General features: G+C 62.3%; 55 protein-coding genes (1 of these 55 cut by a window edge). 40 read left to right on the top strand and 15 right to left on the bottom strand.

Features of this window, described 5'->3' with window-relative positions; all coding sequences use genetic code 11:
• The 15 genes from bamA to ispD form a co-directional block, all read left to right on the top strand.
• Positions 1-1,404, top strand: a 1,404-nt coding sequence (bamA, locus tag ACF8O8_RS00870) for an outer membrane protein assembly factor BamA (RefSeq protein WP_392509121.1), incomplete at its 5' end; no start/stop codon positions are given.
• A 44-nt stretch (positions 1,405-1,448) separates the two neighbouring features.
• A complete protein-coding gene (locus ACF8O8_RS00875; protein ID WP_003252311.1) occupies positions 1,449-1,952 on the top strand; it encodes an OmpH family outer membrane protein in 504 nt (167 codons plus the stop codon).
• 1 nt (position 1,953) lies between these two features.
• Entirely contained in the window at positions 1,954-3,009 is a 1,056-nt protein-coding gene (gene lpxD / locus ACF8O8_RS00880) for a UDP-3-O-(3-hydroxymyristoyl)glucosamine N-acyltransferase (protein ID WP_003252312.1), read from the top strand.
• Between the two features lie 114 nt (positions 3,010-3,123).
• The gene (gene fabZ / locus ACF8O8_RS00885; protein WP_003252314.1) at positions 3,124-3,564 is read left to right on the top strand and encodes a 3-hydroxyacyl-ACP dehydratase FabZ; all 441 of its coding nucleotides are present in this window, start codon (positions 3,124-3,126) and stop codon (positions 3,562-3,564) included.
• Positions 3,561-4,337 carry an acyl-ACP--UDP-N-acetylglucosamine O-acyltransferase gene (lpxA, locus tag ACF8O8_RS00890; protein ID WP_003252316.1) on the top strand — a complete coding sequence of 259 codons (777 nt, stop codon included), beginning with the start codon at positions 3,561-3,563 and terminating at the stop codon, positions 4,335-4,337. Before fabZ ends, lpxA begins: the two co-directional genes overlap by 4 nt.
• A gap of 1 nt (position 4,338) precedes the next feature.
• On the top strand, positions 4,339-5,466 hold the full coding sequence (lpxB, locus tag ACF8O8_RS00895) for a lipid-A-disaccharide synthase (RefSeq protein ID WP_088513564.1): 1,128 nt from the start codon (positions 4,339-4,341) through the stop codon (positions 5,464-5,466).
• Between the two features lies 1 nt (position 5,467).
• Positions 5,468-6,091, top strand: a complete 624-nt coding sequence (rnhB, locus tag ACF8O8_RS00900; protein WP_003252319.1) for a ribonuclease HII — start codon at positions 5,468-5,470, stop codon at positions 6,089-6,091.
• 186 nt (positions 6,092-6,277) lie between these two features.
• Positions 6,278-9,802 (top strand): DNA polymerase III subunit alpha, encoded by a 3,525-nt coding sequence (gene dnaE / locus ACF8O8_RS00905; protein WP_392509122.1) that lies wholly within the window; start codon positions 6,278-6,280, stop codon positions 9,800-9,802.
• A gap of 106 nt (positions 9,803-9,908) precedes the next feature.
• Positions 9,909-10,856 carry an acetyl-CoA carboxylase carboxyltransferase subunit alpha gene (locus ACF8O8_RS00910; RefSeq protein ID WP_003252323.1) on the top strand — a complete coding sequence of 316 codons (948 nt, stop codon included), beginning with the start codon at positions 9,909-9,911 and terminating at the stop codon, positions 10,854-10,856.
• A 171-nt stretch (positions 10,857-11,027) separates the two neighbouring features.
• On the top strand, positions 11,028-12,311 hold the full coding sequence (gene tilS / locus ACF8O8_RS00915; protein ID WP_392509123.1) for a tRNA lysidine(34) synthetase TilS: 1,284 nt from the start codon (positions 11,028-11,030) through the stop codon (positions 12,309-12,311).
• Positions 12,312-12,578: 267 nt separating this feature from the next.
• Positions 12,579-14,207, top strand: coding sequence for a CTP synthase (locus ACF8O8_RS00920; protein WP_003252329.1), 1,629 nt, complete (start codon positions 12,579-12,581; stop codon positions 14,205-14,207).
• 3 nt (positions 14,208-14,210) lie between these two features.
• Positions 14,211-15,056, top strand: coding sequence for a 3-deoxy-8-phosphooctulonate synthase (gene kdsA / locus ACF8O8_RS00925; RefSeq protein ID WP_010952685.1), 846 nt, complete (start codon positions 14,211-14,213; stop codon positions 15,054-15,056).
• Between the two features lie 154 nt (positions 15,057-15,210).
• The gene (gene eno / locus ACF8O8_RS00930; protein WP_003252333.1) at positions 15,211-16,500 is read left to right on the top strand and encodes a phosphopyruvate hydratase; all 1,290 of its coding nucleotides are present in this window, start codon (positions 15,211-15,213) and stop codon (positions 16,498-16,500) included.
• Positions 16,501-16,668: 168 nt separating this feature from the next.
• Complete coding sequence (gene ftsB / locus ACF8O8_RS00935) at positions 16,669-16,950, top strand: cell division protein FtsB (protein ID WP_004576849.1); 282 nt, start codon at positions 16,669-16,671, stop codon at positions 16,948-16,950.
• Positions 16,947-17,654 carry a 2-C-methyl-D-erythritol 4-phosphate cytidylyltransferase gene (gene ispD, locus ACF8O8_RS00940; protein WP_350298678.1) on the top strand — a complete coding sequence of 236 codons (708 nt, stop codon included), beginning with the start codon at positions 16,947-16,949 and terminating at the stop codon, positions 17,652-17,654. Before ftsB ends, ispD begins: the two co-directional genes overlap by 4 nt.
• A 127-nt stretch (positions 17,655-17,781) precedes the next feature.
• Here the strand turns inward: ispD and ACF8O8_RS00945 are convergent, their stop codons facing one another.
• Positions 17,782-18,678: a LysR substrate-binding domain-containing protein gene (locus ACF8O8_RS00945; protein ID WP_003252336.1), complete on the bottom strand. Its 897-nt coding sequence runs from the start codon at positions 18,676-18,678 to the stop codon at positions 17,782-17,784.
• Positions 18,679-18,785: 107 nt separating this feature from the next.
• On the opposite strand from ACF8O8_RS00945, the gene ACF8O8_RS00950 reads away from it, so the two are divergent.
• The 8 genes from ACF8O8_RS00950 (at position 18,786) to rpoS (ending at position 26,024) form a co-directional block, all read left to right on the top strand.
• Positions 18,786-19,898: an S-(hydroxymethyl)glutathione dehydrogenase/class III alcohol dehydrogenase gene (locus ACF8O8_RS00950; protein WP_014592131.1), complete on the top strand. Its 1,113-nt coding sequence runs from the start codon at positions 18,786-18,788 to the stop codon at positions 19,896-19,898.
• 8 nt (positions 19,899-19,906) lie between these two features.
• A complete protein-coding gene (gene fghA / locus ACF8O8_RS00955) occupies positions 19,907-20,761 on the top strand; it encodes an S-formylglutathione hydrolase (RefSeq protein ID WP_003252340.1) in 855 nt (284 codons plus the stop codon).
• A gap of 112 nt (positions 20,762-20,873) precedes the next feature.
• On the top strand, positions 20,874-21,347 hold the full coding sequence (ispF, locus tag ACF8O8_RS00960; protein ID WP_016501146.1) for a 2-C-methyl-D-erythritol 2,4-cyclodiphosphate synthase: 474 nt from the start codon (positions 20,874-20,876) through the stop codon (positions 21,345-21,347).
• Complete coding sequence (truD, locus tag ACF8O8_RS00965; protein ID WP_010952689.1) at positions 21,344-22,402, top strand: tRNA pseudouridine(13) synthase TruD; 1,059 nt, start codon at positions 21,344-21,346, stop codon at positions 22,400-22,402. The genes ispF and truD overlap by 4 nt, the downstream gene beginning before the upstream one ends.
• Positions 22,390-23,139, top strand: coding sequence for a 5'/3'-nucleotidase SurE (gene surE, locus ACF8O8_RS00970; protein ID WP_010952690.1), 750 nt, complete (start codon positions 22,390-22,392; stop codon positions 23,137-23,139). Before truD ends, surE begins: the two co-directional genes overlap by 13 nt.
• A 35-nt stretch (positions 23,140-23,174) precedes the next feature.
• Positions 23,175-23,813: a protein-L-isoaspartate(D-aspartate) O-methyltransferase gene (locus ACF8O8_RS00975; RefSeq protein WP_003252348.1), complete on the top strand. Its 639-nt coding sequence runs from the start codon at positions 23,175-23,177 to the stop codon at positions 23,811-23,813.
• Positions 23,814-24,050: 237 nt separating this feature from the next.
• Complete coding sequence (locus ACF8O8_RS00980) at positions 24,051-24,908, top strand: peptidoglycan DD-metalloendopeptidase family protein (RefSeq protein ID WP_049588177.1); 858 nt, start codon at positions 24,051-24,053, stop codon at positions 24,906-24,908.
• A 108-nt stretch (positions 24,909-25,016) separates the two neighbouring features.
• Entirely contained in the window at positions 25,017-26,024 is a 1,008-nt protein-coding gene (rpoS, locus tag ACF8O8_RS00985; protein ID WP_003252351.1) for an RNA polymerase sigma factor RpoS, read from the top strand.
• A gap of 532 nt (positions 26,025-26,556) precedes the next feature.
• On the opposite strand, the gene fdxA is transcribed toward rpoS, so the two are convergent.
• Positions 26,557-26,880 (bottom strand): ferredoxin FdxA, encoded by a 324-nt coding sequence (gene fdxA / locus ACF8O8_RS00990; protein WP_003252355.1) that lies wholly within the window; start codon positions 26,878-26,880, stop codon positions 26,557-26,559.
• Between the two features lie 140 nt (positions 26,881-27,020).
• Positions 27,021-29,594, bottom strand: a complete 2,574-nt coding sequence (mutS, locus tag ACF8O8_RS00995) for a DNA mismatch repair protein MutS (RefSeq protein ID WP_010952693.1) — start codon at positions 29,592-29,594, stop codon at positions 27,021-27,023.
• A 184-nt stretch (positions 29,595-29,778) separates the two neighbouring features.
• On the opposite strand from mutS, the gene ACF8O8_RS01000 reads away from it, so the two are divergent.
• The 4 genes from ACF8O8_RS01000 (at position 29,779) to recX (ending at position 33,047) form a co-directional block, all read left to right on the top strand.
• Positions 29,779-30,846: a hypothetical protein gene (locus tag ACF8O8_RS01000; RefSeq protein ID WP_392509124.1), complete on the top strand. Its 1,068-nt coding sequence runs from the start codon at positions 29,779-29,781 to the stop codon at positions 30,844-30,846.
• A gap of 55 nt (positions 30,847-30,901) precedes the next feature.
• Entirely contained in the window at positions 30,902-31,384 is a 483-nt protein-coding gene (locus ACF8O8_RS01005) for a CinA family protein (RefSeq protein WP_010952695.1), read from the top strand.
• 103 nt (positions 31,385-31,487) lie between these two features.
• Positions 31,488-32,555, top strand: coding sequence for a recombinase RecA (recA, locus tag ACF8O8_RS01010; RefSeq protein ID WP_003252365.1), 1,068 nt, complete (start codon positions 31,488-31,490; stop codon positions 32,553-32,555).
• Between the two features lie 21 nt (positions 32,556-32,576).
• Positions 32,577-33,047: a recombination regulator RecX gene (gene recX / locus ACF8O8_RS01015; protein WP_010952696.1), complete on the top strand. Its 471-nt coding sequence runs from the start codon at positions 32,577-32,579 to the stop codon at positions 33,045-33,047.
• A gap of 276 nt (positions 33,048-33,323) precedes the next feature.
• Here recX and ACF8O8_RS01020 read toward each other — a convergent pair whose 3' ends face one another.
• Positions 33,324-34,442 (bottom strand): LOG family protein, encoded by a 1,119-nt coding sequence (locus tag ACF8O8_RS01020; RefSeq protein WP_003252368.1) that lies wholly within the window; start codon positions 34,440-34,442, stop codon positions 33,324-33,326.
• A 160-nt stretch (positions 34,443-34,602) separates the two neighbouring features.
• On the opposite strand from ACF8O8_RS01020, the gene ACF8O8_RS01025 reads away from it, so the two are divergent.
• Positions 34,603-34,812: a hypothetical protein gene (locus tag ACF8O8_RS01025; RefSeq protein ID WP_012053470.1), complete on the top strand. Its 210-nt coding sequence runs from the start codon at positions 34,603-34,605 to the stop codon at positions 34,810-34,812.
• A 14-nt stretch (positions 34,813-34,826) separates the two neighbouring features.
• Here ACF8O8_RS01025 and ACF8O8_RS01030 read toward each other — a convergent pair whose 3' ends face one another.
• A complete protein-coding gene (locus ACF8O8_RS01030; protein WP_003252372.1) occupies positions 34,827-35,246 on the bottom strand; it encodes a quorum-sensing-regulated virulence factor family protein in 420 nt (139 codons plus the stop codon).
• A gap of 216 nt (positions 35,247-35,462) precedes the next feature.
• Between ACF8O8_RS01030 and ACF8O8_RS01035 the strand changes: the two genes are divergently transcribed.
• From ACF8O8_RS01035 to ACF8O8_RS01045, 3 genes are all read left to right on the top strand, one after another.
• Entirely contained in the window at positions 35,463-36,173 is a 711-nt protein-coding gene (locus ACF8O8_RS01035) for a tRNA-uridine aminocarboxypropyltransferase (protein ID WP_004574842.1), read from the top strand.
• A 179-nt stretch (positions 36,174-36,352) separates the two neighbouring features.
• Positions 36,353-37,003 (top strand): response regulator transcription factor ErdR, encoded by a 651-nt coding sequence (erdR, locus tag ACF8O8_RS01040; protein ID WP_003252375.1) that lies wholly within the window; start codon positions 36,353-36,355, stop codon positions 37,001-37,003.
• Positions 37,004-37,076: 73 nt separating this feature from the next.
• The gene (locus tag ACF8O8_RS01045; protein ID WP_010952700.1) at positions 37,077-37,442 is read left to right on the top strand and encodes a diacylglycerol kinase; all 366 of its coding nucleotides are present in this window, start codon (positions 37,077-37,079) and stop codon (positions 37,440-37,442) included.
• Here the strand turns inward: ACF8O8_RS01045 and finR are convergent.
• Positions 37,439-38,365, bottom strand: coding sequence for a LysR family transcriptional regulator FinR (gene finR, locus ACF8O8_RS01050; protein WP_004574844.1), 927 nt, complete (start codon positions 38,363-38,365; stop codon positions 37,439-37,441). The two genes, ACF8O8_RS01045 and finR, sit on opposite strands and share 4 nt — an antisense overlap.
• Positions 38,366-38,482: 117 nt before the next feature.
• Between finR and fpr the strand changes: the two genes are divergently transcribed.
• Positions 38,483-39,262, top strand: a complete 780-nt coding sequence (gene fpr, locus ACF8O8_RS01055; protein ID WP_003252381.1) for a ferredoxin-NADP reductase — start codon at positions 38,483-38,485, stop codon at positions 39,260-39,262.
• 142 nt (positions 39,263-39,404) lie between these two features.
• On the opposite strand, the gene ACF8O8_RS01060 is transcribed toward fpr, so the two are convergent.
• Together ACF8O8_RS01060 and ACF8O8_RS01065 are read right to left on the bottom strand one after the other, a co-directional pair.
• Entirely contained in the window at positions 39,405-39,899 is a 495-nt protein-coding gene (locus ACF8O8_RS01060; protein WP_014861659.1) for a SprT family zinc-dependent metalloprotease, read from the bottom strand.
• 131 nt (positions 39,900-40,030) lie between these two features.
• Positions 40,031-40,630, bottom strand: a complete 600-nt coding sequence (locus ACF8O8_RS01065; RefSeq protein WP_003252385.1) for a Yip1 family protein — start codon at positions 40,628-40,630, stop codon at positions 40,031-40,033.
• Between the two features lie 263 nt (positions 40,631-40,893).
• Between ACF8O8_RS01065 and ttcA the strand changes: the two genes are divergently transcribed.
• Positions 40,894-41,718, top strand: coding sequence for a tRNA 2-thiocytidine(32) synthetase TtcA (gene ttcA, locus ACF8O8_RS01070; protein ID WP_012053468.1), 825 nt, complete (start codon positions 40,894-40,896; stop codon positions 41,716-41,718).
• Between the two features lie 4 nt (positions 41,719-41,722).
• Positions 41,723-42,394, top strand: a complete 672-nt coding sequence (locus ACF8O8_RS01075; RefSeq protein WP_010952703.1) for a DNA-3-methyladenine glycosylase I — start codon at positions 41,723-41,725, stop codon at positions 42,392-42,394.
• A 103-nt stretch (positions 42,395-42,497) separates the two neighbouring features.
• Here the strand turns inward: ACF8O8_RS01075 and ACF8O8_RS01080 are convergent, their stop codons facing one another.
• Genes ACF8O8_RS01080 through arsC form a run of 3 tightly spaced genes read right to left on the bottom strand, consistent with a single transcriptional unit; the run spans position 42,498 to position 43,859 of the window.
• Entirely contained in the window at positions 42,498-42,911 is a 414-nt protein-coding gene (locus ACF8O8_RS01080; protein WP_010952704.1) for a DUF2069 domain-containing protein, read from the bottom strand.
• Complete coding sequence (gene wrbA, locus ACF8O8_RS01085) at positions 42,904-43,509, bottom strand: NAD(P)H:quinone oxidoreductase (protein ID WP_003252400.1); 606 nt, start codon at positions 43,507-43,509, stop codon at positions 42,904-42,906. The genes ACF8O8_RS01080 and wrbA overlap by 8 nt, the downstream gene beginning before the upstream one ends.
• Positions 43,506-43,859 carry an arsenate reductase (glutaredoxin) gene (arsC, locus tag ACF8O8_RS01090; protein ID WP_014592117.1) on the bottom strand — a complete coding sequence of 118 codons (354 nt, stop codon included), beginning with the start codon at positions 43,857-43,859 and terminating at the stop codon, positions 43,506-43,508. The genes wrbA and arsC overlap by 4 nt, the downstream gene beginning before the upstream one ends.
• An 85-nt stretch (positions 43,860-43,944) precedes the next feature.
• Between arsC and ACF8O8_RS01095 the strand changes: the two genes are divergently transcribed.
• Positions 43,945-44,409, top strand: coding sequence for a peroxiredoxin family protein (locus ACF8O8_RS01095; RefSeq protein WP_010952706.1), 465 nt, complete (start codon positions 43,945-43,947; stop codon positions 44,407-44,409).
• Between the two features lie 35 nt (positions 44,410-44,444).
• Here the strand turns inward: ACF8O8_RS01095 and ACF8O8_RS01100 are convergent, their stop codons facing one another.
• The 4 genes from ACF8O8_RS01100 to ACF8O8_RS01115 form a co-directional block, all read right to left on the bottom strand.
• Positions 44,445-44,849, bottom strand: a complete 405-nt coding sequence (locus ACF8O8_RS01100) for an META domain-containing protein (protein ID WP_014592116.1) — start codon at positions 44,847-44,849, stop codon at positions 44,445-44,447.
• On the bottom strand, positions 44,846-45,283 hold the full coding sequence (locus ACF8O8_RS01105; protein WP_010952708.1) for a hypothetical protein: 438 nt from the start codon (positions 45,281-45,283) through the stop codon (positions 44,846-44,848). Before ACF8O8_RS01105 ends, ACF8O8_RS01100 begins: the two co-directional genes overlap by 4 nt.
• Positions 45,284-45,314: 31 nt before the next feature.
• Positions 45,315-46,304, bottom strand: coding sequence for a 2-hydroxyacid dehydrogenase (locus ACF8O8_RS01110; RefSeq protein WP_392509125.1), 990 nt, complete (start codon positions 46,302-46,304; stop codon positions 45,315-45,317).
• A gap of 76 nt (positions 46,305-46,380) precedes the next feature.
• Complete coding sequence (locus ACF8O8_RS01115; protein WP_392509126.1) at positions 46,381-49,134, bottom strand: response regulator; 2,754 nt, start codon at positions 49,132-49,134, stop codon at positions 46,381-46,383.
• 193 nt (positions 49,135-49,327) lie between these two features.
• Between ACF8O8_RS01115 and ACF8O8_RS01120 the strand changes: the two genes are divergently transcribed.
• The 5 genes from ACF8O8_RS01120 to relA all read left to right on the top strand — a co-directional run.
• Positions 49,328-50,047, top strand: a complete 720-nt coding sequence (locus ACF8O8_RS01120) for a response regulator transcription factor (RefSeq protein WP_049588153.1) — start codon at positions 49,328-49,330, stop codon at positions 50,045-50,047.
• A 3-nt stretch (positions 50,048-50,050) separates the two neighbouring features.
• Positions 50,051-51,490, top strand: coding sequence for a sensor histidine kinase (locus ACF8O8_RS01125; RefSeq protein WP_198747601.1), 1,440 nt, complete (start codon positions 50,051-50,053; stop codon positions 51,488-51,490).
• 94 nt (positions 51,491-51,584) lie between these two features.
• The gene (gene cysM / locus ACF8O8_RS01130; RefSeq protein ID WP_010952713.1) at positions 51,585-52,484 is read left to right on the top strand and encodes a cysteine synthase CysM; all 900 of its coding nucleotides are present in this window, start codon (positions 51,585-51,587) and stop codon (positions 52,482-52,484) included.
• Positions 52,485-53,843, top strand: coding sequence for a 23S rRNA (uracil(1939)-C(5))-methyltransferase RlmD (gene rlmD, locus ACF8O8_RS01135; protein WP_010952714.1), 1,359 nt, complete (start codon positions 52,485-52,487; stop codon positions 53,841-53,843).
• Positions 53,844-53,939: 96 nt separating this feature from the next.
• Positions 53,940-56,080, top strand: partial view of a GTP diphosphokinase gene (relA, locus tag ACF8O8_RS01140; RefSeq protein WP_010952715.1) — the 5' portion only. Its footprint extends 100 nt past the window's final position; the window shows 2,141 of its 2,241 coding nt (coding positions 1-2,141); it begins with the start codon at positions 53,940-53,942; the stop codon falls past the right edge of the window.

Genomic DNA, 56,080 nt, shown 5'->3' on the forward strand with positions numbered 1-56,080 from the left:
AACGTCAACGGCGTGCCGCAACCCAACGACCAGGACCACACGGTCGACATCATGTTCGTGGTCGACCCGGGCAAGCGTGCCTACGTCAACCGCATCAACTACCGCGGCAACACCAAGACCGAAGACGAAGTGCTGCGTCGCGAAATGCGCCAGATGGAAGGCGGCTGGGCGTCGACCTACCTGATCGACCAGTCCAAGACCCGTCTTGAGCGCCTGGGCTTCTTCAAGGAAGTCAACGTCGAGACCCCGCAGGTGCCTGGCACTGACGACCAGGTCGACGTCAACTACAGCGTCGAAGAGCAGGCCTCCGGCTCGATCACCGCCAGCGTCGGTTTCGCCCAGAGCGCCGGCCTGATCCTGGGTGGTTCGATCAGCCAGAGCAACTTCCTCGGTACCGGTAACAAGGTATCCATCGGCCTGACCCGTTCGGAATACCAGACCCGTTACAACTTCGGCTTCGTTGATCCCTACTTCACCGCCGATGGCGTCAGCCTGGGCTACAACGCCTTCTATCGCAGCACCGATTACGACGACCTCGACGTCGACGTTGCCAGCTATGCGGTGGACAGCTACGGTGCCGGCGTCAGCCTGGGCTACCCGATCAGCGAAACCTCGCGCCTGACCTACGGCCTGAGCGTGCAGCAGGACAAGATCAAGACCGGCAAATACACCGTTGACGAGATCTTCGACTTCCTCGAGGAGGAAGGTGACAACTTCCTGAACTTCAAGGCCTCGATCGGCTGGTCCGAGTCGACCCTGAACAAAGGCGTACTGGCCACCCGTGGTCACTCGCAAAGCCTGACCCTGGAGTCCACCGTTCCGGGCAGCGACCTGTCGTTCTTCAAGCTTGACTACCGTGGCCAGCTGTTCAAGCCGATCACCAGCGACTACACCCTGCGCCTGCATACCGAGCTGGGCTATGGTGATGGTTACGGCAGCACCTCCGGTCTGCCGTTCTACGAGAACTATTTCGCGGGTGGTTTCAACTCCGTCCGTGGCTTCAAGGACAGCAGCCTGGGCCCGCGCAGTACCCCGAGCATCGGTGAGGCCGCAGGTGGCAAGCCAGGCACCATCGCCGACCCGGATCAGGATCCGTTGCCGTTTGGTGGTAACGTGCTGGTGCAAGGCGGTGCCGAACTGCTGTTCCCGCTGCCGTTCGTCAAGGACCAGCGTTCACTGCGCACCTCTGTGTTCTGGGACGTGGGTAACGTGTTCGACACCAATTGCGGCAACAAACCTGATTGCGAGAAGGTCGGGTTCTCGGGCATGGCCAGTTCGGTCGGCCTAGGCGTGACCTGGATTACCGCACTGGGCCCGCTGAGCTTCAGCCTGGCAATGCCGGTCAAGAAGCCGGACGATGCCGATACCCAGGTGTTCCAATTCTCTCTGGGCCAGACCTTCTAAGGTCGGCCCTTGCTTAATGACAACGGTTTATCCAGGAGTGCATCGTGCGTAAATTGGCTCAATTGGCCGTAGTGGCCGCGGCGCTGGTCGCCACCCCGGCTTTCGCCGAAATGAAGGTTGCCGTCCTGAACTACCAGATGGCCCTGCTCGAGTCGGATGCCGCCAAGAAGTATGCGGTTGATGCCGAGAAGAAATTCGGTCCGCAACTGACCAAGCTGAAAAGCCTGGAAAGCAGTGCCAAGGGCATCCAGGACCGCCTGATCAAGGGCGGCGACAAGATGCAGCAGCAGGAGCGTGAGCGCCTGGAGCTCGAGTTCAAGCAAAAGGCTCGCGATTTCCAGTTCCAGTCCAAGGAACTGAACGAAGCCAAGGCCGTTGCTGATCGCGACATGCTCAAGCAACTGAAGCCGAAGCTGGATGGTGCTGTCGAGGAAGTGATCAAGAAGGGCGGCTACGACCTGGTCCTCGAGCGTGGTGCGGTCATCGATGTCAAACCTCAGTACGACATCACCCGCCAAGTCATCGAGCGCATGAACCAAGCCCGTTGATATGAGTGTGACCATGACGCTAGGCCAGCTGGCCGAGGTACTCGGAGCTACCCTCAAGGGGCCCGAGGCGCTGCAGATTACCGGGTTGGCCACCTTGCAGGAGGCTGGCCCGACGCAGTTGAGCTTCCTCGCCAACCCGCAGTACCGCAAGTACCTGGATAACAGCCAGGCTGGCGCGGTGCTGCTCAAGGCTGCGGATGCCGAAAGCTTTGCCGGCAATACCCTGGTCGTGGCGGACCCGTACCTGGCTTACGCGCGAATTTCCCACCTGTTCGATCCCAAACCCAAGGCTGAGGCGGGTATACATCCCAGCGCCGTGGTGGCGGAAGATGCCCAGGTGGACGCCAGCGCCAGCATTGGGCCGTTCGCGGTCATCGAAAGTGGTGCGCGCATCGGCGCCAACGTCAGCATCGGCGCACACTGCTTCATCGGTGCCCGCTGTGTGGTCGGTGAAGGTGGTTGGCTGGCACCGCGGGTCACGCTGTATCACGACGTGACCATCGGTAAGCGTGTGGTCATCCAGTCGGGTGCCGTGATCGGCGGCGAGGGCTTCGGCTTTGCCAACGAGAAGGGCATCTGGCGCAAGATTGCACAGATCGGCGGCGTCACCATTGGTGATGACGTGGAGATCGGCGTCAATACTGCTGTCGACCGTGGCGCGCTGTCCGACACCCGGATCGGCGACGGGGTCAAGCTGGACAACCAGATCCAGATCGCTCACAACGTGCAGATCGGTGATCACACTGCCATGGCCGCTTGCGTCGGAATCTCCGGCAGCACGCGCATCGGCAAGCACTGCATGCTGGCCGGGGGTGTGGGGCTGGTTGGGCACATCGATATTTGCGATAACGTTTTCGTTTCCGGAATGACCATGGTTACCCGTTCGATCACTGAACCGGGTTCCTATTCTTCCGGCACTGCCATGCAGCCGCTGGCTGACTGGCGCAAGAGCGCCGCGCGTATCCGCCACCTGGACGACATGGCCAAGCGTCTCCAGCAGCTGGAAAAACGCGTCGATACCGTGACCTCAGGTGGCCTGCCGACATCAGAAGGCTGATACCATTCCCTGAGCAAGAGTGAACAGTCGCTAGCTGGCTCCTCTTTGGATTGCAAAAGGAGCGTGTGGTCAGCACCTGCGCTCCCTATTCTTATTACAGGCTTCCCCACCGAAATGATGGACATCAACGAGATTCGCGAATACCTGCCTCACCGCTACCCGTTCCTGCTGGTAGACCGTGTGACGGATCTGGACTTCGAGGCCCAGAGCATTCGTGCCTACAAGAATGTCAGCATCAATGAGCCGTTTTTCAATGGCCACTTCCCGGCACACCCGATCATGCCGGGTGTCCTGATCATCGAAGCCATGGCCCAGGCGGCCGGCATCCTTGGTTTCAAGATGCTCGATGCCAAGCCGGCCGATGGCACCCTGTACTACTTTGTCGGTTCCGACAAACTGCGTTTCCGTCAGCCGGTTCTGCCGGGTGACCAGCTTGTGCTGGAAGCCAAGTTCCTCAGCCGTAAAAGCATGATCTGGAAGTTCGAGTGCCGCGCCCTTGTCGATGGCAAGCCGGTCTGCTCGGCAGAAATCACCTGCGCGGAACGCTCCCTATGAATTCGATTGATCCTCGGGCCATTATCGATCCGTCGGCCAAGCTGGCCGACGGCGTCGAGGTCGGCCCTTGGTCGATCGTTGGCCCTGATGTAGAAATCGGGGAGGGCACCGTTATCGGCCCGCATGTTGTGCTCAAAGGTCCGACCCGCATCGGCAAGCACAACCGTATCTTTCAGTTTTCCTCGATCGGTGAAGACACCCCGGACCTTAAGTACAAGGGTGAGCCGACGCGCCTGGTGATCGGCGATCACAATGTGATTCGCGAAGGGGTGACCATCCATCGCGGTACTGTTCAGGACCGCTCGGAAACCACCGTGGGTGACCATAACCTGATCATGGCCTATGCCCACATTGGCCACGACAGTGTCATCGGCAACCACTGCATCCTGGTCAACAACACGGCGTTGGCAGGTCATGTACATGTGGGTGACTGGGCGATCCTGTCCGGTTACACCCTGGTTCACCAGTACTGCCATATTGGCGCCCACGCGTTTTCCGGCATGGGCACGGCCATTGGCAAGGACGTTCCGGCCTTCGTTACCGTGTTCGGCAGCCCGGCCGAAGCCCGCAGCATGAACTTCGAGGGCATGCGCCGCCGCGGTTTCAGCGACGAGGTGATCCATGTGCTGCGTCGTTGCTACAAGATTGTCTACCGTCAGGGCCTGACCGTCGAAGACGCGCTCAAGGAGCTGGCCGAACCGGCCACGCAACACCCTGAGGTCGAGCTGTTCCGTCAGTCGATCCTGAGCTCCGCTCGCGGCATTACGCGCTGATATGGCCCAGCTTTGCGTAGCGCTGGTCGCGGGTGAGGCCAGTGGCGATATTCTTGGTTCAGGCTTGATGCGTGCCCTCAAGGCACGCCACCCCGACGTGCGGTTCATCGGGGTTGGCGGCCCCTTGATGGAAGCTGAGGGCCTGCAATCCTATTTCCCCATGGAGCGCCTGGCCGTCATGGGGCTAGTCGAGGTACTGGGGCGCCTGCGCGAGCTGCTCAAGCGCCGCAAGCTGCTGATCCAGACCCTGATCGAAGAAAAGCCCGACGTATTCATCGGCATCGACGCCCCTGACTTCACCCTCAACATCGAGCTGAAGCTGCGCCAGGCCGGGATCAAGACCGTGCACTATGTCAGCCCGTCAGTGTGGGCCTGGCGGCAGAAGCGCGTGCTGAAGATCCGCGAAGGCTGCGACCTGATGCTGACGCTGCTGCCGTTCGAGGCGCGGTTCTACGAAGAGCAAGGTGTGCCAGTGCGTTTTGTTGGCCACCCGCTGGCAGACACCATCCCGCTTGAATCCGACCGCCCGGCCGCGCGCGCCGCGCTGGGCCTGGGCGAGGGGCCGGTGGTGGCATTGATGCCGGGCAGTCGGGGCGGCGAAGTAGGGCGCCTGGGCGCGTTGTTCCTCGACGCCGCCGAGCGCCTTTGCCAACAAGTGCCGGGTGTGCGCTTCGTGTTGCCCTGCGCCAACGCCACGCGGCGCGCCCAGATCGAACAGATGCTTGAAGGGCGCCAACTGCCGCTGACCCTGCTCGATGGCCAGTCGCACCAGGCCCTGGCGGCCTGTGACGCGGTGCTGATCGCCTCGGGTACCGCCACCCTCGAGGCGCTGCTGTACAAGCGGCCGATGGTGGTGGCGTACCGTTTGGCACCTTTGACTTTCTGGATTCTCAAGCGTCTGGTGAAAAGCCCTTACGTGTCATTGCCGAACCTGCTGGCCCAGCGAGAGCTGGTGCCCGAGTTGCTGCAGGACGACGCTACCAGCGAAGCGCTGGCCAACACCCTGGCGCCGCTGGTGCGCGATGGAAGCCAGCAGACCGAACGTTTCGACGAAATTCACCGCACCCTGCGCCGTGACGCCTCCAATCAGGCGGCCGAGGCAGTACTGGCCCTGCTCAAGGACCGCTGACATGCAAATTGGACTGGACTTCAACCTGGTAGAAGACCTGGTTGCCGGCGTTGATGAAGTGGGCCGTGGCCCGCTGTGCGGCGCGGTGGTAACGGCGGCAGTGATTCTTGATCCCGCACGGCCGATTCTCGGTCTGAACGATTCGAAGAAACTCACCGAAGCCAGGCGTGAGGCGCTGTTCGACGAGATCTGCGAAAAGGCCTTGAGCTTCTGCATCGCCCGCGCCGAAGTCGAGGAAATCGACAGCCTGAACATCCTGCAAGCCACCATGCTGGCCATGCAGCGGGCAGTGGAGGGCTTGCACATTACGCCGAAGCTGGCCCTGATCGATGGCAATCGCTGCCCGAAGCTGGCTGTGCCGGCAGCACCGGTGGTCAAGGGGGATAGCCAGGTGCCGGCCATTGCGGCGGCATCGATCCTGGCCAAGGTGACCCGTGATCGGGAGATGAGTGCGTTCGAACTGATCTACCCGGGTTATGGCATTGGCGGGCACAAGGGCTACCCGACCCCGGTGCATCTCGAGGCCTTGGCGCGCCTTGGGCCTACGCCCATTCATCGGCGTTCCTTCGCCCCGGTGCGGGCGGCTTGGGAAGCGCGCGAAGGCGTCACCGATTCCCTGATCTGACCTATTGGGGCCGCTTCGCGGCCCTTCGCGGGCACGCCCGCTCTCACAGGATTCATCGGTCTGAGCGGCGGGGCCGTACCTGTGGGAGCGGGCGTGCCCGCGAAGGGCTGCAAAGCAGCCCCAAAAAAAGCCCCTAGTTAGGCTACAATCCCGCCCTTGTCGTTAAGCACTGCTACAGGATCTTCCATGTCGGTTCCCTTCGTTCACCTGCGCGTCCACTCCGAATTCTCGCTGGTCGACGGCCTGGTGCGGATCAAACCGCTGGCCAAGGCGCTGACCGGGATGAACATGCCGGCGGTCGCGATCACCGATCAGAGCAACATGTGCTCGCTGGTGAAGTTCTACAAGACTGCCATGGGCGCCGGCATCAAACCGATCTGCGGTGCCGACCTGTGGCTGGCCGGTGCCGACCCGGAAGCCCCGCTGTCGCGCATCTGCTTCCTGGCCATGGACCCCAAGGGCTATCGCAACCTCACCGAACTGATCTCGCGCGGCTGGACCGATGGCCAGCGCAATGGCCTGGTCATCCTCCAGCGTGAATGGATCGCCCCGGCCAGCGAGGGCCTGATTGCCCTGTCCGCGGGCAAGGAAGGCGACATTGGCATGGCGCTGCTGGCGGGGCGGCAAGACGAAGCCGAAGCGCTTCTTCAAGACTGGATGGGCATGTTCCCCGAGCGCTTCTACGTTGAAGTGCAGCGCACCAATCGGGCACGCGACGAAGAATACGTGCACGCGGCGGTGGCATTGGCCGACAAGCTTGGCGCCCCGCTGGTGGCTACCAACGACGTACGTTTCATCAAGCAGGCGGACTTCGACGCCCACGAGACCCGCGTCTGTATCGGCGAGGGCTGGACCCTCGACGACCCGCGACGTCCGCGTTGCTACAGCGACCAGCAGTACCTGAAGTCGGCCGAGGAAATGGCCGAGCTCTTCAGTGACCTGCCCGACGCCATCGCCAACACCGTCGAGATTGCCAAGCGCTGCAACATCCAGGTGCAACTGGGCAAGTACTTCCTGCCTGACTTCCCCACTCCCAACGGCATGGGCATCGACGACTACCTGCGGCATGTGGCCCACGAAGGCCTGGAAGAGCGCCTGGCCGTGCTGTGGCCGAAAGAGACGACGCCCAATTATGAAGAAAAGCGTCAGGTCTACCTGGACCGCCTGAAGTTCGAGCTGGACATCATCATCCAGATGGGCTTCCCCGGTTACTTCCTGATTGTTATGGACTTCATCAAGTGGGCCAAGAACAACGACGTACCGGTTGGCCCGGGGCGTGGTTCGGGTGCCGGCTCGCTGGTGGCCTATGTCCTGAAGATCACCGATCTCGACCCGCTGGCCTACGACCTGCTGTTCGAGCGCTTCCTCAACCCTGAACGTGTTTCCATGCCCGACTTCGACGTCGACTTCTGCATGGACGGCCGTGACCGGGTGATCGACTACGTGGCCGAGGCCTACGGCCGTAACGCGGTGAGCCAGATCATCACCTTCGGTACCATGGCCGCCAAGGCGGTGGTGCGTGACGTGGCGCGGGTGCAAGGCAAATCCTATGGCCTGGCCGACCGCCTGTCGAAGATGATCCCCTTCGAAGTGGGCATGACCCTGGAGAAGGCCTACGAGCAGGAAGAAATCCTGCGTGACTTCCTCAAGGGCGACGAAGACGCCCGTGAAATCTGGGACATGGCCCTGAAGCTGGAGGGTGTGACCCGGGGTACCGGCAAGCACGCCGGTGGTGTGGTTATCGCACCGACCAAGCTCACCGACTTTTCGCCGATCGCCTGTGATGAAGAGGGTGGTGGCCTGGTAACCCAGTTCGACAAGGATGACGTCGAGGCCGCCGGCCTGGTGAAGTTCGACTTCCTCGGCCTGCGTACCTTGACCATCATCAAGTGGGCGATGGAGATCATCAACCGCGAGCAGGCCAAGAAGAACCTGCCCGACCTCAACATCGACTTCATCCCGCTGGACGACCGCAAGACCTACGAGCTGCTGCAGAAGGCCGAAACCACGGCGGTGTTCCAGCTTGAATCGCGTGGCATGAAGGAGCTGATCAAGAAGCTCAAGCCCGACTGCCTGGAAGACCTGATCGCACTGGTTGCGCTGTTCCGTCCGGGCCCGCTGCAATCGGGCATGGTGGACGACTTCATCAACCGCAAGCACGGCCGCGCCGAGCTGGCCTACCCGCACTCCGACTACCAGTACGAAGGCCTCAAGCCGGTACTGGCGCCGACCTACGGCATCATCCTGTACCAGGAACAGGTGATGCAGATCGCCCAGGTGATGGCGGGTTACACCCTGGGTGGCGCCGACATGCTGCGCCGGGCCATGGGTAAGAAAAAGCCCGAGGAAATGGCCAAGCAGCGCGGTGGTTTCATCGAAGGTTGCGTAGCCAACAATATCGATGCGGACCTCGCCGGTAACATCTTCGACCTGGTAGAGAAGTTCGCGGGCTACGGCTTCAACAAATCCCACTCCGCCGCCTATGGCCTGGTGTCGTACCAGACCGCCTGGCTGAAAACCCACTACCCGGCGCCGTTCATGGCTGCGGTCCTGTCGGCGGATATGCACAACACCGACAAGGTGGTGGTGCTGGTGGAGGAGGTGCGCAGCATGAAGCTGCGCCTCGACGCGCCGGACGTGAACTTCTCGGACTTCAAGTTCACCGTCAACAACGACGGCCGTATCGTCTACGGCCTTGGCGCCATCAAGGGTGTCGGCGAAGGCCCGGTGGAGGCGATTGTCGAGGCGCGTGCCCAAGGCGGTCCGTTCAAGGACCTGTTCGATTTCTGTGAACGCATCGACCTCAAGCGGGTCAACAAGCGTACCCTTGATGCGCTGGTGCGCAGTGGCGCGCTGGACCGCCTTGGCCCGCACTTCCATGACGAGATCAAGGCCTACCACGCCAACATCGACATCAACCGGGCAACCTTGCTGTCGGCGCTGGGCGAGGCCATCAAGGCAGCCGAGCAGGCTGCGCATACCGCTGACAGTGGCCATGTCGACCTGTTCGGCGGCATGTTCGACGCGGCAGATGTCGACGTCTATGCCAACCATCGCAAGGTGCGCGAGCTCACCCTCAAGGAGCGTCTGAAAGGGGAGAAAGACACCCTTGGCCTGTACCTCACCGGCCACCCGATCGACGAGTACGAGACCGAGATCCGCCGCTTCGCCCGCCAGCGCATCGTCGACCTCAAGCCGTCGCGCGAAACCCAGACCATCGCGGGCATGATCATTGCCCTGCGGGTGATGAAGAACAAGAAGGGCGACAAGATGGGCTTCGTCACCCTGGATGACCGTTCCGGGCGGATCGAGGCATCGCTGTTTGCCGATGCCTTCATGGCGGCACAGTCCTTGCTGCAGACCGATGCCATGGTGGTGGTGGAAGGCGAGGTCAGCAATGACGACTTCTCCGGGGGCTTGCGCCTGCGGGTGAAGCAAGTGATGACCATGGAAGACGCACGCACCAAGCTGGCCGAGAGCCTGCGCCTGAAGGTGGCGCACGACGCACTGAAGGGCGACCGGCTGAAATGGCTGGGCGAGCTGATCACCCGCCATCGCGGTGCCTGCCCGATTACGCTGGAGTACACCGGCAGCGACGCCAAGGCCATGCTGCAGTTTGGCGAGCAGTGGGCAATCGACCCGGCCGATGGGCTGATTCAGGCGCTGCGTGACCAGTTCGGGCGTGAGAACGTCTTCCTGCAATATCGTTGAACCGACAAAAATTTAATCTCGACCTGAATGCGCCTGATCCCTTAAGGTATGGCGCCAAACGGATCAACCGGCCGGCCGCCTGGCCGTAGACCCAAGACGGATGACTATGAACCCGAATTTCCTCGACTTCGAACAGCCGATTGCCGACCTGCAAGCCAAGATCGAAGGCCTGCGCCTGGTGGGCAACGACAACTCGCTGAACATCAGCGATGAAATTGCCCGTCTGCAAGACAAGAGCAACACCCTGACCGAAAGCATCTTCGGCAACCTGACCAGCTGGCAGATCGCCCGCCTGGCCCGTCACCCGCGTCGTCCTTACACCCTGGACTACCTGGAGCACATCTTCACCGAGTTCGAAGAGCTGCACGGGGACCGTCACTTCTCTGACGACGCCGCCATCGTGGGTGGTACTGCGCGTCTGGACGGCAAGCCGGTCATGGTCATTGGCCACCAGAAGGGCCGTGAAGTGCGCGAGAAAGTGCGTCGCAACTTCGGCATGCCGCGCCCGGAAGGTTACCGCAAGGCCTGTCGCCTGATGGAAATGGCCGAACGCTTCAAGATGCCGATCCTGACCTTCATCGACACGCCGGGCGCCTACCCGGGCATCGACGCCGAAGAGCGCAACCAGAGTGAAGCCATCGCCTGGAACCTGCGGGTCATGGCACGCCTGAAAACCCCGATCATCGCTACCGTGATCGGTGAGGGTGGTTCCGGTGGGGCACTGGCCATTGGCGTGTGCGACCAACTGAACATGCTGCAGTACTCCACCTACTCGGTGATCTCGCCGGAAGGCTGTGCTTCGATTCTGTGGAAAACTGCCGATAAAGCAGCAGACGCGGCCGAGGCCATGGGCATCACCGCCGAGCGTCTGAAGAGCCTGAACATTGTCGACAAGGTCATCCAGGAGCCGCTGGGCGGCGCCCACCGTGATCCGGCCAAGATGTCCGAAAGCATCCGTGCCGATCTGGTGCAGCAGCTGGACATGCTCGGCAAGTTCGACAACGATGCGCTGCTGGCCCGTCGTTACGAGCGCCTGATGAGCTACGGCCTCTGATTCTGATTTGCCCCGGGGCCGTTTTGCGGCCCTTGTGATTGATGGCACCGGCTTCGCCGGTGTTCGCGGGTAAACCCGCTCCTACAGGTATTGCGCTGCCCTTGAGGCTTGCGCCGTACGTGTGGGAGCGGGCATGCCCGCGAATGCTTTCTGGAATCGAGCGAGGGCTAGATGATCAACCTCACTCCTTGGCTCAACGCCCCCACCTGGTACGTTGCCTTCTCCGGCGGCCTCGATTCCACCGTCCTCCTGCACCTGCTGGCCGAATACGCCCGCAACCACGCATCCCCCCCGCTGCGCGCCATCCATATCCACCACGGCCTGCAAGCTGCGGCCGACGCCTGGCCCGCCCACTGCCAGGCCATCTGCGACAATTTCGACGTTGAACTTCAGGTCATCCACGTCCAGGTCTCCCCTGGCGCCAGCCTGGAACAGGCGGCCCGAGAGGCCCGCTATGCTGCCTTCAGGCAAGTGCTCGGCCCGGGCGATATCCTGTTCACCGGCCAGCACCGCGACGACCAGGCCGAGACCCTGCTGTTCCGCCTGTTGCGCGGCGCCGGCCTGCGTGGCCTGGCGGCAATGCCGGGGCAGCGGGCGCTGGGGCAGGGCAGCCTGGTCAGGCCGTTACTGGCCTGTTCCCGGCAACATTTGCAGGAGTATGCTCAAGCCCAAGGGCTGACCTGGATCGAAGACCCGTCAAACGTCGACACACAATTCGCCCGCAACTACCTGCGCGGCGAAGTGATGCCGCACTTGCAGCAACGTTGGCCACAGGCCAGCCAGAACTTCGCCCGTGCAGCAGAGCATCTGGGCGAGGCGCTGGGTTTGCTGGACGAACTGGCCCAGGAGGATCTGGCGCTTGCGGGTAAGGGGGCGCCCCTCGCCTGGCCGGGGCTGGATTCCCTCGACCTGGCCGCCCTGCTGGCGTTATCGCCGGCCCGTCAGCGCAATGCCTTGCAGTACTGGCTGAGCCAGCGCACCCGTTTGCCCGATACCCGGCACTGGGCCGGCTGGGCAGACCTGCGCGATGCCGGTGCCGATGCCCGGCCAGTCTGGCGGCTTGCCGATGGACGGTTGGTGCGTAGCCACGGGCGCATCTGGTGGTTGAGCGGTGATTGGCTACAGCAACCGGCTGGCTCGCTGGCCTGGCCCGACCCTGATGGGCCGTTGCGGTTGCCGGGCAATGGTTGCGTGCGTCTTGTTGGCGCAGCCGTGCCGAGCGGGTTGCGCATTGCCTACCGTCAGGGGGGTGAAATGCTGGAGGTTCCCGGCCGTGGTCGGCGGGACCTCAAGCGCCTGCTCAACGAACAGCAGGTGCCGCATTTCCTGCGCTCGCGCCTGCCGTTGCTGTATCACGGCGAACGCCTGCTGGCAGTGGCCAACCTGCCCGGGCTGGTGCAGGCGGATTGCCAACTGCACTGGCAGTTACCGACGAACGCGCAAGGTTTGAGCTGAAGGGTACATTCCGGTAGACTACCCTCCCTTCTTGATACAACTTCTGTGGGTTCCGCGAAAACACAGGAGTTGCCGATTACCAAGCAGTTTTTTGCCGAGCTGATTCTGGAAATGACGAGCGAACGCCATGCCGGGTATACCCTGGCTGTACAGACGCGGCAGTTTTTCGAGATGCACTGTGATTGACGCAGGTGATCGGGGGCTTCGGCCTTCCTTCGCTTTCTCCGGCGGCGCTGGCCGCCTTAACGCAGACTTCTAGGGTTTTTCATGACGCGCTACATATTCGTCACGGGCGGTGTTGTTTCTTCATTGGGGAAAGGCATTGCCTCGGCTTCCCTGGCGGCCATCCTGGAAGCGCGGGGCCTGAAGGTCACCATGCTCAAGCTGGATCCGTACATCAACGTCGACCCGGGCACCATGAGCCCGTTCCAGCACGGTGAAGTTTTTGTCACCCACGATGGCGCCGAGACCGACCTCGACCTGGGGCACTACGAGCGGTTCATCCGCACCACCATGACCCAGAACAACAACTTCACCACCGGCCGTATCTACGAGCACGTGCTGCGCAAAGAGCGTCGTGGTGATTATCTGGGCGCGACCATCCAGGTCATCCCGCACATCACCGACGAAATCAAGCGTCGCATCATCAAGGGTGCCGGCGATGCCGACGTGGCCCTGGTGGAAATCGGCGGTACCGTGGGTGATATCGAGTCGCAGCCGTTCCTCGAGGCGATTCGCCAGCTGCGTGTCGAAGTGGGCTCCAAGCGTGCCATGCTGATGCACCTGACCCTGGTCCCGTACATCGCCACCGCTGGCGAAACCAAGACCAAGCCGACCCAGCACTCGGTCAAGGAGCTGCGCTCCATCGGCCTGCAGCCTGACGTGCTGATCTGCCGCTCCGACCACCCGGTGGATGCTTCGTCGCGTCGCAAGATCGCGCTGTTCACCAACGTTGAAGAGCGTGCGGTGATTTCGCTGGAAGACGTCGACACCATCTACAAGATCCCGGGCGTGCTGCATGCTCAGGGCCTGGACGACTTCGTCGTCGAGCGCTTCGGCCTGCAGTGCAATGGTGCCGACCTGTCCGAGTGGGACAAGGTGGTCGATGCCAAGCTCAACCCGGAGCACGAAGTGACCATCGCCATGGTCGGCAAGTACATGGAGCTGCTGGATGCGTACAAGTCGCTGATCGAAGCGATGAGCCACGCCGGCATCACCAACCGGACCAAGGTCAACCTGCGCTACATCGATTCGGAAGACATCGAGAACCAGGGCACCAGCCTGCTCGAAGGCGCCGATGCCATCCTGGTACCGGGCGGTTTCGGCCTGCGCGGTGTGGAAGGCAAGATCACCGCGGTGCAATACGCCCGTGAGAACAAGGTGCCGTACCTGGGTATCTGCCTGGGCATGCAGGTGGCTGTCATCGAATTCGCCCGTAACGTGATGGGCTGGAAAGACGCCAACTCCACCGAGTTCGACCGTAACAGCGGCCACCCAGTGGTCGGCCTGATCACCGAGTGGGCCGATGCCACCGGTGCCGTCGAGACCCGCGACGAGGCTTCCGACCTGGGCGGCACCATGCGCCTGGGCGCACAGGACTGCCAGCTGGCTGCCGGTTCCAAGGTGCACGACTGCTACGGCAAGGACGTGATCACCGAGCGTCACCGTCACCGCTACGAAGTGAACAACAACCTGCTGCCACAACTGGTGGAAGCTGGTCTGGTGGTTTCCGGCCGTTCCGAAGACGGCGCGCTGGTGGAAGTGGTCGAGTCCAAGGATCACCCATGGTTCGTCGCTTGCCAGTTCCACCCGGAGTTCACCTCTACCCCGCGTGACGGCCACCCGCTGTTCAGTGGTTTCGTCAAGGCAGCCCTGGCTCAGAAGAACAAGGCCTGATCGATGACCCAGAAGATCATTCGCGTCGGTAACATCGAGATCGCCAACGACAAGCCGTTCGTCCTGTTCGGCGGCATGAATGTTCTGGAATCCCGTGACCTGGCGATGAAGGTCTGCGAAGAGTACGTGCGGGTTACCGAGAAGCTCGGTATCCCGTACGTGTTCAAGGCCAGTTTCGACAAGGCCAACCGTTCGTCGGTAACGTCCTACCGTGGCCCTGGCATGGAAGAGGGGCTGAAGATCTTCGAAGAGATCAAGCGCACCTTCAACGTGCCGGTGATCACCGATGTGCACGAGCCTTACCAGGCCGAGCCCGTCGCCAAGGTATGCGACATCATCCAGCTGCCGGCTTTCCTGTCGCGGCAGACTGACCTGGTGGTGGCCATGGCCAAGACCGGCGTGGTGATCAACATCAAGAAGGCTCAGTTCCTCGCACCTCAGGAAATGAAACACATCCTGGCCAAGTGCGAAGAGGCCGGTAACGACCAGTTGATACTCTGCGAACGTGGTTCGAGCTTCGGCTACAACAACCTGGTTGTCGACATGCTGGGCTTCGGCATCATGAAGCAGTTCGAGTACCCGGTGTTCTTCGACGTGACCCACGCCCTGCAGATGCCGGGTGGCCGCGCCGATTCCGCCGGCGGTCGTCGGGCCCAGGTCACTGACCTGGCCAAGGCCGGCATGAGTCAGGGCCTGGCCGGGCTTTTCCTCGAGGCCCACCCCGACCCGGACAACGCCAAGTGCGATGGCCCATGCGCCCTGCGCCTGGATAAACTGGAGCCGTTCCTGGTCCAGCTCAAGCAATTGGACGACCTGGTGAAAAGTTTTCCGACGGTAGAAACCGCGTAAAGCTCATTTCTCGGGTAAAGTACCGCCCGATCCACCCCTGACCAGTCGGTCAGGGGCTCCCTTCATCAGGCCTGCCCAAAGCAAGTTCGCCCGGTGAACGGCAAGAATTTCCTAAGCTAAGTTGTTTTCGTCAAATTCTGGAGTGCTTACAACAATGGCAAAAATCGTCGACATCAAAGGTCGTGAAGTTCTCGATTCGCGTGGCAACCCCACTGTGGAAGCCGACGTACTGCTCGACAACGGCATCATCGGCAGCGCTTGCGCGCCGTCCGGTGCTTCTACCGGCTCGCGCGAAGCGCTGGAGCTGCGTGATGGCGACAAGAGCCGTTACCTGGGCAAGGGCGTGCTGAAGGCCGTCGCCAACATCAACGGCCCGATCCGTGACCTGCTGCTGGGCAAGGATCCTTCCGATCAGAAGGCTCTGGACCGCGCCATGATCGAACTGGACGGTACCGAGAACAAGGCCAAGCTGGGCGCCAACGCCATCCTGGCTGTTTCCCTGGCTGCCGCCAAAGCTGCTGCCCAGGACCAGGACCTGCCGCTGTACGCGCACATCGCCAACCTGAACGGCACCCCGGGCCAGTACTCGATGCCGGTTCCGATGATGAACATCATCAACGGTGGCGAGCACGCCGACAACAACGTCGACATCCAGGAGTTCATGGTTCAGCCGGTTGGCGCCAAGACCTTCTCTGACGGCCTGCGCATGGGTACCGAAATCTTCCACCACCTCAAGGCTGTACTGAAGGCCCGTGGCCTGAACACCGCCGTAGGTGATGAAGGTGGTTTCGCCCCTAACCTGGCATCCAACGAAGACGCCCTGGGCGCCATCGCTGAAGCTGTCGAAAAAGCCGGCTACAAGCTGGGCACCGACGTGACCCTGGCCCTGGACTGCGCGGCTTCCGAATTCTACGAAGACGGCAAGTACAACCTGTCCGGCGAAGGCAAGTCGTTCGACGCCGAAGGCTTCGCCGACTACCTGAAAGGCCTGACCGAGCGTTTCCCGATCATTTCGATCGAAGACGGCCTGGACGAGTCCGACTGGGCTGGCTGGAAAATCCTCACTGACAAGATCGGTGAAAAAGTCCAGCTGGTCGGTGACGACCTGTTCGTGACCAACACCAAGATCCTCAAGGAAGGCATCGAGAAAGGCATCGGTAACTCGATCCTGATCAAGTTCAACCAGATCGGCTCGCTGACCGAAACCCTGGAAGCCATCCAGATGGCCAAGGCTGCTGGTTACACTGCAGTGATCTCGCACCGTTCCGGTGAAACCGAAGACTCGACCATTGCCGACCTGGCTGTGGGTACTGCTGCTGGCCAGATCAAGACAGGCTCGCTGTGCCGTTCCGACCGCGTTTCCAAGTACAACCAGCTGCTGCGCATCGAAGAGCAACTGGGCGCCAAAGCGGTTTACCGCGGTCGTGCCGAGTTTCGCGGCTAAGCAAGAGATGGTAAAAAGGCAGCAGCCGGAGTTGTAGGAACGTTCGTACTGAACTTTCCTACGTACTAACGGGTTTCTGTCGACGAAGCCTGGCCTCGGCCAGGCTTCGTGCTATTCGAGGCCCCGAAGTAACAAGTACGCGGCAGCCTTTTTAACCTGGATAACGTGATGCGCAGTCCCTATTGGTTGTTCCTCGTTCTGCTCTTGCTGTTGGGTGGCCTGCAGTACCGCCTGTGGGTGGGTAACGGCAGCCTGGCGCAAGTGACCGAACTGAAGCAGCAGATTGCCGATCAGCATGCCGAAAACGAGCGCTTGCTCGAACGTAATCGTGTGCTCGATGCTGAAGTGCTAGAGCTGAAAAAAGGCATGGAGACCGTTGAAGAACGGGCCCGCCATGAATTGGGGATGGTCAAAGAGGGCGAAACCCTCTTCCAGTTGCCACAGAAATGATCGATACCTTGCCGGCCTTCTGGGCCGTGATTCCTGCGGCGGGTGTAGGTGCCCGCATGGCTGCCGACCGCCCCAAGCAATACCTGGAGCTGGCTGGGCAGACCCTTCTCGAGCACAGCCTCGACTGTTTTCTTGGCCACCCGGCGCTCAAGGGCGTGGTGGTCAGCATTGCCGAAGATGACCCGTACTGGCCTGGCCTGCGCTGCGCCAGCGACCCACGCATCCACTGCGCGGCGGGCGGGCGTGAACGCGCTGACTCGGTGCTTAACGCCTTGCTGGTGCTGCATGCCCAGGGGGCGGCGGACAGCGACTGGGTGCTGGTGCACGATGCTGCGCGGCCGAACCTGGCGCGCAGCGACCTGGACAAGCTGTTGTCGGAGCTGGCGGACGACCCGGTGGGTGGCCTGCTGGCGGTGCCGGCGCGCGACACCCTCAAGCGTGCCGACAGCCATGGCCGGGTGAGTGCTACCGTGGACCGCAGCACCATCTGGCAGGCGTACACACCGCAGATGTTCCGCCTTGGAGCGTTGCATCGGGCGCTGGCTGAGTGCCTGGTGTCGGATGTGGTGGTGACCGACGAAGCCTCGGCCATCGAATGGTCCGGTCAGGCGCCGCGGCTGGTGGAAGGGCGCAGTGACAACATAAAGGTGACCCGGCCCGAAGATCTCGAATGGTTGCGCCAGCGCTGGGCGGGTAAACGCTGAGCGTTCTCCTGGGCTGGCCTTTTCGCGGGTAAACCCGCTCCTACAATGGATTGCATCGGTGGTTGGACACAGACCGTCGTAGGAGCGGGTTTACCCGCGAAGAGGCCAGTACCAGCAGCACATCCCGTCAGCCGAAACGATACTCCGGCAACCCCGCCAACCCCTCCTTCAGGTAATCCACCAGCCGCCGTACCTTCGGCGACAGGTGCCTCTGCTGCGGATACAGCGCCCATACCGCCGTATTCGGCGGTTGGTGCGCCTCCAGCAGCGACACCAGCGCACCACTGTTCAGGTGTTCCAGCACGTAGTAATCCGGCAACTGGCACAACCCGATTCCTTGCAGCGCCGCATCCAGCACTGCCTGGCCACTGTTGCAGCGCCAGTTACCCTGTACCCGCTGGCTGATCTCACGGCCATCCTGCTGTAGCGCCCACAAGTCCGAACTCCCCACCAGGCAATTGTGCCGCGCCAGCTCCGACAGGCTGTGTGGCCGGCCATAGCGCTCAAGATAGGCCGGCGAGGCACACAGGTACATGCGCCTTGGCGCCAGGCGGGTAGCCACCAGGCGAGAGTCGGCCAGGCGGCCAAGACGGATGGCCAGGTCCATGCCTTCATGCAGCAGGTCGAGGGTGTGGTTGCTCAGCTCCACATCCACGCGCAACTGCGGGTACAGCGCCATGAATCGCGTCACCAGCGGCACGATGAAGCGCTCGCCGTAGGCCACTGCACACGTCATGCGCAACAAGCCCTTGGGTTCGCTGGCCAGGTCGCCCATGGCGCGCAGCGCTTCCTCACGGCCATCCTGCAAGCGTTGGCAATGCTGCAGGAAGGTCTGCCCGGCTTCGCTCAGGGTTACCCGGCGGGTGCTGCGATACAGCAGGCGCGTTTGCAGGCGGTCCTCCAGCCGGGCGATCTGCCGGCTGATGTGCGATGAGGAAACCCCCAGGCGTTCGGCGGCGGCAGTGAACTGGCCCGATTCGGCCACGGCGACAAATTCGTCGATGCCTTCCCATCGGCTGCTCATCGATTATCCCTGTGTGGCAATAATGTTTTGTCTTTGGCCTGATTATTAATCAAAAGGCGCTGAATTACACTGCAAGACTGAATCGATCCTCTGTCTGGAGACCTTTGATGATCAAGTCCCGTGCTGCCGTAGCCTTCGAAGCCAAGAAACCCCTGGAAATCGTCGAAGTCGACGTGGCCATGCCAAAGGCCGGTGAAGTGCTGCTGCGCGTGGTCGCCAGCGGTGTCTGCCACACCGATGCCTATACCCTGTCCGGTGCTGACCCGGAAGGTATCTTCCCGTCGATCCTTGGCCACGAAGGCGGTGCCATCGTCGAAGCGGTAGGCGAGGGGGTGACCTCGCTCGCCGTGGGTGACCACGTCATCCCGCTGTACACCCCGGAATGCGGCAAGTGCAAGTTCTGCCTCTCGGGCAAGACCAACCTGTGCCAGGCCATCCGCGCCACTCAGGGCAAGGGCCTGATGCCGGACGGCACCACGCGCTTCTCGTACAAGGGCCAGCAGCTGTTCCACTACATGGGCACCTCGACGTTCTCCGAATACACCGTGCTGCCGGAAATTTCCGTGGCCAAGATCCAGAAAGAAGCACCCCTGGAAAAGGTCTGCCTGCTGGGTTGCGGCGTCACCACCGGTATCGGCGCGGTGCTCAACACTGCCAAGGTCAAGCCCGGTGATACCGTGGCCATCTTCGGCCTCGGTGGCATCGGCCTGTCGGCCGTGATCGGTGCGGTCAAGGCCAAGGCCTCGCGTATCATCGCCATCGACATCAACCCGGCCAAGTTCGAAATCGCCCGCCAGTTGGGTGCCACCGATTGCGTCAACCCGAAGGACTACGATCGCCCGATCCAGGAAGTGATCGTCGACCTCACCGATGGTGGCGTGGACTTCTCCTTCGAGTGCATCGGCAACGTTCAACTGATGCGCGCCGCCCTGGAATGCTGCCACAAGGGCTGGGGAGAGTCGGTCATCATCGGTGTGGCCGGTGCCGGCCAGGAAATTTCCACGCGTCCATTCCAGCTGGTTACCGGTCGGGTTTGGCGTGGTTCGGCGTTCGGCGGCGTGCGTGGCCGCAGCGAGCTGCCGAGCTACGTGGAAATGTCCGAGAAAGGCGAGATCCCGCTGGACACCTTCATCACCCACACGATGGGGCTGGAAGACATCAACAAGGCCTTCGACCTGATGCATGAAGGCAAGAGCATCCGTAGCGTGATCCACTTCTGAGGTCTGTCATGAGCCTGGATAACATCTCCTGCCAGAAGAGCTTCGGCGGCTGGCACAAGCGTTACCGGCATCATTCCAAGGTGCTGGGTTGCGATATGGTGTTCGCTGTGTACCTGCCGCCGCAGGCCGAGCAGGGCGAAAAGCTGCCGGTGCTGTACTGGCTCAGCGGCCTCACCTGCACCGACGAGAACTTCATGCAGAAGGCCGGCGCCCAGCGTCTGGCCGCCGAGCTGGGGCTGATCATCGTCGCCCCCGATACCAGCCCGCGTGGCGAGCAGGTGCCGGGCGATCCGGACGGCGCCTGGGACTTCGGCCTGGGCGCTGGCTTCTACCTCAACGCCACCCAGCAACCGTGGGCCCAGCACTACCGCATGCACGACTATGTGGTGGAGGAGTTGCCAGCCCTGATCGAGGCACACTTCCCGGCGTCGGGCGAGCGCAGCATCAGCGGCCACTCCATGGGTGGGCATGGCGCGTTGGTGTGCGCCTTGCGCAATCCGGGGCGCTACCGCTCGGTGTCGGCATTCTCGCCGATCAGCAATCCGATGGATTGTCCGTGGGGCGAGAAAGCCTTCAGCCGCTACCTGGGTGAAGACCGTGGGCGCTGGCGTGAGTGGGATGCCAGTGTGCTGCTGGCCGAAACCCCTGCTGGCCAATGCCCGCCGTTGCTGGTGGACCAGGGCGACCGTGACGACTTCCTCGAGAAGCAACTCAAGCCTGAAGCGCTGGAACAGGCGGCACGCAAAGGTGGCCATGCAATGACCCTGCGTATGCAGCCAGGCTATGACCATAGCTACTACTTCATTGCCAGCTTCATCGAGGAGCACCTGCGCCATCATGCGGTGGCACTGGGGCGGGTTTAACGCTTGCTGTGGGAGCGGGCGTGCCCGCGAAGGGCTGCACAGCAGCCCCAATCCCACAAATCCCCTGCAAAGCAGGTAGAATCACGCCCTGACTCATTCAGGGCGTTTTCTTATGCGTATTGGCCACGGCTACGATGTGCACCGTTTCTGCGACGGTGATTTCATTACCCTGGGCGGGGTGCGTATCCCCCACAAATACGGCCTGCTGGCCCACTCCGACGGTGACGTGCTGCTGCACGCCCTGAGCGATGCCTTGCTTGGCGCTGCGGCGCTGGGCGACATCGGCAAGCACTTCCCTGACACTGACCCGCAGTTCAAGGGTGCTGACAGCCGCGTGCTGCTGCGCCATGTGGTCGGCATCGTCAAGGCCAAGGGCTGGAAGGTCGGCAACGTTGACGCCACCATCGTCGCCCAGGCACCGAAAATGGCCCCACACATCGAAACCATGCGCCAGCTGATCGCCGAAGACCTGCAGGTCGAGCTCGACCAGGTCAATGTCAAGGCCACCACCACAGAGAAGCTTGGCTTTACCGGCCGCGAGGAGGGCATTGCCGTGCATTCGGTCGCCCTGCTGCTGCCAGCATGACCGAACTGGAACTGCTGGGCCCGCGCGCATCGGGCGAACCCCTGGGCACCGCCATCCTCAAAGCGGTCGCCGAAGACTTTCAGGTTGACGAAGTTCTGGATATACCGCTATCCGGCCAAGGCGAGCACCTGTGGCTGTGGGTCGAGAAGCGTGACCTGAACACTGAAGAAGCCGCCCGGCGCCTTGCCCGCGCCGCTGGCGTGCCGGTGCGCAGCATCAGCTACGCCGGCCTGAAGGACCGCCAGGCGCTGACCCGCCAGTGGTTCAGCCTGCACCTGCCGGGCAAGGCCGACCCGGATCTGTCGCGTGCCGAGGATGCCAGCCTGCGGGTACTCAAGCAGGTGCGTCACCAGCGCAAACTGCAGCGCGGCGCGCATTCGGCCAACGGGTTCACCTTGCGCCTGACGGCCCTGGCTGCCGATCACCAGGCGGTGGATGCCCGCCTGGAGCAGCTGAGGCAGCAAGGTGTGCCCAACTATTTCGGCACCCAGCGCTTCGGGCACGGGGGTGGCAACGTCCATGACGCCCTCGATTGGGCCGCGCGCAAGGCTTTGCCTGAACAGCGCAACGTGCGTTCGCGGCTGCTTTCGGCCGGGCGCAGCTACCTGTTCAATCAGTTGCTGGCTGCGCGTGTGGCTGACGGTAGCTGGGCCCGAGCCCAGGTCGGCGACCTGCTGGCGTTCACCGACAGCCGCAGTTTCTTCCCGGCGGGTGAGGCGGAATGTGCCGACCCGCGCCTGGCGATTCTCGACCTGCATCCAACCGGCCCGATGTGGGGGGAAGGCGCTTCACCTGCTGGCGGTGCGCCTGCGCAGCTGGAAAACGCTATCGGCGCACGTCAGCCGGCACTTTGCCAGTGGCTGGCCCAGGCGGGCATGGATCACGAACGGCGAATTCTGCGGCTCCCTATTGGCGGCCTGACGTGGCATTATCCCGAGCCTGATATCCTGCAACTGGAATTCGTCCTGCCGGCCGGATGCTTCGCCACCGTGGTGGTGCGTGAAGTCGTGGATCTGGTGTCGGCAGGGCAGACGGACAGCCCATGCGTATTCTGATTTCGAATGACGACGGTGTTACCGCACCTGGCATCGCCGCGCTGCACGCTGCGCTGGCAGATTATGCCGAGTGCGCGGTGATCGCCCCGGATCAAGACAAGAGCGGCGCCAGCAGTTCGCTGACGCTGGACCGGCCACTGCATCCGCAGACCCTGGCCAATGGCTTCATCAGCCTCAACGGCACGCCGACCGACTGCGTGCACCTGGGGCTCAATGGGCTGTTGCCGCAGATGCCGGACATGGTCGTGTCGGGGATCAACCTCGGTGCCAACCTGGGCGATGACGTGCTGTATTCGGGAACGGTCGCTGCGGCGCTGGAAGGCCGCTTCCTCGGCGGTACCTCGCTGGCGTTCTCGCTGTTGTCGCGCCAGCCGGACAACCTGCCGACTGCGGCCTATATCGCCCGTCGTCTGGTCGAAGCACAGTCGCGTCTGGTGTTGCCGCCACGCACCGTACTCAACGTCAATATTCCCAACTTGCCGCTGGAGCACATCCGTGGCATCCAGCTCACCCGTCTCGGTCACCGGGCGCGGGCGGCGGCGCCCACCAAGGTGGTCAACCCGCGTGGCAAGGAAGGCTACTGGATTGCCGTGGCCGGTGATGCCGAGGACGGCGGCCCAGGCACCGACTTCCACGCAGTGATGCAAGGCTACGTATCGATTACCCCGTTGCAGCTCGACCGCACCTTCAATGATGCCTTCGAGCAGCTCGATGGTTGGCTGGAGGGCCTGCTCTGATGCGTGAGGACGATATGCTGCGGCGTGGCATCGGCATGACCTCTCAGCGTACCCGGGAGCGGCTGATCCAGCGCTTGTGCGAAGAGGGGGTTTCGAACACCAAGGTGCTCGACGTGATCCGTCGTACGCCGCGCCACCTGTTCGTCGACGAGGCGCTGGCGCATCGGGCTTACGAAGACACCGCGCTGCCGATCGGCCACAACCAGACCATCTCCCAGCCGTTCATGGTTGCTCACATGAGCGAGTTGTTGCTCGAGGCCGGGCCGCTGGACAAGGTGCTGGAGATTGGCACCGGTTCGGGCTACCAGACGGCGATCCTGGCTCAGCTGGTCGAGCGGGTGTTTTCGGTAGAGCGTATCAAGGTACTGCAGGACCGGGCCAAAGAGCGCCTGGTGGAGCTTAACCTGCGCAACGTGGTCTTCCGCTGGGGTGACGGTTGTGAGGGGTGGCCGGCGCTTGCGCCGTACAACGGCATCATCGTCACCGCCGTGGCGCCGGAAGTGCCACAGGCACTGCTCGACCAACTGGCACCCGGTGGGCGCATGGTCATCCCGGTAGGGCCGGCCGGCGAAGCGCAGCAACTGATGCTGATCGTGCGCGAGGAGCATGGATTCTCCCGTCGGGTACTGGGGGCTGTGCGTTTCGTGCCGCTGCTCAATGGTCCCCTGGCCTGAGGCCTGTTGATCCGAGCTGTGCGGGCATGAGGCGCGGTGTATTTTTGTGCCGGTGGCGAATTCTTGTCGCTTCGCCCTGTCTATCAGGCGGTGCGAAGCGCTGACGCACAGCGTGCACCGGGGTTTTATGCCCGTCTTTTGTACCCGTCTGCCATTACCGGCTGGCTTGGTTATAATTGCAACAATATTGCATTTCTTGTCTTCATATCGATTTTCGGCACCATGAGGGGAGCGCGGGTGGGTCACACAGTCATTCGGCAGCGCAAGGACGGGTCGGGTTTCAAGCTTCTGGTGATTGCATTGGCCATGGGCTCGCTTCTGGTGGGTTGCTCAAGCACCAGCAGCAACAGCGCGCGGGTGGTCGACCGCAACAACACCGTGCCCAAGCGCCCGGCGGTGACTTCTGGGCAATACATCGTCAAGCCAGGCGACACCCTGTTCTCCATCGCCTTCCGTTATGGCTGGGACTACAAGGAGCTGGCTGCACGCAACGGCATTCAGGCGCCTTATACCATCCGCCCGGGCCAAGCGATTCGTTTCAGCAGCGGTTCCAGCAGCCGCACCACGGTGGTGTCCAGCCCGTCCTCGTCAAGCCGCACCACGGTCACGCGGCGGCCTGTGGGCAGCACAGCCACGGCGCCTGCCAGCACCAGCAAACCGGCCACGTCGGCGCCTTCCGCCCCTGCCCCTGTGGTTGCTACCGTACCAGCCGCAGAGCGCGCGGTAGGTGGGTGGACCTGGCCTGCCAACGGTGTACTGATTGGAAAATTCGCTTCAAACGGTAGTTTGAATAAAGGCATTGATATCGCCGGTGATTTGGGACAGCCTGTTTTTGCTGCGTCTGATGGTGCGGTGGTTTATGCCGGGAGTGGTTTGAGGGGCTACGGCGAGCTGATCATCATCAAGCACAGCGACACCTACGTCAGTGCCTACGGTCATAACCGCAGGCTGTTGGTTCGGGAGGGGCAGCAGGTCAAGGCAGGGCAGTCGATTGCTGAAATGGGGTCTACGGGCACAGATCGGGTGAAGCTGCATTTCGAGATTCGCCGCCAGGGCAAACCCGTCGATCCACTCCAGTTCCTGCCACGTCGTTGACCGTTGTACCCAGCCTGTTCCTGTGATGTAGAGGGGACAGGCTCAAGCGCTGCCAGGGAGAAAGGTGCCGCTCGAGTCTGAGTTCGAACTCAGCAAAGGATTATAACAATGGCTCTCAGTAAAGAAGTGCCGGAGTTTGACATCGACGATGACGTCCTCCTGATGGAGACGGGTATCGTTTTGGAAACGGATGTGGTGTCAGACGAACCTGCTGTATCTTCGGTTCGGACGAGGGCCAAATCGGGCTCTTCGCTCAAGCAACACAAGTACATCGATTACAGCAGGGCGCTCGATGCCACCCAGCTGTATCTCAACGAGATTGGTTTCTCGCCGCTGCTTTCGCCGGAAGAAGAAGTGCATTTTGCGCGCTTGTCGCAAAAGGGTGACCCTGCCGGCCGCAAGCGCATGATCGAAAGCAACCTGCGCCTGGTTGTCAAAATTGCCCGTCGATACGTGAACCGTGGCCTGTCGTTGCTCGACCTGATCGAGGAGGGCAACCTGGGGCTGATCCGGGCGGTCGAGAAGTTCGACCCGGAGCGTGGTTTCCGTTTTTCGACCTATGCGACTTGGTGGATTCGCCAGACCATCGAACGGGCGATCATGAACCAGACCCGCACCATTCGCCTGCCGATCCACGTGGTCAAGGAACTGAACGTCTACCTGCGCGCCGCGCGCGAGCTGACGCAGAAACTCGACCACGAGCCCTCGCCGGAAGAAATCGCCACCTTGCTGGAAAAGCCGGTCGCCGAGGTCAAGCGTATGCTCGGCCTGAACGAGCGGGTGTCTTCGGTAGACGTGTCGCTTGGCCCGGATTCGGACAAGACCCTGCTCGATACCCTGACCGACGACCGCCCGACCGACCCGTGCGAACTGCTGCAGGATGATGACCTGTCGCAGAGCATCGATCAGTGGCTGGGCGAGTTGACCGACAAGCAGCGTGAAGTGGTTGTACGCCGCTTTGGCCTTCGCGGCCATGAAAGCAGTACCCTGGAGGATGTTGGGCTGGAGATCGGCCTTACCCGTGAACGCGTGCGGCAAATCCAGGTGGAAGGGCTCAAGCGCTTGCGCGAGATCCTTGAAAAGAATGGTCTGTCCAGCGAGTCATTGTTCCAGTAGCTAGCGCTGTAACAAAAAACGCCCCGGTGATCTCGGGGCGTTTTTGTTTGTGAAGAAAAACCAGTTTCCCCTCCGGTTGCCGGGGCGCATGGCGCCCAGACTCTGCCAGGCAAGGCACAATCAAATGTGTACCGCGCTACCCCAGTAACATCGCGTGTAAGCCTTTGCTTACTCGTTGTGTAAGCTTTCCATGCAACCTTCAGTAAATCAAAGTCGTTTCCAAAGGCTGCATTTTTACAACCCATTGAAAAGCATGGTTTATTCACCGGTGAATAAATGTGTCCGCGGAAATACCTTGCAAGGTCCATCGCTTGCTCGCCCGGCTGAACCCGCTAGTATTCGAACTGTGCACAGGGACATGCACAGGCTTTCAGGATGAAGGCCAGGGACATCGCAAGAAGCGATTTCATCAGGATGATGTTTGGGACAAGCAGGGACTACGGAAAAAAATGTGGGCGGGTCAAACCGCCCCTTTTTTTGCCCGTAGGAAAACAAAAAAGGCCCGAAGGGCCTTTTTCGCGTCTGGGCGCTATCAGCGCTCCAGGTCGGCAATCTTGCCAGGCTTGCCATCCCATTCTTCAGCGTCCGGCAGGGCGTCCTTACGCTCGGTGATATTAGGCCAGATTTCCGCCAGCTCGGCGTTCAGCTCGATGAAGTTTTCCATGCCCGAAGGCACTTCGTCTTCCGAGAAGATGGCTTGCGCTGGGCACTCCGGCTCGCACAAGGCGCAGTCGATGCACTCGTCCGGGTGGATGACCAGGAAGTTCGGGCCTTCGTAGAAGCAGTCCACCGGACAGACTTCCACGCAGTCGGTGTATTTGCATTTGATGCAGTTGTCGGTGACGACGAAGGTCATTTCTAATTCTCTCCTCAGGCGACGGCGGCGGCCCTTCCTCTCAGGGCCGCGCGGTTTACGGGCATGTGGCTGCAGGCCAGGCTAATAACCTGCAGCACCAGCAAACCGCGGCGGATTCTACCAGCTTGTAATGGGCGCCGTTATAACAGGTTCTTTAGTTGATATAGCATTTCGATAGCTTGACGCGGGGTCATGTCGTCCAGTTGCAGCTTGCCCAGCTTCTCGATGGCTGGATGCGGCAGGCTGGCAAACAAGTCGCTCTGGTGCGGCACTTGCGGCGCGTCCTTGGCCTTGTGGGCCGCTGGCTGCTCATGGGGCAGGCTGGTGGTTTCCAGCCGGCCAAGGTGCTCGCGGGCACGCTGGATCACTGCCGTCGGTACGCCGGCCAACTGCGCAACGGCCAGGCCGTAGCTTTGGCTGGCAGGGCCGGGTAGCACGTGGTGCAGGAACACGATGCGTTCATTGTGCTCGGTGGCGTTCAGGTGCACGTTGGCCACCAGCGGCTCGCTCTCCGGCAGCACGGTCAGTTCGAAGTAGTGGGTGGCGAACAAGGTGTAGGCACGCAGCTGGGCCAGGCGCTCAGCGGCAGCCCAGGCCAGCGACAGGCCGTCGAAGGTGCTGGTACCGCGGCCCACTTCGTCCATCAGCACCAGGCTGCGGTCGGTGGCATTGTGCAGGATGTTGGCGGTTTCGCTCATCTCCACCATGAAGGTCGAGCGCCCGCCGGCCAGGTCGTCACTGGAGCCGATGCGGGTGAAGATGCGGTCGACCAGCGACAACTCGCAACTCGCCGCAGGGACGAAGCTGCCGATGTGCGCCAGCAGCACGATCAGGGCTGTCTGGCGCATGTAGGTCGACTTACCGCCCATGTTCGGGCCGGTGATGATCAGCATGCGCGTACTGTTGTCCAGGCCCAGGTCGTTGGCCACGAACGGCGTGGTCAGCACCTGCTCCACCACCGGGTGGCGGCCCTGCTCGATGCGCAGGCAAGGCTCGTCGACGAAGCGTGGGCAGTTCAGGTCGAGGTTCAGTGCGCGCTCGGCCAAGTTGCTGAGCACGTCCAGTTCGGCCAGGGCGGCTGCGCTGTCCTGCAGTGGCGCCAGGTGGCTGATCAGGGTTTCCAGCAGCGCGTCGTAGAGCATCTTCTCGCGGGCCAGGGCGCGGCTCTTGGCCGACAATGCCTTGTCCTCGAACGCCTTCAGCTCCGGGGTGATGAAGCGCTCGGCGCCTTTGAGGGTCTGGCGCCGGATGTAGTCGCCCGGGGCCTGCTCGGCCTGCTTGGTCGGCAGTTCGATGAAGTAGCCGTGCACGCGGTTGTAGCCGACCTTGAGGTTGGCCAGGCCGGTGCGAGCCTTTTCACGGGCTTCCAGGTCGATCAGGAACTGGCCGGCGTTCTCGCTGATTGCCAGCAGCTCGTCCAGTTCGTTGTCATAGCCGGCTTTCAGTACGCCGCCGTCGCGGATCACCGCCGGCGGGTTGTCGATGATCGCCCGCTCCAACAGGCTGGCCAGCTCCGGATAGGTACCGGTAATTGCCGCCAGGCGCGCCAGGTGCGGCGCTTCGAGCTCGGTCATGGCGTTCTGCAGCTCTGGCAACGCGCCCAGCGCATCGCGCAGGCGTGCCAGGTCGCGCGGGCGGGCATTGCGCAGGCCAATCCGGGCGAGGATCCGCTCGATATCGCCAATTTCCTTCAACTGCGGCTGCAGCTTCTCGAAGCGGTAGCTGTCGAGCAGGCAGCGGATCGAGTCCTGGCGTGCTTGCAGCACCTTGAGGTCGCGCAGCGGGCGGTTCAGCCAGCGGCTCAGCAGGCGGCTGGCCATGGCGGTCTGGCAGCGGTCGATCACCGATTGCAGGGTGTTGTCGCGCCCGCCGGCCAGGTTGATGTCCAGCTCCAGGTTGCGGCGGCTGGCCCCATCGAGGATGACTGTATCGTCCAGACGCTCGTGGCGCAGGCTGCGCAGGTGCGGCAGGGCGGTGCGCTGGGTTTCCTTGGCATAGGTCAGCAGGCAGCCGGCGGCGCCGATGGCCAGGGTCAGCTTGTCGCAGCCGAAGCCCTTGAGGTCCTTGGTCGCGAACTGCTGGCACAGGGCCTTGCGTGCCGAGTCTCGGTCGAAGTCCCAGGGGGCGCGGCGGCGGGCGCCTGGGCGTTTCTCCGCAGGCAGGTCCCGTGGCCAGTCGTCGGGGATCAACAGCTCGACCGGGTTCAGGCGCTCGAGTTCGGCTAGCAGGTTTTCCCAGCCCTTGATCTCCTGCACGCTGAAATTGCCGCTGGTGATGTCCAGTACCGCCAGGCCGAACAGGCGCTCGTCACCGAGCAGGGCGGCAATCAGGTTGTCGCGGCGCTCGTCGAGCAGTGCCTCGTCACTGACCGTACCCGGGGTGATGATGCGCACCACCTGGCGCTCCACCGGGCCCTTGCTGGTGGCGGGGTCGCCGATCTGCTCACAGATCACCACCGACTCGCCGAGCTTGACCAGCTTGGCCAGGTAGCCTTCCAGCGAATGGAACGGAATCCCGCACATGGGGATGGACTGGCCGGCCGACTGACCGCGGGCGGTCAGGGTGATATCCAGCAGTTTCGCGGCCTTTTTCGCATCTTCGTAGAAGATCTCGTAGAAGTCGCCCATGCGGTAGAACATCAGCTGGTCCGGGTGCTGGTTTTTCAGCTTCCAGTACTGCTGCATCATCGGGGTGTGTGCGGAAAGATCTGACATTCAGGGCCTTACAGGGGGGATCTGGTTGGCGATGGTAAACCCGTAATGGTACAGGCTTTTTCGTTGCGATGCAGGCGCGTGCTATGGGGCATGCGCGCAGTCTGGCGGGCAATGGTGGAGCTGCGCCGCGTAACCCTCTAGAATGCGCGCCCCTCGATGAATGCCCCTAGCCGTGACCTGCACGATGAATGTGTCCAGCCCTGTCCCTTATGTAACGCAACAGCTGATCTACCTCCTTTATGGCGAGCGCCGGATCTATCAGCTGGAGGCAAAACTCAGCATCCTCACCGCCCTGGCCCGTTGCAAGGCGGCTGAGCTGCCGGTGATCCGCGTGCTTACCGACCAGCCACAGGCTTTTGCCGGCTGGCCGGTGGAAGTGATCGCACTGGACGAGCAGACCTTGCAGGCCTGGGCCGGCGACGGCGGCTACACCCATCGGCGCAAGGCCTGCGCCATTGCCCAGGCCGGGCAGTGGGCGGACAAGACCGTGTTCATCGATACCGATACGGTATTTCTGCAGTCGCCGCAAAAGCTGTTCAGCCAGGTCGATGTCGGGCAATTCTTGGTCGACGAGGTGGAAATGAGCTGGGCCGAGGCCTCGCGCAGCAGCTATTACCGCAGCTTCGTCGAGGGGCTTGCGGAGTCGGGCGAAGCAACGGCCGATGACCTGCGGCTGTGTAACAGCGGTGTGATGGGCTTTACCCGCGACAACGTTGGCATCGCCGAGCGCGCCATCGTCCGGATTGACGACTGGACGCCGTATGCCCGTGACTTGCATACGATCGAGCAGATCGCTTTTTCCTTCGAATTGCATGGCGCGCCGATCAACGAGGCGCGCGGCGTGATCAGCCATTACTTTGCGATGAAGCAGTACGTGCATGCCATTCTAGAAATCTTCTTTGCCAGGCATGGCGAGCATTTTCATTCGAAGATGCCAGGTCTGGCCCTGAAGGTGCCGGCGCATCGCCCGGTGCCCTCGTGGTTGGCTCGGCTCTCGGTGAAATGGAGCCTCAAGCATGTACCCCGGGAGTTGCGTGGCATCGGCCGCAAGTTGCTCTACGGCAGTGTGATGAGTGGTGATGATTACCAGCGCGCGTGCAAGGTGGTCTGGTGGCGTTCGGCAATCGAGGACATGCGCACGCTGGGCGGCTTCGACTGGAGCCGGGAGTGGCCTGAGGGGCTGCCGCGGCTGGGGCAGCGTGACGAACTGGCGTTCAGCGAAATCGCCCGGGCCAGCCTGAAAGTTTCCTGAGCCAGAGCCCGAAGCAGGGTGATAGGGTAGAGAGCCGCCCTCAAGGAGCACCCACATGGACCCGATCACTACGCTCGCCACCCGCCTGGGTGAACACCTGCGCCGATTCAATGCGCAGGTGACTACCGCCGAATCCTGCACCGGTGGTGGCATTGCCGAAGCCATCACCCGCATACCTGGCAGCTCGGCCTGGTTCGAGGCCGGTTACGTCACCTATTCCAATGCCCAGAAAACCCGCCAGCTGGGGGTGCCTGAAGCGTTGTTCGGTCAGGTGGGGGCGGTCAGCCAGGAAGTGGTCGAAGCCATGGTCCGCGGAGCTCAGGCTGCCAGTGGCGCACGCTTCGCCGTGGCGGTGAGTGGTGTGGCCGGGCCGGACGGCGGCTCGCCAGCCAAACCGGTGGGCACTGTGTGGCTGGCCTGGGGTGATGGCGATCGGGTGTTCAGCGAACGTCGGCAGTTCGATGGTGACCGCGAGGCGGTGCGCCGACAGACGGTGATCGCCGCGTTAGACGGCTTGTTACAGCTTGGTGCCGAGTAAATCGACGACAGGGGTTTGCGCGGGCGTCTGCCTGTGGAATAATACTGGCTACTTATACAGGTATTCCGGCCGTCAGGGCCAAGTCGAACACGTGAGGATTTCAATGGACGACAACAAGAAGCGCGCCTTGGCTGCGGCCCTGGGTCAGATCGAACGCCAATTCGGTAAAGGCGCGGTCATGCGCATGGGTGACCATGAGCGTCAAGGCATTCCGGCCATCTCCACCGGCTCGTTGGGGCTGGATATCGCACTGGGCATCGGCGGTCTGCCAAAAGGCCGTATCGTCGAGATCTACGGCCCGGAATCGTCGGGTAAGACCACGCTGACCCTGTCTGTCATCGCTGAAGCGCAAAAGAACGGTGCTACCTGCGCCTTCGTCGACGCCGAACATGCCCTTGACCCTGAGTACGCCGGCAAGCTGGGCGTCAACGTCGATGACCTGCTGGTTTCGCAGCCGGACACCGGTGAGCAGGCCCTTGAAATCACCGACATGCTGGTGCGTTCCAACGCGGTCGACGTGATCATTGTCGACTCCGTTGCCGCGCTGGTACCGAAGGCCGAGATCGAAGGCGAGATGGGTGACATGCATGTGGGCCTGCAGGCCCGCCTGATGTCCCAGGCACTGCGTAAGATCACCGGTAACATCAAGAACGCGAACTGCCTGGTCATCTTCATCAACCAGATCCGTATGAAGATCGGTGTGATGTTCGGCAGCCCGGAAACCACTACCGGTGGTAACGCCCTGAAGTTCTATGCTTCGGTCCGTCTGGACATCCGCCGTACCGGCGCGGTCAAGGAAGGCGACGAAGTGGTCGGCAGCGAAACCCGCGTCAAGATCGTCAAGAACAAGGTCTCGCCTCCGTTCCGTCAGGCTGAGTTCCAGATTCTTTACGGGAAAGGTATCTACCGTAACGGCGAGATCATTGATCTGGGGGTATCTCAGGGCCTGGTCGAAAAGTCCGGCGCCTGGTACGCCTACCAAGGCAACAAGATCGGTCAAGGCAAAGCCAACGCTGCCAAGTACCTGGCTGAGAACCCGGCTATTGGTGCCGAGATCGAGAAGCAGATTCGTGAGAAGTTGCTGAAAGCGGGTGCTGCTGCTGAAGCCGGCAAAGCTGCTGCTGCCGAAGCTGATGCCGATGACATGGCCGACGCTGACGCCGGTTATTGATTGCGCAGTAGATAGCCAAATATGTCTGCCGTACTCGACACCCCCGTCGCCATCCGGCGGACAGCCATGGACCTGCTCGCACGACGTGAGCACGGTCGAGTCGAGCTGACGCGCAAGTTGCGTCAGCGCGGCGCTTCGGACGAGCTGATCGAGCCTGAACTCGATCGGCTCGCCGAAGAAGGGCTGCTTAGTGAAGCCCGCTACCTCGAGAGTTTCATTCGTTATCGTTCCGGCTCTGGCTATGGCCCTGCGCGTATTCGCGAAGAGCTGTGTCAGCGTGGTTTGGCGCGTGCAGATATCGACCAGGCCCTGCGTGAAAGCGAGGTGAATTGGAGCGAGCGTATGCGCGACGTGTGGCAGCGCAAGTTTGCCGGGCAGCGCCCGCAAGATCCGCGCAGCCGCGCCCAGCAGACCCGGTTCCTGGCTTACCGTGGGTTCCCTATGGACATGATCGGTCGTCTGCTCAGCGGGCGTGATCTCGACGATTATTGAAGCTCGAAACCACAGTGGGTGGCACGTGCCCGTAGCGGATAATCTGTTTTGCCAAATGCCCCCGGCTGTCTCCATTCCATACATAGGAGCGGGTTCACCCGCGAATGCGGTAGCGGCTGCGACGGCGAATGACCAGGGAAATTGGCCAGCAGGTCAGGCCCTTTCGCGGGTAAACCCGCTCCTACGACGGTCTGCGTACAACAACCCGATCAGGTGCAGGAGCAAACAGCCTAAGGTTGCTCCTGCAGGTATCACGCGAGCTGTTACAGAAAAGCATCAACTCACTTTCAGCGCCTGTCTGGCCCTCTGCGTGGTATGCATGGGTTGTGGCTTGGCCCAGTTCTCCGGCAGGTTGATGAAATCCACCAGCTCACGCAAGCGGCCCTGATCCCGGCCGTTGAAGGCGAATGACAGGCGGGTCAGGTGGCTGTAATTGCCAACTTCGTGCTCGGCGCTGCTATCCGCTTGCTGGTGATATTTGCCACTCAGGCGCAAATCGGCAAACCCTTCCTGAATGTCATACAACGCCGCCTCGCTGAGCGCATGGTGCATGCGGATCACGAACTGGCTCTTCAGCCAGCGGCTGGAGTGGTAGTTGCTGTAGAACTGGTTGATTTCTTCAACCGCTTCGTCAGCGCTGTGTACCAGGCGCACCAGCTTCAGGTCGCTGGGCAGGATGTAGCGGTTTTCTTCCAACTGGCGGCTGATGAAGTCCAGGCAGTCACGCCAGAAGCTGCCGCCCGGTGAGTCCAGCAGCACCACCGGTACCAGTGGGCTCTTGCCGGTCTGGATCAGGGTCAGCACTTCCAGCGCTTCATCCAAGGTGCCGAAGCCGCCAGGGCACAGGACCAGGCCATCGGCCTCCTTGACGAAGAACAGCTTGCGGATGAAGAAAAAGTGGAACGGCAGTAGTTTGTCGGTACCGTTCACCGTCGGGTTGGCATGTTGTTCGAAGGGTAAGGTGATGTTGAAACCCAGGCTGTGCTCGCTGCCGGCGCCTTCGTGCGCGGCCGCCATGATACCGCCGCCGGCGCCGGTGATAACCATCAGGTCGGAGCGCGCCAGAGTGGCACCTAGCTCGCGGGCCAGCGCGTACATCGGATGCTCGAGCGGGGTGCGTGCCGAGCCGAACACGGTCACTTTGCGTCGGCCCTTGTAACGCTGCAGGGTGCGGAACGACTGGTCCAGTTCGCGCAGGGCCTGCAGGGTGATCTTGGCGCTCCAGCGGTCGCTGTCGTCATGGGCCATGCGCAGGATGGTCAGCATCATGTCGCGGTAAAGCGGCAGGTTAGGGCTGTTGGGGGCAACCAGTTGCAGTTGTGCTTCGATATTGCTCAGGTCGATATTGTTGTCGCGGAAATGGCTGAACAGCAGTTCATTCGAATGGTAAGGCATGCGACGTCTCCTTCTGCACCAATACCTCTGACCTCAATCTAGACCCTTGCGCCCGATCGTGCCGAGGTGTTCGGCGCAGCCGCCTGTCGGCCTGCGGCCATCGGCAGCACGGGTTTGGTTAACTGGTGGAGTGAAATGTGTCGATGCAGGAGGTGGCGGTATGCATCGCTTGGTCATCGAAGTGGACTGGCAGCTCTACCAGCAGCTGGAGAACGCGGCCCAGGTGCATCACCTGAGCCTTGAAGCCGAGTGCCGCCGCAGGCTGTCGGGGCTGGAGTGTCGGTCGCGATACTTGCAGGCGCTGTTAGCGGAGATGCGCGCCGATGCCGTTGAAGGGCGCTGGCGCGCTCATGAGGACGAGAAAGCGTAGCGTTGACGCTGTGCTTACTTCTTCTTGTTGCCGGCCACGCAGCTGGCGTTGTCGAAGGCCTGGTCCATGACTGGCTGGTTGGTCTTGTAGACCGTGAAGCGGTAGACCATGACGGCGCCCTTGGACATCAGGTTGCGGAAGCCGTTGTTGCGGCACACGCTGTCGCCGAGCTGGCTACGCACCTGCTCAGGGTTGGCCTGCATGCGCGCTGCGTGGCTCTGGCGTACGCTCAGGTGGTTGACCAGCGCCTTGCCTTCAACGGTGTAACCCTGATCGAGGATGTCCTCGTTGATTGCGCGTGGGGTGCCGACGCTGCTCTCTTTGGCGACCTTCTGCAGCAGGGTGTTCAGGTCGTAATCCTGCTTGGATGCCGCCTGGGCTGCCAGAGGCAGGGCGAGCAGCAGGCTCAGGGCGGGGGCGATAAGGCGCAGCATGAATCTCTCCTGGTTCGATGACTGGCGCTTTGACATGCGCGGGTCAACGGCGTTCCGTAAAATTGCGCGTGGCGAGGACCGGCACGGTAGAAGTCCGATTATAAGGAGCGCTTTGCCGGCTGCACAGCAATTGCCACCTGTTCTGGTAGACTGACCGCCTTGTTTTTTCCGAGTCATCCTTGTGCCCATTTTCAATCTGTCCAGAGACCTGCCGGCATGAGCCATGCGGTAGCGCGTCTGCGCGCCGAACGCCTGGCCCGCAGCAACAAGCCTTTCATCGCCCGTGGCTCGCGTGCCGAGCGTTGCCCGGATTGCCGGGTCATCGCCACCCATTGCCTGTGTGCCTGGAAGCCTAGGGTACAGGCTGACGCGGGTGTGTGCCTGCTGATGCACGACACCGAGCCGCTGAAACCCACCAACACCGGCTGGTTGATTGCCGACCTGATTGAAGACACCTGGGCCTTCGGCTGGTTGCGCACCGCGGTTGACGAGCGCCTGCTGGCTTTGCTCGATGACCCGCGCTGGCAGCCCTATATCGTTTTTCCGGGCGAATTCGTTGCCCAGGAGCGGGTGGTCAGCGAGGTGGTGCGCGAGCCGGGCAAGCGTCCACTGTTCATCCTGCTGGATGCCACCTGGACCGAAGCGCGCAAGATGTTCCGCAAAAGCCCGTACCTGGACCGCTTCCCGGTGTTGAGCCTGCAAGCCGAGCAGATGTCGCGCTACCGCCTGCGGCGCTCCAAGCGCGATGATCATTTCTGTACGGCAGAAGTTGCGGCCATGTGCCTGGACCTTGCTGGCGATAGCCAGGCTTCGCAGGCGCTGGATGCTTATCTGGATGTGTTCAGCCTGCATTACCTGAGTGGCAAACGGCGGCTGCCGCTTGACGAGCAGGACGACACCCACCAGCGTTTGCATACCTTCCTATAGTCCAAGGGGCACAACCCCTGCTTTGGTTCATAATGACGGAGCTGGCAGCCAGGGTGGGCGAGACGGCAGGGCGATTGGCTTGATCTCCCTTGACCGTGCTCGGCCTCCTTGGCGCCGATTCCCCGCCGGGCGCTTCCCTTCCACTCGAGTGCCTGGCACAGAACAGGATCCTTAGATCGATGGCCACATACGAAATCCTGATTGCCGATGACCACCCACTGTTCCGTGGCGCCCTGCGCCAGGCCGTTACCCTCGGGCTTGGCCCCGATGTGCGTCTGGTCGAAGTCGCGAGCATTGCCGAACTGGAAACCCGCCTGAGCGAAAAAGCCGACTGGGACCTGGTGCTGCTGGACTTGAACATGCCGGGTGCCTACGGTTTTTCCGGTCTGGTGCTGCTCCGCGGGCAGTACCCGCAGATCCCCGTGGTGATGGTTTCGGCACAGGAAGAGGCCGCCGTGGTGGTCAAGTCCCGCGAGTTTGGCGCCAGTGGTTTCATTCCCAAGTCCAGCACCCTGGAAGTGATCCAGGATGCGGTACGCAAGGTGCTTGATGGCGAGGTCTGGTGGCCGCCGCAGGCGTTCGAAAAGGTCGATGTTTCGGCCGAGGCCAAGGCCGCCAGCGAAGGCTTGGCCAGCCTCACGCCACAGCAGTTCCGCGTACTGACCATGGTCTGCGAAGGCTTGCTGAACAAGCAGATCGCCTATGAGCTGAGCGTGTCGGAAGCGACCATCAAGGCCCACGTGACCGCGATCTTCCGCAAGCTGGGCGTGCGTACCCGGACCCAGGCTGCATTGCTGCTGCAACAACTTGAATCGGTTGCCAGCAACTGACTGCGCATGGCTTCACGCTTTTTTGACCCGAGCCGGTCTAGTCTGCTGGCCTTTCTGCTGTGAAGTGACTCACATGACATCGCCATTCAAGGGCCAGACCGGCCTCAAACGCATCTTCAACGCCGCTGGCTACTCGCTGGACGGCCTGCGTGCCGCCTTCAAGGGCGAGGCCGCATTCCGCCAGCTGGTGCTGCTCAACGTGCTGCTGATCCCGATCGCCTTCTGGCTGCCGGTCAGCCGCGCCGAGCGGGCCATCATGATCGCCGTCTGCCTGCTGGGGCTGATCGTCGAGCTGTTCAACTCGGCGGTAGAGGCGGCCATCGATCGCATTTCGCTGGAGCGCCACCCGCTGTCGAAAAATGCCAAGGACATGGGCAGCGCCGCACAGTTGGTGGCACTGACCATGGTGGCGCTGGTGTGGGGAGTGATCCTGCTTTAAGCGATCGGCGGCAGCACGATCTCGTCACTGCGGGTAAAGCCCGCAGTGAAGCTGCGGCATAGCTCCAGAAACTCACGCATGGCCGAGGTCTGGTACTTCTGTTTGTGCCAGATGAAGTAGAACTGGCGCAGCAGGTCCAGCTCTGGTGTTTCCACAGGTACCAGGCTGCCACGGCGGAAGGCGTCGCGCAGGGCCAGACGTGAAATGCAACCGATGCCCAGGCCCGACTCCACCGCGCGCTTGATCGCTTCGGTGTGCTCCAGCTCCAGGCGAATATTAAGGTTGGCGCGGTGATGGCGCATGGCCTGGTCGAAGGTCAGGCGCGTGCCTGAGCCTTGTTCGCGCAGGATCCACGCCTCCTGCGAAAGGCTTTCGATATCGGCGCGGCCCAGTTTCGCCAGTGGGTGCTGTGGCGCACAGAACACCACCAGTTCGTCCTCGACCCACGGCTGAACTTCCAGGTCGGGGTGATTGCAGTCACCTTCGATTAGACCCAGATCAATTTCGTAGTGCGCGACCTGTTGCACGATATGCGCAGTATTTTGAACATGCAGTTTTACCTGGCTTTCCGGGTGTGTCTGCATGTAGTTGCCGATCAGCAGGGTGGCCAGGTAGTTGCCGATGGTGAGGGTGGCGCCGACCGCCAGTGAGCCGAAACCGGATTTGCCGTTGAGCAGGTCTTCGATTTCCTTGGCCTGGTCAAGCAGGGCTACTGCTTGTGGCAGCAATTGATGGCCCAGGGCATTGAGGGCCAGGCGTTTGCCGGCACGGTCGAACAGCTGGCAGCTCGATTGCCGCTCCAGTTCCGTGATAGAGGTACTGGCGGCCGACTGCGACAGCGCCAACAGGCTGGCGGCCCGAGAGACGCTTTGGTGCTGGGCGACGGCGACGAAGACTTGCATTTGACGGAGTGTGAATCGCATATCGATATAACCGATAACACATATCTTGATAATCCAGTTAACAGATATTGTCGCTGCCCCTAAACTATTGCGCAACTGTGCGCTTTGCGCGCGCGTTTTTCTTCAGGAGCCCCATCGATGAGCAACATGAACCACGAACGTGTCCTCAGTGTGCACCACTGGAACGACACCCTGTTCAGCTTCAAGTGCACCCGCGACCCGGGCCTGCGCTTCGAGAACGGTCAGTTCGTGATGATCGGCCTGCAGCAGGACAACGGCCGTCCGCTCATGCGTGCCTACTCCATCGCTTCGCCAAACTGGGAAGAGCACCTTGAATTCTTCAGCATCAAGGTGCCGGACGGCCCGCTGACCTCGCAGCTGCAGCACCTGAAGGAAGGCGATGAGATCATCATCAGCAAGAAGCCTACCGGCACCCTGGTGCTCGACGACCTGAATCCTGGCAAGCACCTGTACCTGCTGAGCACCGGCACTGGCCTGGCGCCGTTCATGAGCGTCATCCAGGACCCGGAAACCTACGAGCGCTTTGAAAAAGTGATCCTGGTGCACGGCGTGCGCTATGTGAACGAAGTGGCCTACCGCGAGTTCATCACCGAGCACCTGCCGCAGAACGAGTTCTTCGGTGAGTCGGTTCGCGACAAGCTGATCTACTACCCGACCGTGACCCGCGAGCCGTTCGAAAACCAGGGCCGTCTGACCGACCTGATGCGCAGCGGCAAGCTGTTCAGCGACATCGGCCTGCCGCCGATCAACCCGCAAGACGACCGCGCGATGATCTGCGGCAGCCCGAGCATGCTCGACGAGACCAGCGAAGTGCTGGACAGCTTCGGCCTGAAGATCTCCCCGCGCATGCGCGAGCCGGGTGACTACCTGATCGAGCGTGCCTTCGTCGAGAAGTAAGGCGCAGGCGGGTAGAGGAAGGCGACTTTCGGGTCGCCTTTCTTATGCCTGGGATTTGTGCATTGCCTGTTCCGGCCCTTTCGCGGGTAAACCCGCTCCTACGCGGGGCAGCGCACGTCTCGGGAATTGTACGATCCCCGATCTATTCGATCCGCGTCTCGCCGCTGTACACCAGGACTTCCCGGCACCGCTTGCACAGGTATCGCCGCCCTTGGTGCACCAGCTTGTGCCGCTGCGCGGTAAACGGGAAGTCGCTTTGCGGGCACGGGCAGCGGTAGATGTAGCGGGTCACTGCGCGCCGTTGCACGTCATAGTTGTGGCAACGATTGGGCGGCAGTTCATACACCCCGCGCATGATCAGCTGCCACTCTTCACCATGGGCCTGGATGCGGTCGCCAAACAGTTGGTGGGCAACCAGGTGTGCCACTTCATGGGCAACGGTCTGGCGCAGGAAGTCTTCCTGGTTTTCGCGATAGAGCTGCAGGTTGAAGCGCAGCAGATTCTCGTGCAGGTGGGCGACGCCGGCTTTTTGCCCGCGCAGTTTGAAGCTGACTTCGGGGCGCGGGAAGCGGCGTTTGAAAAAGGCTTCGGCTTGCTGGTAACAGGTTTCGACGCGTTGTTTGAGCTGCTCGGGCATGGCGGGGCGGTTCTCCTGACCAGGCATTATGCCGCAAGCGCAGGTGGCTTGCCGAGTCACCGGTCAGCGCACAGCCAGAGGCCGCCTTGCGGCGGCCCCTGGTTGATGCCCCAGTGTTGGTTCGGTCTGTTCTAGTTGGTGTAGACGGGCCCCACGCCCAGTCCCCAGATAATCACGGTAGCGGCCATGATTGCCACCAGTACTACCAAGCCCACTGCCAGCACCGAGCTGGAGAACAGGAAGCCTTCATCCGACGGTATGTTCATGAACGTCGGCAAGCCGACATACAGCAGGTACACCGTGTAGCAGATGGCGGCAGTGCCGATCAGCATGCCCAGCCACAGGTGCGGGTAAAGCGCCGCCAGGCCGCCGATGAACAAGGGGGTGGCGGTGTAAGTGGCAAAAGCGATGCATTGCGCCATGGACGGGTTGGCATCGTAGGTGCGGGCCATCCAGTGGATGAACGCGCCCATTACCGCCACCCCGGCGAGCATGGCCAGGTAGGACATGATGCTCATCCAGATTGCGCTTTCCATGGTCAGCATCACTGCTGGTCGGTCACCGATCACCCAGCCCACCTGGGTAGTGCCGATAAACGCCGAAACGGCCGGAATCGCCGCGAGGATCAGGGTGTGTGTCAGGTACATGTGGCTGATGGTTTCTTCTTCGCCACGAATCTCCCGCCATTCCTGATCGGGATGGGTAAACAGCCCCACAACGTGATGAATCATGCCGATCACTCCTCTCAATGTTGCCAAACGCCCCCCAATATGGAGCGTAAGCGGCCCGAGGCCCTAACACCGATGCAAGCGGTAATGTGGCCTTATGTCGCAGTATAGGAAGCCGTTACCTACATAAACCGCGCTTTTTAGAGCAAATTGCGCTGTAAGCCGTGCTGTTGATTACAATGAAGTCTTTATCGGAATGCCTACAGCGGCGTCGCGTTTGTGCGTAAAATAGCCGGCTTTTGTCACACCTCGCGGATCCAAGCGCTATGGGCACCCTCTCGGTCAACCAGAACAAACTGCAAAAACGCCTGCGTCGTCTCGCTGGCGAAGCCATCACCGACTACAACATGATCGAGGATGGCGACAAGGTCATGGTCTGCCTGTCCGGCGGCAAGGACAGCTACACCATGCTCGACGTTCTGTTGCACCTGCAGAAGGTGGCACCGATCACGTTCGAGATCGTTGCGGTGAACATGGACCAGAAACAGCCGGGCTTCCCTGAGCACGTACTGCCGGCCTACCTCAAGGAGCTGGGGGTCGAGTACCACATCGTCGAGAAGGATACCTACTCGGTGGTAAAGGAGCTGGTACCCGAAGGCAAGACGACTTGCTCGCTGTGTTCGCGCCTGCGCCGCGGTACCCTGTACACCTTCGCCGACGAAATCGGCGCCACCAAGATGGCGCTGGGGCATCACCGCGACGACATCGTCGAAACCTTCTTCCTCAACATGTTCTTCAACGGCGCGCTCAAGGGCATGCCGCCGAAGCTGCGAGCCGACGATGGCCGCAACGTGGTGATCCGCCCGCTGGCCTACTGCAGCGAGAAGGACATCCAGGCCTACTCGGACATGAAGGCATTCCCGATCATCCCGTGCAACCTGTGCGGCTCGCAGGAAAACCTGCAGCGCCAGGTGGTCAAGGATATGCTGGTGGAGTGGGAACGCAAGCACCCGGGCCGTACCGAGAGCATCTTCCGTGCCCTGCAGAACGTGGCACCGTCGCAGTTGGCCGACCGGAACCTGTTTGACTTCACCAGCCTGAAGATCGACGAAAACGCTACCCCGCGTTTCCTCGACGTGCTGAACATCTGAGCCCATGCGTGATTACCAGTGGTTGCATGAGTATTGCCTGAACCGCTTTGGTTCGGCCCAGGCGCTGGAGGCTTTCCTGCCGCAGCCGCGCACGCCGGCGCAACTGCGCGACATCAGTGACGACCGCTACCTGTCGACATTGGCCCTGCGCGTGTTCCGCGCGGGGCTCAAGCACAGCCTGGTGGATGCCAAGTGGCCGGCGTTCGAGCAGGTGTTCTTTGGCTTCGACCCAGAGAAAGTGGTGCTGATGGGCGCCGAGCATCTGGAGCGGTTGATGCAGGATGAGCGCATTATCCGCCACCTGGGCAAGCTCAAGAGCGTGCCACGCAATGCGCAAATGGTGCTGGATATCGCCAAGGCGCATGGCAGTTTTGGTGCATTCATCGCCGATTGGCCAGTGACCGACATTGTCGGCTTGTGGAAGTACCTGGCCAAGCACGGCAACCAGTTGGGCGGGTTGTCGGCGCCACGGTTCTTGCGCATGGTCGGCAAGGACACGTTCATCCCGACCGATGACATGGCAGCGGCGTTGATTGCGCAGAAGGTGATCGACAAGCAGCCAACCAGCCAGCGCGATCTGGCTCTGGTGCAGCAGGCGTTCAACCAGTGGCATGCAGAGAGCGGGCGGCCGCTGTGCCAGTTGTCGGTGATGCTGGCGCACACCGTCAACCATTGAGCCTTGTGTTGCTCCCATTCGCGGGCATGCCCGCTCCCACAGTAATCGCACCGCACTTAAGGCCTGTGCAGTACCTGTGGGAGCGGGCGTGCCCGCGAAAAATCTAACTGCCTTCGCCCGCCATGCGCCGCTCATGCTGGAACTTCCAGCGCACGTACAGTAGCCCGGCAATGAACAGCCCCAGGCTCACCAGCACTTCAAGCCAGCCGAATACCGCCCGCGCCGGGTCGAACGCCGCCAGCACGCCCTTGATGAAATAGATATTCACCACGAAGCAGGTCCAGGCATGCGCCCGGGCGCTGCCTTTCAGCATGCCTGGCAACAGCAACAGCAACGGCACCAGCTCGATCGCCAGGATCACCTCGACCCTGGCCCCATGCAGGTTGGCGAACCACAGGTTGTTCACCACCAGCAGGGCGATCAGGCCGAAGAAGCATGCCAGGCTCAATGCCCGCGTCAGGCGCAGGCGTGGTACCAGCCATTGGACCGGCGGCAATGCCTTGGGCTTTCTAGCCACGCGCCGCCTCCAGGGCCTTGGCCGTGGTCGCCAGGCGTTGGCCCAGGGCGCGGCACAGGGCGATTTCGTGTGGGTCGAGTTCGCGCTTGCCATCGGCGCCTGCGTGGTGGCTGGCGCCATAAGGCGTGCCGCCACCACGGGTCTCGAGCAGTGCCGACTCGCTGTAGGGCAGGCCCATCACCAGCATGCCGTGGTGCATCAGCGGCAGCATCATCGACAGCAGGGTGGTTTCCTGGCCGCCGTGCAGGCTGGCGGTGGAGGTGAACACGCCAGCCGGTTTGCCGACCAGCTCACCGCCGAGCCAAAGGCTGCTGGTGCCGTCCAGGAAGTACTTGAGTGGCGCTGCCATGTTGCCGAAGCGGGTCGGGCTGCCCAGTACCAGGCCAGCGCAGTGGCGCAGGTCATCAAGGGTGGCGTACAGCGCGCCACTGGCCGGAATATCCGGGGCCACCGCTTCGCATTCGGTGGAAATAGCCGGCACCGTGCGCAGACGCGCCTCCATGCCGGCCAGCTCGATACCGCGGGCGATGTGCCGGGCCATTTCGCTGGTCGCGCCATGGCGGCTGTAATACAGCACCAGGATGTAGGGCGCGCTCACGGCAGGATCTCCAGCACCTTTTCCGGCGGGCGACCGACCACGGCCTTGTCGCCGGCAACCAGGATCGGCCGTTCGATCAGTTTGGGGTGCTGGGCCATGGCCTCGATCAGTTGCGCGTCGGTCAGTGCCGGGTCGGCCAGGTTCAGCGCTTTATATTCGTCCTCGCCGCTGCGCAGCAACTGACGCGGGGCGATGCCCAGCTTGCCGAGCAGGGCCTTGAGGGTGTCCGCGTCGGGCGGGGTTTCCAGGTAGCGCACGATGGTCGGGGCCAGGCCGCGGGCTTCGAGCAGTTCCAGGGCGCCGCGGGATTTCGAGCAGCGCGGGTTATGATAGAGCGTGAGGTCAGTCATGTCGGGTCGCATCCAGCTGGGTGTGGCGGCTATTCTAACCGCAGCGACTGACCAATTTGCTTTAAAACTCGAGAAGGATTGACCCATGGCAAGGCGTCTGGCAGCAGTACTGGCCATCACCGCGAGCCTGTTGCTCGGTGGTTGCGGTGCCGATTACGGCGTGGACCAACACGGTAATACGGTTAAGGCCGAACAGATCGAAGGGCACTGGCTGGTGCTCAACTATTGGGCTGAATGGTGCGGACCGTGCCGTACCGAAATCCCGGAACTGAACGCGGCGGCCAAGCAATGGGCGGCTGATGGCGTCAAGGTGGTGGGGGTGAACTTCGATGGCCTGCAGGGGCAGGACCTGAAGCAGGCTGCCGAAACCCTGGGTATCGGTTTCACCGTGCTTGCCCAGGACCCGGCCGAGCGCTATGACCTGCCGCGCAGCGAGGCGTTGCCGGTGACCTACATCATCGACGACAAGGGCAAGGTGCGTGAGCAGTTGATGGGCGAGCAGACTCTGGAAGGGTTGCAGGCCAAGATCAAGGCCCTGAAAGGCGCCTGATGCATTCGGGGCCGCTTTCGCGGCCCCGGCAATCCTCAGCCTTCCTCGGGCCAGAAGCGCAGCGGCTTGCCTTCGGCTGGCCAGAAGCGCATCTGCCCCACCGGTGACACATCCCAACGCTCTACCGTTTCCAGCGCCTGCAGGAAGCGCTTTTCCTGTTCCATCAGCGCGGGTGCGCACAGCTTGCGGGTCTTGCCGACCTTGCCGAAGCTCAGGTGTTCGCCATCGAGCGTGTAAGGCGCAAACCAGTGGTTGCAGCCGCCGTTGCCATAGGCACGGCCGTCGCTGGCCAGGGTCAAGGTCAGGTGGCTGTAGTCGATCAGTGGTCGTTCGCCAATCCACTCCAGCACGTAGCTGCGTTCCTGCTGCAGCCTGGAAGGTTCAGTGGCGCAGCCGAGCAGGCCGGTTGCAATCAGCACGCCGGTCAGCAGATTCTTCACTCGGCGCTCTCCTGGCAACGCGGACACAGGTGTTTTTCGCCACGGCTGGCCCAGCCCAGCTCTGCGATACGGGCGCTGGCAGCCGGCTGACGAGCTGCCTTGCCGAGCTTGGCGTCTACTGCGAACTCGAAGCCCAGCACCGCATCGCAGCGATCGCACTCGACCTGCCAGGTGAGGATTTCCAGCTCGTTGAATACCGGGCCGTTCGCCACGGCCACCCACTGGCCGCGTGGGTTGATCAGGTGGCGCACGCTTTCCACGGTCAGGCGCATGGACAAATCCTTGCTGCCCTTGAGCGTGACCAGCAGGCTGTCGCCTTTTTGCATCGAACCGCCGTTGCCCGTGACCTGATAGCGGCCCGGCACCAAAGCGCGGCACTCGATCAGGGTGTGTTGCGGGTTGAAAAGGGTGTAGCGAAAATCGTGTTCGACCATGGGTCCTCCAGAAATGCCGCGTATCCTAGCATTAACCCATCACCAGGTTCTGTGGATTGCCTGCCGCCCAGCGGTTGATGTTGTCCAGTGTGGTCGCGGCAATGGCATCCAGCGCCTCGCGGGTGAGGAAAGCCTGGTGGGCGGTGATGATCACGTTGGGGAAGGTCAGCAGCCGAGCCAGCACATCGTCTTGCAAGGGCAGGTCGGAGCGGTCCTCGAAGAACAGTTGGGCTTCTTCTTCGTAGACGTCCAGGCCCAGGTAGCCAAGCTGGCCGCTTTTCAGTGCGTCGATCAGCGCCGGGGTGTCGACCAGCGCACCGCGACCGGTGTTGATCAGCATGGCGCCGGGCTGCAACTGGGCCAGGCTTTGCGCGTTGATCAGGTGGCGAGTGTGCTCGGTCAGTGGGCAGTGCAGGCTGATGATGCGGGCTTCGCGCAATAGCTCGGGCAGGGGCAGGTAGCGGGCGCCAAGGGCCAGCAGCTCTGGGTTGGGGTAGGGGTCGTAAGCCAGCAGCTGGCAGCCGAAACCGGCCATGATGCGAGCGAAGGCGGCCCCGATCTGGCCGGTACCGACCACCCCGACGGTTTTCCCGTGCAGGTCGAAGCCGGTCAGCCCGTGCAGGGTGAAGTCACCTTCGCGGGTGCGGTTGTAGGCCCGATGCAGACGCCGGTTGAGTGCCAGGATGAGCGCCACGGCATGCTCGGCAACGGCGTGTGGCGAGTAGGCCGGCACCCGCACCACGGCCAGCCCCAAGCGCTGGGCGGCGGCCAGGTCGACGTGGTTGTAGCCGGCCGAGCGCAGGGCGATCAACCGCGTGCCAGCGGCGGCCAGGCGCTGCAGCACCGGCGCGTCGAGTTCGTCATTGATGAAGGCGCAGACCACCTCAAAGCCATCTGCCAGGGCGGCGGTGTCGAGGGTCAGGCGGGCGGGCTGGAAATGCAGCTCCAGGGCGGTGCCGCCGGCAGCCTTGGTGAAGCTTTCCTGATCGTAGTGCTGGCTGCTGAACAACAGGGCGCGCATGGTCGAACTCCTTTGCAATGCATGTCTTGGGTGGGTCACTGCCTGTCAAGGCATGCCCAGCGTGGCCCAGATCCCCTCAAGCGCTCAATCTGGCCTGTGCCGCCAGCCGGCTGATCGCGCTGTCCAGTTCATCCAGGGCCTGCTGCGCCTGGGGATTGTCCTGCTTCAGCAAGGTCTCGCTGCGTTGACACGCTGCCCGTAACTGCGGCACGCCGCAATAGCGTGAGGCACCGTTCAGACGGTGTACCTGCTCGATCAGGCCATTGCGGTCATCGGCTGCGCGGGCGGCGCGTATGGCTTCGCGGTCCGTATCCAGCGAGGCCAGCAGCATGCTCAGCATGTCAGCCGCCAGATCTGCCTTGCCAGCGGCCAGGCGCAGGCCCTCTTCGGGGTCGAGTACCTTCAGTTCGTCGCCGTTGGTCAGCAGCTCGGCCTGCGCCTGCTGCGGTGTGCCCAGGCTCAGGCCGGTCCACTTCATCACCACCTGGGCCAGTTGCCGTTCGCTGATCGGTTTGGTCAGGTAGTCGTCCATGCCGCTGTGCAACAACGCGCGTTTTTCGTTGGCCATGGCATGGGCAGTGAGGGCGACGATCGGCAGCGGGTTGCCGCTCTGGGTGTTCTCCCACAGGCGGATCTGTTCGGTACAGGCGCGGCCGTCCATGCCGGGCATCTGCACATCCATCAGCACCAGGTCGAACAACTCTTCCTGCACGGCTTGTACCGCCGCATAACCATTGTTGACGGCCAGTACCTCGGCACCCAAGTCTTCGAGCAGGGTTTTTACCAGCAGCAGGTTGGCGGCATTGTCGTCGACGCAGAGTATTTTCGGGCGTCGCTGGCCGTTGGCGTTGCTCCCTTCGGCCAGCGGACGGCGAGGTTGTACCAGCTCCAGCAAGAGGCGCCGCAGCTTGCGGGTGCAGGTCGGCTTGGACAGCAACTGGCCATGGGCGTTGGGCAGGTACGGGTGGTACAGCGCCTGCTCGGTGGTCGGGCACAGCACTACGCATTGGCAGTGGTAACGCTCGAGCTGCTGATGATAATGGCCCAGTTGCTCGGGCGACAGGTTACCCAGGTTGGCACCGAGCACCGCGAACTCGAAAGGCAGGCCGGCCTGGCTGGCGGCCTGCACCCCCTGCAGCAACTGGTCGTAGGAGGCGAACAGGCTCACGCTGAGGCCGCAGTCTTCCAGCTGGTGCTCCAGTGCCTGGCGCGCCAGTTCGTGGCCATCGACAATGGCGGCACGGCGGCCCAGCAATGGCTGCGGTGGCAGCGCTTCGGCATCGTCATGAGCCTTGGGCAGGTTGAGGCTGATCCAGAACTGCGAACCTTCGCCCGGGGTACTGTCGACACCGATCTCGCCGCCCATCTGTTCGATCAGGCGCTTGGAAATCACCAGCCCCAGACCGGTGCCGCCGGGCTGGCGGGCCAGTGAGTTGTCAGCCTGGCTGAAGGCCTGGAACAGTGTGCGCACATCCTGAGGTGACAGGCCGATGCCGGTGTCCTGCACGCTGATGCGCAACTGCGCGCAGTCTTCGTGCTCGTCTTCCAGCATGGCGCGCACGACGATGGTGCCTTCGCGGGTGAATTTGATGGCGTTGCTGACCAGGTTGGTGAGGATCTGCTTGAGCCGCAACGGGTCGCCTACCAGCGAAGCAGGTGTGTCGCGGTAGATCAGGCTCAGCAATTCCAGCTGCTTGGCGTGGGCGGCCGGAGCGAGGATGGTCAGGGTGTCCTGGATCAGGTCCCGCAGGTTGAACGGTATGCTGTCGAGCACCAGCTTGCCGGCCTCGATCTTGGAGAAATCGAGGATCTCGTTGATGATTCCCAGCAAGTTGTCAGCAGACTTCTCGATGGTGTTCAGGTAGTCGAGCTGGCGCGGTGTCATCTCGCTTTTTTGCAGCAGGTGGGTAAAGCCGAGGATGCCATTGAGCGGGGTGCGGATTTCGTGGCTCATGTTGGCCAGGAACTCCGACTTGATGCGGCTGGCCTCAAGTGCCTCTTTGCGCGCCATGTCCAGCTCGATGTTCTGGATTTCGATGGTTTCCAGGTTCTGGCGCACGTCTTCGGTGGCCTGGTCGATGCTGTGTTGCAGTTCTTCGTGGGCATTCTGCAGGGTTTCGGCCATGCGGTTGATGCCGTGGGCCAGTTCGTCCAGCTCATGGCTGCCCATGGTCGGCAGGCGTTCTTCGAGGTGGCCGTCCTTGAGCTGATTGACCGCGTGCTTGATGCGTTCGATGGGGTCGTTGATGGTGCGGCTCATGCGCAGCGCCAACAGGCCGCTGAGTGCCAGGCAGGCGAGGATCAGCAACAGGCTGGTGAACAGGTTGCGGTAGCCGCGCAGCAGCGTGCCGTCGTGCGACAGCTCGATCTCTACCCAGCCCAGCAGGCGCTCGGCTTCGGCCGGCACGGCGTCGGTGGCCAGGTCGCGGTGGTGGCCGAACACGGGCATCAGGTAGCGGGTGGCGTCGTTGCCACTGCGCTGCAGGAGTTGGGTGCCGGTACCGCCGCTGGGCGGCAAGTTGAGCATGCTCGGGCCAGCGTGGGCCAGGCGCGTGCGGTCCGGGGCCAGAAACGCCACTGCGCGCACATCGGCCTGCTCCAGGGTTTGTGCGGCAATTCTCTCCAGTTGCGCAGGCGTGAGCCGGGCCATGGCGGGTGCGGCCAGGGGCGCCAGTTGTTCGGCGATCATCTTGCCGCGCTGCAGCAGCTGGGTGCGCAGGTCGTTCTGTTGCAGCCAGGTGAAATAGCTACCCAGCACCAGGGCCATCAAGCCGGCCGGTAGCAGTGCCAGCAGCAGTACCCGGCTGCGGATTCCCAAGCGATCGAGCACACTCGCCTCCTCTGATGTGCCTGGATGCCGTCAAGTGGTAACGGCCAAGCCGCGAAGTTACTCCGCCTGCCGCACCATTGCATCTCTTTAGTACGTGTTATGCGCCGTTGCCGAGGCATTGGTCGCAGTGCGGTTGCCTGGCAGGTGGCGAATGCTCAATAATCACGCAATTGAGAATGCATGGCAGTTGCCAATGAATCCTGTATCTATTTACAACACCAACATCCTTGCCATCGAGGACGACCCGGTGCTTGGTGCCTATCTGCAGGAAGAGCTGCAGCGTGGCGGCTGCCAGGTCACCTGGTGCCGCAATGGCCTGGAGGGACTGGAAACGGCTGGCCGCCAGGCTTTCGATGTGGTGCTGATGGACATCCTGCTGCCCGGGCTTGATGGGCTGGACGCCTTGGCGCAGTTGCGCAGGCACAGCACCACACCGGTGATCATGATGTCGGCGCTGGGGGCCGAGGCGGATCGTATCAGCGGCTTTCAGCGCGGCGCCGACGATTACCTGCCCAAGCCATTCAGCATGGCCGAGTTGCAGGTGCGCATCGAGGCGATTCTGCGCCGCGTGGCACTGGAGCGGCGGCATCAGGGCCCGCTGGAGCAAGCCGGCTGCGGCGAGCTGCAGTTTGATGAAAGGCTGTGCGACGTGCGCCTGAATAGCCGCCTGGCAGGCCTGACCCCCAGCGAATACCGCCTGCTGGACATCCTCAACCGCAACCTCGACGAAGTCCTCAGCAAGCCATTCCTGTACCAGCACGTGTTGCAGCGCGGCTATTCACGGCATGACCGTAGCCTGGACATGCACGTCAGCCAGATCCGTCGCAAGCTCAAGGGCATCGGTTATCACGAACGGCAGATCCGCACCGTGTGGGGCAAGGGTTACGTGCTCAGTGCCAGCGAGGCGGAGTGAACCATGCTCGACCGCCATTCGCTGTTCTGGAAGCTGGCCATCTTGCTGGTGGGCTTCTGCCTGCTGATGATCGGCCTCAGTTATACCTGGGGCCGGCACATGGAAACCCAGAATGCCTTCCTCTCGGAGCCGGCACGCCAGACCTTGCGGGGTTATGCCGCCGAAGCTGAACAGGCCTGGCGCAGTGGCGGGCGGGCAGGGCTGGACCAGTGGGTGGCGGCCATGCATCAGCGCGAACGGGGCTGGGTCGGGGTGCTCGACATCAACCTGCGCCCGCTCGACAGCGCCACACTCAACCCACAGATCATGCAGCGTCTGACGCGCCTGCGCGGTGTCGATTGGCCGATGAGTCGGCGCAGTGTCGACCAGCCGTGGGTGCGCATACCGTTCCCGGGGGCGCCGGAGCAGGGCATGCTGGTGATCGAACTGCCGCAGCGCTTCAATCCGGGCCAGCACCGCTTGCTGTGGCGCATTGTCACCAACGGCATCATTCCGGGGCTGTTCACCTTGCTGTTGTGTGTAGGCCTGTACCGCATGCTGATCGTGCCGCTGAACCAACTTCGCGAGCAGGCCAATGCCTGGCGGGCCGATCAGCTGTCGGCCCGCCTGGACTCGCGCACCATCGCCCGGCATGACGAACTGGGCGAACTGGCGCGTGCCTTTGACCAGATGGCCGAGCGGCTGCAAGGCACGGTGGCTATGCAGCAGCAGTTACTGCGCGACCTGTCCCACGAAATGCGTACGCCGCTGAGCCGGTTGCGGGTGGCCTGCGATGGTGAAACCGACCTGCAGCGTTTGCGTGACCGCCTGATCCGTGAAGTGGACTGCATGCAGCAATTGGTTGAAGACACCCTGCAACTGGCCTGGCAGGACGCCGAGCGTGCGCCGATGAACCTTGAGCCGATCGAGGTCCACGCCTTGTGGGAGTTGCTGGCCGAAAATGCCAGCTACGAGAGCGGCTGGTCGCCTGCGCAACTGCGCTGCGAAGTACCGGCCGACTGCTGGGTGCAGGGCAACCTCAACCACCTGGCTCAGGCGCTGGAGAACATCTTGCGCAATGCCATTCGCCACTCGCCGGCCGAGGGTGTGGTGCGGTTGGGTGGGCAGCGTGAGGGCAGCTATTGGTGGTTGTGGCTTGAGGATGAGGGTGGCGGGGTGGCTGAAGAAGACCTGGAACGGATCTTCGCGCCGTTTTCGCGGTTGGACGGTTCGCGGCCCGGGGATGGTGGCTTCGGCCTGGGGCTGAGCATCGCCCGCAGTGCCATCCAGCGCCAGGGCGGCACCTTGTGGGCGCAGAATGGCAAACGCGGGTTGCGCTTGTGGATGAGGTTGCCGTTGCATGTGCCGGCCTCTTCGCGGGTAAACCCGCTCCTACAGGCTTGCGAATCCCCTGTAGGAGCGGGTTCACCCGCGAAGAAGCCAGCACATGTCACACCGTTATAGCTTGTAGCTATATGCACTACAGATTGCGTGATATGGCCGCGAAGGGTTTGCCGGTATGATAGGCACCCCCGCCGTCCGGATTGCGAAATACGCCATGACCTTGCAGTACCCAACCATCGCCGATTGCGTCGGCAATACGCCACTGGTTCGCCTGCAGCGCATCGCTGGCGAAACCAGCAATACCCTCCTGCTCAAGCTCGAAGGTAACAATCCTGCCGGCTCGGTGAAAGACCGCCCGGCCCTGTCGATGATCGCTCGCGCCGAATTGCGGGGCCAGATCAAGCCAGGCGATACCCTGATCGAAGCCACCTCCGGCAACACGGGCATCGCCCTGGCGATGGCGGCGGCGATCAAGGGCTACAAGATGATCCTGATCATGCCCGACAACTCCACCGCCGAGCGCAAGGCCGCCATGACGGCCTATGGCGCCGAGCTGATCCTGGTGACCAAGGAGGAGGGGATGGAAGGCGCCCGTGACCTGGCCGAGAAGCTGCAGGCCGAAGGCCGTGGCCTGGTGCTCGACCAGTTCGCCAACGGCGACAACCCGATCGCCCACTACAACAGCACCGGCCCGGAGATCTGGCAGCAGACCCAGGGCACCATTACCCATTTCGTCAGCTCCATGGGGACCACCGGTACCATCATGGGCTGCTCGCAGTACCTCAAGGAACAGAACCCCGCGGTGCAGATCATCGGCCTGCAACCGATGGAAGGCTCGGCTATTCCCGGCATTCGCCGCTGGCCCGAGGAATACCTGCCGAAAATCTTCGACGCCACCCGCGTCGACCGCGTGGTCGACATGTCGCAGCAGGAAGCCGAAGACACCACCCGTCGCCTTGCGCGTGAAGAGGGCATTTTCTGCGGCGTGTCTTCTGGTGGTGCGGTCGCGGCCATGTTGCGCCTGTCCCGCGAAGTGGAAAATGCGGTCATGGTTGCGATCATTTGCGACCGCGGCGACCGTTATCTGTCCACTGGCCTGTTTGATCCACGCTAAATGTCCAAGAAAAAAAGCAACAGCGGCCTGCGCTTCCAGCCGGCCGGCGGCAATCGCACCCCGCAGGTCCCAGTGGGCAAGAAGCAGCGCCTGGACATCGAGCGCCTGGCCGGTGACGGCCGTGGCATCGCCTTCCTCGACGGGCGTACCTGGTTCGTCAGCGGTGCCTTGGCCGGTGAGGCCGTGGAGGCGCGGGTGCTCAACGCCCGTGGCAAAGTGGTCGAGGCCCGCCTGGAGCGGTTGCTGCAGGCCGCGCCCGAGCGCCGTGAGGCGCCGTGTCGCTACTACGACCGCTGCGGTGGCTGCAACCTGCAGCACCTGCCGCACGAAGCGCAACTGGCGCTGAAGCAGCGCACACTCGCCGAGCAGTTGCAGCGGGTGGCCGGCGTGCAACCCGAGGCGTGGGCTGCCCCCCTGAGCGGGCCGGAATTCGGCTACCGGCGCCGGGCCCGTGTCGCCGTGCGCTGGGACGTCAAGGCGCGTCAGCTGGAGGTGGGTTTCCGCGCCGAAGCCAGCCAGGACATCATAGCCATCGACGATTGCGCAGTGCTGGTACAACCCTTGCAGTCCATTTTGCGCCACTTGCCGACGGTGCTGCGTTCGTTGAGCAAGCCGCAGGCGCTGGGCCATGTAGAGCTTTTCAGTGGCACCGCTGAGGCGGTTCTGGTGCGCCACGTCGCGCCATTGCCGGCTGAGGACCAGGCCAGGTTGCAAGCGTTCTGCGAGCAGGCCAACGCCCAGCTGTGGCTGCAAGGCGAAGGTGAGCCGGCGCCCGTGGACCCAGCGGCGCAGTTGGGCTTTGCCCTGGCCCCCTGGCAGCTGGAGCTGGCCTGGCGCCCGGGCGATTTCGTGCAGGTGAATGCCCAGGTCAATACGGCGATGATCGAGCAGGCTTTGGCCTGGCTCGCTCCACAAGCCGACGAGCGTGTGCTGGACTTGTTCTGCGGTCTGGGCAACTTTGCCCTGCCGCTGGCCCGCCAGGCGCGTGAGGTGGTGGCAGTGGAAGGTGTACAGGCCATGGTCGATCGGGCCGCGGCCAATGCCCGGAACAACAATGTGCATAACGCACGGTTTTTTCAGGCCGATTTATCGCAGCCTTTGGCAGGCACCGGATGGGCCGCCGAGGGCTTTTCTGCGGTACTCTTGGATCCACCGCGCGACGGTGCTTTCGAGGTGGTGCAAGGCATCGCCCGCCTCAAGGCCAGAAGGCTGGTCTACGTATCGTGCAACCCGGCCACGCTGGCGAGAGACGCCCAAGTGCTGGTCGGCCAGGGGTACCGGTTAAAAAGGGCCGGGATTCTCGACATGTTTCCTCAGACGGCGCATGTCGAGGCCATGGCGTTATTCGAAGCGGGCTAGCTGACTGGCCCCTTGGTGCGGTTGCCACGGAAGGGCGGCCGCACGGTGATCGCCAGCACACTCGTATGGTGTGCTGCATGGAAAGGTAAAACAAAGATGGTACAGGTGAGAGTGCACCAGCCGGTCAACACTGACGGCAGTATCAATCTCGAAGCATGGTTGGACCATGTGGTAAGCGTCGATTCGGCACTGGATCGCGCAGCGCTGAAAGAAGCCTGCGAGTTTGCTCTTGAGGTAGAGAAAAAGGGCAACCCGGCCAAGCATTCCTGGGCGGATGGTACGTCCAGCTTCCAGGCAGGCCTGGAAATCGCCGAAATTCTGGCTGACCTCAAGCTCGACCAGGACTCCCTGGTGGCTGCGGTCATCTACCGCTCGGTGCGCGAGGGCAAGGTCACCCTCGCCGAGGTCAGCCAGCGGTTTGGCCCGGTGGTGTCCAAGCTGATCGACGGTGTGCTGCGCATGGCCGCCATCAGTGCCAGCCTCAGCCCACGACAGTCGCTGGTGCTGGGCTCGCAGGCGCAGGTAGAGAACCTGCGCAAGATGCTGGTGGCCATGGTCGACGACGTGCGCGTGGCGCTGATCAAGCTGGCCGAACGCACGTGCGCAATCCGGGCGGTCAAGTCCGCCGATGACGAGAAACGCCTGCGTGTCGCGCGTGAAGTGTTCGACATCTACGCGCCGCTCGCGCACCGCCTGGGTATCGGTCACATCAAGTGGGAGCTGGAAGACCTGTCCTTCCGCTACCTGGAGCCCGACCAGTACAAGCAGATCGCCAAGCTGTTGCATGAGCGGCGGCTGGACCGCGAGCGCTTCATCAGCGACGTGATGAACCAGCTGCAGAACGAGTTGCTCGCCACTGGCGTGAAGGCCGACATCAGCGGCCGGGCGAAACATATCTATTCGATCTGGCGCAAGATGCAGCGCAAAGGCCTGGAGTTCAGCCAGATCTACGACGTGCGTGCGGTGCGCGTGCTGGTGCCGGAAATCCGCGACTGCTACACCGCGCTGGGCATCGTGCACACCTTGTGGCGGCATATTCCCAAGGAGTTCGACGACTACATCGCCAACCCCAAGGAGAACGGCTACCGCTCGTTGCACACTGCGGTAATCGGCCCCGAGGGCAAGGTGCTGGAGGTGCAGATCCGTACCCACGGCATGCACGAAGAGGCCGAACTTGGCGTATGCGCCCACTGGCGCTACAAGGGCACCGACGTCAAGCCCAGCTCCAACCACTACGAAGAAAAGATTTCCTGGTTGCGTCAGGTGCTGGAGTGGCACGAAGAGCTGGGCGACATCGGTGGCCTGGCCGAGCAGTTGCGGGTCGACATCGAGCCTGACCGGGTTTATGTGTTCACCCCCGACGGCCACGCCATCGACCTGCCCAAAGGCGCCACGCCACTGGACTTTGCCTACCGCGTGCACACCGAGATCGGCCACAACTGCCGCGGCGCGAAGATCAACGGCCGTATCGTGCCGCTGAACTACAGCCTGCAGACTGGCGAGCAGGTGGAGATCATCACCAGCAAGCACGGCAACCCCAGCCGTGACTGGTTGAACTCCAACCTGGGCTACGTCACCACCTCGCGGGCGCGGGCCAAGATCGTCCACTGGTTCAAATTGCAGGCCCGCGACCAGAACGTTGCTGCCGGCAAGACCTTGCTTGAGCGCGAGCTCAGTCGTCTGGGCCTGCCGCAGGTTGATTTCGAGCGCCTGGCCGAGAAGACCAACGTCAAGACCGCCGAGGACATGTTTGCCTCGCTCGGTGCTGGCGACCTGCGCCTGGCTCATCTGGTCAACGCTGCCCAGCAGTTGCTGGAGCCTGAGCGTATCGAGCAGATCGAGTTGGTGCCGCGCAAGCCTACCGGGCCGCGTACCGGCAAGCGTGGCGACATTCAGATCCAGGGTGTCGGCAACCTGCTGACACAGATGGCCGGCTGCTGCCAGCCGCTACCGGGCGATGCCATTGTCGGTTACATCACCCAGGGCCGGGGCGTGAGCATTCATCGCCAGGACTGCGCCTCGGTACTGCAGCTGGCGGGCAAAGAGCCAGAGCGCATGATCCAGGTGAGCTGGGGGCCGATCCCGGTGCAGACCTACCCGGTCGACATCGTCATCCGCGCCTACGACCGCCCGGGCCTGCTGCGCGATGTGTCGCAGGTGCTGCTGAACGAGAAGATCAACGTGCTGGCGGTGAACACCCGTTCGAACAAGGAAGACAACACCGCGCTGATGTCGCT

This window comes from Pseudomonas sp. TYF_14 (assembly GCF_043105275.1).
GTDB classification, from domain to species: Bacteria; Pseudomonadota; Gammaproteobacteria; order Pseudomonadales; family Pseudomonadaceae; genus Aquipseudomonas; species Aquipseudomonas alloputida.

Coding starts and splice junctions, on each gene's coding strand:
- ispF (WP_016501146.1), top strand. CDS start 20,874: ATGCGTATTGGCCACGGCTACGATGTGCACCGTTTCTGCGACGGTGAT.
- ftsB (WP_004576849.1), top strand. CDS start 16,669: ATGCGCAGTCCCTATTGGTTGTTCCTCGTTCTGCTCTTGCTGTTGGGT.
- ACF8O8_RS01105 (WP_010952708.1), bottom strand. CDS start 45,283: ATGGTCGAACACGATTTTCGCTACACCCTTTTCAACCCGCAACACACC.
- ACF8O8_RS01025 (WP_012053470.1), top strand. CDS start 34,603: ATGCATCGCTTGGTCATCGAAGTGGACTGGCAGCTCTACCAGCAGCTG.
- lpxD (WP_003252312.1), top strand. CDS start 1,954: ATGAGTGTGACCATGACGCTAGGCCAGCTGGCCGAGGTACTCGGAGCT.
- lpxB (WP_088513564.1), top strand. CDS start 4,339: ATGGCCCAGCTTTGCGTAGCGCTGGTCGCGGGTGAGGCCAGTGGCGAT.
- mutS (WP_010952693.1), bottom strand. CDS start 29,594: ATGTCAGATCTTTCCGCACACACCCCGATGATGCAGCAGTACTGGAAG.
- ACF8O8_RS01110 (WP_392509125.1), bottom strand. CDS start 46,304: ATGCGCGCCCTGTTGTTCAGCAGCCAGCACTACGATCAGGAAAGCTTC.
- erdR (WP_003252375.1), top strand. CDS start 36,353: ATGGCCACATACGAAATCCTGATTGCCGATGACCACCCACTGTTCCGT.
- tilS (WP_392509123.1), top strand. CDS start 11,028: ATGATCAACCTCACTCCTTGGCTCAACGCCCCCACCTGGTACGTTGCC.
- ispD (WP_350298678.1), top strand. CDS start 16,947: ATGATCGATACCTTGCCGGCCTTCTGGGCCGTGATTCCTGCGGCGGGT.
- rpoS (WP_003252351.1), top strand. CDS start 25,017: ATGGCTCTCAGTAAAGAAGTGCCGGAGTTTGACATCGACGATGACGTC.
- ACF8O8_RS01075 (WP_010952703.1), top strand. CDS start 41,723: ATGCGTGATTACCAGTGGTTGCATGAGTATTGCCTGAACCGCTTTGGT.
- ACF8O8_RS01065 (WP_003252385.1), bottom strand. CDS start 40,630: ATGATTCATCACGTTGTGGGGCTGTTTACCCATCCCGATCAGGAATGG.
- ACF8O8_RS01060 (WP_014861659.1), bottom strand. CDS start 39,899: ATGCCCGAGCAGCTCAAACAACGCGTCGAAACCTGTTACCAGCAAGCC.
- ACF8O8_RS01120 (WP_049588153.1), top strand. CDS start 49,328: ATGAATCCTGTATCTATTTACAACACCAACATCCTTGCCATCGAGGAC.
- fabZ (WP_003252314.1), top strand. CDS start 3,124: ATGATGGACATCAACGAGATTCGCGAATACCTGCCTCACCGCTACCCG.
- fdxA (WP_003252355.1), bottom strand. CDS start 26,880: ATGACCTTCGTCGTCACCGACAACTGCATCAAATGCAAATACACCGAC.
- arsC (WP_014592117.1), bottom strand. CDS start 43,859: ATGACTGACCTCACGCTCTATCATAACCCGCGCTGCTCGAAATCCCGC.
- ACF8O8_RS01020 (WP_003252368.1), bottom strand. CDS start 34,442: ATGCCTTACCATTCGAATGAACTGCTGTTCAGCCATTTCCGCGACAAC.
- kdsA (WP_010952685.1), top strand. CDS start 14,211: ATGACCCAGAAGATCATTCGCGTCGGTAACATCGAGATCGCCAACGAC.
- recX (WP_010952696.1), top strand. CDS start 32,577: ATGTCTGCCGTACTCGACACCCCCGTCGCCATCCGGCGGACAGCCATG.
- ttcA (WP_012053468.1), top strand. CDS start 40,894: ATGGGCACCCTCTCGGTCAACCAGAACAAACTGCAAAAACGCCTGCGT.
- surE (WP_010952690.1), top strand. CDS start 22,390: ATGCGTATTCTGATTTCGAATGACGACGGTGTTACCGCACCTGGCATC.
- ACF8O8_RS00975 (WP_003252348.1), top strand. CDS start 23,175: ATGACCTCTCAGCGTACCCGGGAGCGGCTGATCCAGCGCTTGTGCGAA.
- cysM (WP_010952713.1), top strand. CDS start 51,585: ATGACCTTGCAGTACCCAACCATCGCCGATTGCGTCGGCAATACGCCA.
- rnhB (WP_003252319.1), top strand. CDS start 5,468: ATGCAAATTGGACTGGACTTCAACCTGGTAGAAGACCTGGTTGCCGGC.
- ACF8O8_RS00920 (WP_003252329.1), top strand. CDS start 12,579: ATGACGCGCTACATATTCGTCACGGGCGGTGTTGTTTCTTCATTGGGG.
- ACF8O8_RS01125 (WP_198747601.1), top strand. CDS start 50,051: ATGCTCGACCGCCATTCGCTGTTCTGGAAGCTGGCCATCTTGCTGGTG.
- ACF8O8_RS00950 (WP_014592131.1), top strand. CDS start 18,786: ATGATCAAGTCCCGTGCTGCCGTAGCCTTCGAAGCCAAGAAACCCCTG.
- ACF8O8_RS01000 (WP_392509124.1), top strand. CDS start 29,779: ATGAATGTGTCCAGCCCTGTCCCTTATGTAACGCAACAGCTGATCTAC.
- ACF8O8_RS01035 (WP_004574842.1), top strand. CDS start 35,463: ATGAGCCATGCGGTAGCGCGTCTGCGCGCCGAACGCCTGGCCCGCAGC.
- eno (WP_003252333.1), top strand. CDS start 15,211: ATGGCAAAAATCGTCGACATCAAAGGTCGTGAAGTTCTCGATTCGCGT.
- lpxA (WP_003252316.1), top strand. CDS start 3,561: ATGAATTCGATTGATCCTCGGGCCATTATCGATCCGTCGGCCAAGCTG.
- ACF8O8_RS00910 (WP_003252323.1), top strand. CDS start 9,909: ATGAACCCGAATTTCCTCGACTTCGAACAGCCGATTGCCGACCTGCAA.
- ACF8O8_RS01005 (WP_010952695.1), top strand. CDS start 30,902: ATGGACCCGATCACTACGCTCGCCACCCGCCTGGGTGAACACCTGCGC.
- dnaE (WP_392509122.1), top strand. CDS start 6,278: ATGTCGGTTCCCTTCGTTCACCTGCGCGTCCACTCCGAATTCTCGCTG.
- truD (WP_010952689.1), top strand. CDS start 21,344: ATGACCGAACTGGAACTGCTGGGCCCGCGCGCATCGGGCGAACCCCTG.
- ACF8O8_RS01030 (WP_003252372.1), bottom strand. CDS start 35,246: ATGCTGCGCCTTATCGCCCCCGCCCTGAGCCTGCTGCTCGCCCTGCCT.
- rlmD (WP_010952714.1), top strand. CDS start 52,485: ATGTCCAAGAAAAAAAGCAACAGCGGCCTGCGCTTCCAGCCGGCCGGC.
- ACF8O8_RS01045 (WP_010952700.1), top strand. CDS start 37,077: ATGACATCGCCATTCAAGGGCCAGACCGGCCTCAAACGCATCTTCAAC.
- ACF8O8_RS01095 (WP_010952706.1), top strand. CDS start 43,945: ATGGCAAGGCGTCTGGCAGCAGTACTGGCCATCACCGCGAGCCTGTTG.
- ACF8O8_RS00945 (WP_003252336.1), bottom strand. CDS start 18,678: ATGAGCAGCCGATGGGAAGGCATCGACGAATTTGTCGCCGTGGCCGAA.
- finR (WP_004574844.1), bottom strand. CDS start 38,365: ATGCGATTCACACTCCGTCAAATGCAAGTCTTCGTCGCCGTCGCCCAG.
- fghA (WP_003252340.1), top strand. CDS start 19,907: ATGAGCCTGGATAACATCTCCTGCCAGAAGAGCTTCGGCGGCTGGCAC.
- fpr (WP_003252381.1), top strand. CDS start 38,483: ATGAGCAACATGAACCACGAACGTGTCCTCAGTGTGCACCACTGGAAC.
- recA (WP_003252365.1), top strand. CDS start 31,488: ATGGACGACAACAAGAAGCGCGCCTTGGCTGCGGCCCTGGGTCAGATC.